At 57.7% G+C, this 56,544-nt stretch carries 53 protein-coding genes, 1 tRNA gene and 3 pseudogenes (2 of these 57 running past the window's edge); 20 read left to right on the plus strand and 37 right to left on the minus strand.

From position 1 onward, the window contains the following. The 5 genes from HBH25_RS13470 to arsH all read left to right on the plus strand — a co-directional run. Positions 1 to 287 carry the 3' portion of a hypothetical protein gene (locus HBH25_RS13470; protein ID WP_229631904.1) on the plus strand. The gene continues 55 nt to the left of window position 1, outside the view, so 287 of the gene's 342 nt are visible here — the last part of the coding sequence; the start codon falls outside the window, past its left edge; it ends in the stop codon at positions 285 to 287. 679 nt (positions 288 to 966) lie between these two features. After that, the gene (locus HBH25_RS13475) at positions 967 to 1,314 is read left to right on the plus strand and encodes a metalloregulator ArsR/SmtB family transcription factor (RefSeq protein WP_168084430.1); all 348 of its coding nucleotides are present in this window, start codon (positions 967 to 969) and stop codon (positions 1,312 to 1,314) included. Between the two features lie 21 nt (positions 1,315 to 1,335). After that, on the plus strand, positions 1,336 to 2,619 hold the full coding sequence (locus tag HBH25_RS13480) for an arsenic transporter (protein WP_168084431.1): 1,284 nt from the start codon (positions 1,336 to 1,338) through the stop codon (positions 2,617 to 2,619). Positions 2,620 to 2,645: 26 nt separating this feature from the next. Then, the gene (locus HBH25_RS13485; protein ID WP_168084432.1) at positions 2,646 to 3,116 is read left to right on the plus strand and encodes an arsenate reductase ArsC; all 471 of its coding nucleotides are present in this window, start codon (positions 2,646 to 2,648) and stop codon (positions 3,114 to 3,116) included. Between the two features lie 12 nt (positions 3,117 to 3,128). Then, the gene (gene arsH, locus HBH25_RS13490) at positions 3,129 to 3,830 is read left to right on the plus strand and encodes an arsenical resistance protein ArsH (protein WP_168084433.1); all 702 of its coding nucleotides are present in this window, start codon (positions 3,129 to 3,131) and stop codon (positions 3,828 to 3,830) included. 180 nt (positions 3,831 to 4,010) lie between these two features. Here arsH and guaA read toward each other — a convergent pair whose 3' ends face one another. The 3 genes from guaA to HBH25_RS13505 form a co-directional block, all read right to left on the minus strand. Then, positions 4,011 to 5,588 (minus strand): glutamine-hydrolyzing GMP synthase, encoded by a 1,578-nt coding sequence (gene guaA / locus HBH25_RS13495; protein ID WP_168084434.1) that lies wholly within the window; start codon positions 5,586 to 5,588, stop codon positions 4,011 to 4,013. A 157-nt stretch (positions 5,589 to 5,745) separates the two neighbouring features. Next, complete coding sequence (gene guaB, locus HBH25_RS13500; RefSeq protein ID WP_168084435.1) at positions 5,746 to 7,215, minus strand: IMP dehydrogenase; 1,470 nt, start codon at positions 7,213 to 7,215, stop codon at positions 5,746 to 5,748. Between the two features lie 78 nt (positions 7,216 to 7,293). After that, positions 7,294 to 7,842, minus strand: a complete 549-nt coding sequence (locus tag HBH25_RS13505; protein ID WP_168084436.1) for a sugar ABC transporter ATPase — start codon at positions 7,840 to 7,842, stop codon at positions 7,294 to 7,296. 85 nt (positions 7,843 to 7,927) lie between these two features. Here HBH25_RS13505 and xseA point away from each other — a divergent pair, with 85 nt between their 5' ends. The 4 genes and pseudogenes from xseA to leuA all read left to right on the plus strand — a co-directional run bounded on the left by xseA (position 7,928) and on the right by leuA (position 13,153). Further along, a complete protein-coding gene (gene xseA / locus HBH25_RS13510; RefSeq protein WP_168084437.1) occupies positions 7,928 to 9,307 on the plus strand; it encodes an exodeoxyribonuclease VII large subunit in 1,380 nt (459 codons plus the stop codon). A 2-nt stretch (positions 9,308 to 9,309) separates the two neighbouring features. Beyond that, positions 9,310 to 10,137, plus strand: a complete 828-nt coding sequence (locus HBH25_RS13515) for a peptidoglycan DD-metalloendopeptidase family protein (protein ID WP_168084438.1) — start codon at positions 9,310 to 9,312, stop codon at positions 10,135 to 10,137. A gap of 227 nt (positions 10,138 to 10,364) precedes the next feature. Then, a pseudogene (locus HBH25_RS23340) lies at positions 10,365 to 10,553 on the plus strand (RHS repeat-associated core domain-containing protein); the annotation flags it as partial. Positions 10,554 to 11,482: 929 nt separating this feature from the next. Beyond that, positions 11,483 to 13,153: a 2-isopropylmalate synthase gene (gene leuA / locus HBH25_RS13525; protein WP_168084439.1), complete on the plus strand. Its 1,671-nt coding sequence runs from the start codon at positions 11,483 to 11,485 to the stop codon at positions 13,151 to 13,153. Between the two features lie 457 nt (positions 13,154 to 13,610). On the opposite strand, the gene HBH25_RS13530 is transcribed toward leuA, so the two are convergent. From HBH25_RS13530 to trmJ, 21 genes are all read right to left on the minus strand, one after another. Continuing rightward, positions 13,611 to 14,420, minus strand: a complete 810-nt coding sequence (locus HBH25_RS13530; protein ID WP_168084440.1) for an amidohydrolase — start codon at positions 14,418 to 14,420, stop codon at positions 13,611 to 13,613. After that, positions 14,408 to 15,556, minus strand: coding sequence for a pyridoxal phosphate-dependent aminotransferase (locus HBH25_RS13535; protein WP_168084441.1), 1,149 nt, complete (start codon positions 15,554 to 15,556; stop codon positions 14,408 to 14,410). Before HBH25_RS13535 ends, HBH25_RS13530 begins: the two co-directional genes overlap by 13 nt. 52 nt (positions 15,557 to 15,608) lie before the next feature. Further along, entirely contained in the window at positions 15,609 to 17,072 is a 1,464-nt protein-coding gene (der, locus tag HBH25_RS13540; protein WP_168084442.1) for a ribosome biogenesis GTPase Der, read from the minus strand. Between the two features lie 116 nt (positions 17,073 to 17,188). Beyond that, a complete protein-coding gene (bamB, locus tag HBH25_RS13545; RefSeq protein ID WP_168084443.1) occupies positions 17,189 to 18,340 on the minus strand; it encodes an outer membrane protein assembly factor BamB in 1,152 nt (383 codons plus the stop codon). Continuing rightward, complete coding sequence (locus tag HBH25_RS13550; RefSeq protein ID WP_168084444.1) at positions 18,333 to 18,974, minus strand: YfgM family protein; 642 nt, start codon at positions 18,972 to 18,974, stop codon at positions 18,333 to 18,335. The genes bamB and HBH25_RS13550 overlap by 8 nt, the downstream gene beginning before the upstream one ends. A gap of 48 nt (positions 18,975 to 19,022) precedes the next feature. After that, entirely contained in the window at positions 19,023 to 20,309 is a 1,287-nt protein-coding gene (gene hisS, locus HBH25_RS13555) for a histidine--tRNA ligase (RefSeq protein ID WP_168084445.1), read from the minus strand. 21 nt (positions 20,310 to 20,330) lie between these two features. After that, positions 20,331 to 21,440, minus strand: coding sequence for a flavodoxin-dependent (E)-4-hydroxy-3-methylbut-2-enyl-diphosphate synthase (ispG, locus tag HBH25_RS13560; protein ID WP_168084446.1), 1,110 nt, complete (start codon positions 21,438 to 21,440; stop codon positions 20,331 to 20,333). Positions 21,441 to 21,444: 4 nt separating this feature from the next. Continuing rightward, complete coding sequence (locus tag HBH25_RS13565; RefSeq protein WP_168084447.1) at positions 21,445 to 22,476, minus strand: RodZ domain-containing protein; 1,032 nt, start codon at positions 22,474 to 22,476, stop codon at positions 21,445 to 21,447. Continuing rightward, a complete protein-coding gene (gene pilW / locus HBH25_RS13570) occupies positions 22,473 to 23,234 on the minus strand; it encodes a type IV pilus biogenesis/stability protein PilW (protein WP_168084448.1) in 762 nt (253 codons plus the stop codon). Before pilW ends, HBH25_RS13565 begins: the two co-directional genes overlap by 4 nt. A 22-nt stretch (positions 23,235 to 23,256) precedes the next feature. After that, the gene (gene rlmN, locus HBH25_RS13575; protein ID WP_168084449.1) at positions 23,257 to 24,405 is read right to left on the minus strand and encodes a dual-specificity RNA methyltransferase RlmN; all 1,149 of its coding nucleotides are present in this window, start codon (positions 24,403 to 24,405) and stop codon (positions 23,257 to 23,259) included. Between the two features lie 28 nt (positions 24,406 to 24,433). After that, positions 24,434 to 24,859: a nucleoside-diphosphate kinase gene (ndk, locus tag HBH25_RS13580; RefSeq protein WP_168084450.1), complete on the minus strand. Its 426-nt coding sequence runs from the start codon at positions 24,857 to 24,859 to the stop codon at positions 24,434 to 24,436. 87 nt (positions 24,860 to 24,946) lie between these two features. Further along, positions 24,947 to 25,147, minus strand: a complete 201-nt coding sequence (gene iscX / locus HBH25_RS13585; RefSeq protein ID WP_168084451.1) for a Fe-S cluster assembly protein IscX — start codon at positions 25,145 to 25,147, stop codon at positions 24,947 to 24,949. A 14-nt stretch (positions 25,148 to 25,161) separates the two neighbouring features. Further along, positions 25,162 to 25,503: an ISC system 2Fe-2S type ferredoxin gene (gene fdx, locus HBH25_RS13590; RefSeq protein ID WP_168084452.1), complete on the minus strand. Its 342-nt coding sequence runs from the start codon at positions 25,501 to 25,503 to the stop codon at positions 25,162 to 25,164. Positions 25,504 to 25,506: 3 nt separating this feature from the next. Further along, complete coding sequence (gene hscA, locus HBH25_RS13595) at positions 25,507 to 27,369, minus strand: Fe-S protein assembly chaperone HscA (RefSeq protein ID WP_168084453.1); 1,863 nt, start codon at positions 27,367 to 27,369, stop codon at positions 25,507 to 25,509. Between the two features lie 39 nt (positions 27,370 to 27,408). Next, complete coding sequence (gene hscB, locus HBH25_RS13600; protein ID WP_168084454.1) at positions 27,409 to 27,930, minus strand: co-chaperone HscB; 522 nt, start codon at positions 27,928 to 27,930, stop codon at positions 27,409 to 27,411. Positions 27,931 to 27,938: 8 nt separating this feature from the next. Further along, complete coding sequence (gene iscA / locus HBH25_RS13605) at positions 27,939 to 28,262, minus strand: iron-sulfur cluster assembly protein IscA (RefSeq protein ID WP_168084455.1); 324 nt, start codon at positions 28,260 to 28,262, stop codon at positions 27,939 to 27,941. Between the two features lie 35 nt (positions 28,263 to 28,297). Beyond that, positions 28,298 to 28,684, minus strand: coding sequence for a Fe-S cluster assembly scaffold IscU (iscU, locus tag HBH25_RS13610; protein ID WP_002552476.1), 387 nt, complete (start codon positions 28,682 to 28,684; stop codon positions 28,298 to 28,300). Positions 28,685 to 28,738: 54 nt separating this feature from the next. Next, positions 28,739 to 29,953, minus strand: coding sequence for an IscS subfamily cysteine desulfurase (locus HBH25_RS13615; protein WP_168084456.1), 1,215 nt, complete (start codon positions 29,951 to 29,953; stop codon positions 28,739 to 28,741). Positions 29,954 to 29,992: 39 nt separating this feature from the next. After that, positions 29,993 to 30,499 (minus strand): Fe-S cluster assembly transcriptional regulator IscR, encoded by a 507-nt coding sequence (iscR, locus tag HBH25_RS13620; RefSeq protein WP_168084457.1) that lies wholly within the window; start codon positions 30,497 to 30,499, stop codon positions 29,993 to 29,995. A gap of 226 nt (positions 30,500 to 30,725) precedes the next feature. Next, positions 30,726 to 31,493 (minus strand): serine O-acetyltransferase, encoded by a 768-nt coding sequence (gene cysE / locus HBH25_RS13625; RefSeq protein WP_168084458.1) that lies wholly within the window; start codon positions 31,491 to 31,493, stop codon positions 30,726 to 30,728. Between the two features lie 2 nt (positions 31,494 to 31,495). Further along, positions 31,496 to 32,251, minus strand: a complete 756-nt coding sequence (trmJ, locus tag HBH25_RS13630) for a tRNA (cytosine(32)/uridine(32)-2'-O)-methyltransferase TrmJ (protein WP_168084459.1) — start codon at positions 32,249 to 32,251, stop codon at positions 31,496 to 31,498. A 144-nt stretch (positions 32,252 to 32,395) separates the two neighbouring features. On the opposite strand from trmJ, the gene suhB reads away from it, so the two are divergent. Then, positions 32,396 to 33,211 carry a type III secretion system regulator SuhB gene (gene suhB, locus HBH25_RS13635; RefSeq protein WP_168084460.1) on the plus strand — a complete coding sequence of 272 codons (816 nt, stop codon included), beginning with the start codon at positions 32,396 to 32,398 and terminating at the stop codon, positions 33,209 to 33,211. A gap of 54 nt (positions 33,212 to 33,265) precedes the next feature. Here suhB and HBH25_RS13640 read toward each other — a convergent pair whose 3' ends face one another. Further along, on the minus strand, positions 33,266 to 33,886 hold the full coding sequence (locus tag HBH25_RS13640) for a LysE family translocator (RefSeq protein ID WP_168084461.1): 621 nt from the start codon (positions 33,884 to 33,886) through the stop codon (positions 33,266 to 33,268). A 134-nt stretch (positions 33,887 to 34,020) separates the two neighbouring features. Here HBH25_RS13640 and HBH25_RS13645 point away from each other — a divergent pair, with 134 nt between their 5' ends. Then, a complete protein-coding gene (locus tag HBH25_RS13645; protein WP_168084462.1) occupies positions 34,021 to 34,488 on the plus strand; it encodes an Lrp/AsnC family transcriptional regulator in 468 nt (155 codons plus the stop codon). A gap of 60 nt (positions 34,489 to 34,548) precedes the next feature. Here HBH25_RS13645 and HBH25_RS13650 read toward each other — a convergent pair whose 3' ends face one another. From HBH25_RS13650 to queA, 7 genes are all read right to left on the minus strand, one after another. Beyond that, positions 34,549 to 36,945, minus strand: coding sequence for an autotransporter family protein (locus HBH25_RS13650; protein ID WP_324616890.1), 2,397 nt, complete (start codon positions 36,943 to 36,945; stop codon positions 34,549 to 34,551). Between the two features lie 1,193 nt (positions 36,946 to 38,138). Next, positions 38,139 to 38,687: a glycine zipper 2TM domain-containing protein gene (locus HBH25_RS13655; RefSeq protein WP_168084464.1), complete on the minus strand. Its 549-nt coding sequence runs from the start codon at positions 38,685 to 38,687 to the stop codon at positions 38,139 to 38,141. A gap of 129 nt (positions 38,688 to 38,816) precedes the next feature. Then, positions 38,817 to 39,728, minus strand: coding sequence for a protein translocase subunit SecF (gene secF, locus HBH25_RS13660; RefSeq protein WP_168084465.1), 912 nt, complete (start codon positions 39,726 to 39,728; stop codon positions 38,817 to 38,819). Between the two features lie 10 nt (positions 39,729 to 39,738). Then, positions 39,739 to 41,607 carry a protein translocase subunit SecD gene (gene secD / locus HBH25_RS13665; protein WP_168084466.1) on the minus strand — a complete coding sequence of 623 codons (1,869 nt, stop codon included), beginning with the start codon at positions 41,605 to 41,607 and terminating at the stop codon, positions 39,739 to 39,741. 57 nt (positions 41,608 to 41,664) lie between these two features. Continuing rightward, complete coding sequence (gene yajC, locus HBH25_RS13670) at positions 41,665 to 42,000, minus strand: preprotein translocase subunit YajC (protein WP_168084467.1); 336 nt, start codon at positions 41,998 to 42,000, stop codon at positions 41,665 to 41,667. 32 nt (positions 42,001 to 42,032) lie between these two features. After that, the gene (tgt, locus tag HBH25_RS13675) at positions 42,033 to 43,154 is read right to left on the minus strand and encodes a tRNA guanosine(34) transglycosylase Tgt (RefSeq protein ID WP_168084524.1); all 1,122 of its coding nucleotides are present in this window, start codon (positions 43,152 to 43,154) and stop codon (positions 42,033 to 42,035) included. Between the two features lie 14 nt (positions 43,155 to 43,168). Continuing rightward, positions 43,169 to 44,233, minus strand: a complete 1,065-nt coding sequence (gene queA / locus HBH25_RS13680) for a tRNA preQ1(34) S-adenosylmethionine ribosyltransferase-isomerase QueA (RefSeq protein ID WP_168084468.1) — start codon at positions 44,231 to 44,233, stop codon at positions 43,169 to 43,171. Positions 44,234 to 44,346: 113 nt separating this feature from the next. Here queA and HBH25_RS13685 point away from each other — a divergent pair. Both HBH25_RS13685 and HBH25_RS13690 read left to right on the plus strand, forming a co-directional pair. Next, positions 44,347 to 44,431: transfer RNA gene (locus HBH25_RS13685), tRNA-Leu, on the plus strand. 239 nt (positions 44,432 to 44,670) lie between these two features. Next, positions 44,671 to 45,523 (plus strand): IS5 family transposase gene (locus HBH25_RS13690; protein WP_420708475.1). Its coding sequence is split into 2 segments (ribosomal slippage): positions 44,671 to 45,024 and positions 45,026 to 45,523, totalling 852 coding nucleotides; the frame shifts between segments, so codons are not numbered across the junction. A gap of 168 nt (positions 45,524 to 45,691) precedes the next feature. Here HBH25_RS13690 and HBH25_RS13695 read toward each other — a convergent pair. Beyond that, positions 45,692 to 47,962: a KAP family P-loop NTPase fold protein gene (locus tag HBH25_RS13695; RefSeq protein WP_168084469.1), complete on the minus strand. Its 2,271-nt coding sequence runs from the start codon at positions 47,960 to 47,962 to the stop codon at positions 45,692 to 45,694. Between the two features lie 234 nt (positions 47,963 to 48,196). Between HBH25_RS13695 and HBH25_RS13700 the strand changes: the two genes are divergently transcribed. Together HBH25_RS13700 and HBH25_RS13705 are read left to right on the plus strand one after the other, a co-directional pair. Further along, positions 48,197 to 48,817 (plus strand): recombinase family protein, encoded by a 621-nt coding sequence (locus HBH25_RS13700; protein ID WP_168084470.1) that lies wholly within the window; start codon positions 48,197 to 48,199, stop codon positions 48,815 to 48,817. Positions 48,818 to 48,887: 70 nt separating this feature from the next. Continuing rightward, a complete protein-coding gene (locus tag HBH25_RS13705; RefSeq protein ID WP_168084471.1) occupies positions 48,888 to 50,333 on the plus strand; it encodes a hypothetical protein in 1,446 nt (481 codons plus the stop codon). Between the two features lie 254 nt (positions 50,334 to 50,587). Here the strand turns inward: HBH25_RS13705 and HBH25_RS23760 are convergent, their stop codons facing one another. The 4 genes and pseudogenes from HBH25_RS23760 to HBH25_RS23350 all read right to left on the minus strand — a co-directional run. After that, on the minus strand, positions 50,588 to 50,773 hold the full coding sequence (locus tag HBH25_RS23760; RefSeq protein ID WP_229631908.1) for a transposase domain-containing protein: 186 nt from the start codon (positions 50,771 to 50,773) through the stop codon (positions 50,588 to 50,590). A gap of 30 nt (positions 50,774 to 50,803) precedes the next feature. Beyond that, a pseudogene (tnpC, locus tag HBH25_RS13710) lies at positions 50,804 to 52,091 on the minus strand (IS66 family transposase); the annotation flags it as partial. 24 nt (positions 52,092 to 52,115) lie between these two features. Beyond that, positions 52,116 to 52,475, minus strand: coding sequence for an IS66 family insertion sequence element accessory protein TnpB (tnpB, locus tag HBH25_RS13715; protein WP_229631903.1), 360 nt, complete (start codon positions 52,473 to 52,475; stop codon positions 52,116 to 52,118). Positions 52,476 to 52,610: 135 nt separating this feature from the next. Further along, positions 52,611 to 52,963, minus strand: a pseudogene (locus HBH25_RS23350) (IS30 family transposase); the annotation flags it as partial. 199 nt (positions 52,964 to 53,162) lie between these two features. Between HBH25_RS23350 and HBH25_RS13720 the strand changes: the two are divergent. The 5 genes in view from HBH25_RS13720 to HBH25_RS13740 are tightly spaced (at most 2 nt apart) and all read left to right on the plus strand, a layout consistent with a single transcriptional unit that may run on beyond the window. Further along, positions 53,163 to 53,900, plus strand: coding sequence for a HalD/BesD family halogenase (locus HBH25_RS13720; protein WP_168084472.1), 738 nt, complete (start codon positions 53,163 to 53,165; stop codon positions 53,898 to 53,900). Beyond that, on the plus strand, positions 53,875 to 54,378 hold the full coding sequence (locus HBH25_RS13725) for a VOC family protein (RefSeq protein WP_229631902.1): 504 nt from the start codon (positions 53,875 to 53,877) through the stop codon (positions 54,376 to 54,378). Before HBH25_RS13720 ends, HBH25_RS13725 begins: the two co-directional genes overlap by 26 nt. Further along, positions 54,356 to 54,799: a DUF3291 domain-containing protein gene (locus tag HBH25_RS13730; protein WP_168084473.1), complete on the plus strand. Its 444-nt coding sequence runs from the start codon at positions 54,356 to 54,358 to the stop codon at positions 54,797 to 54,799. The genes HBH25_RS13725 and HBH25_RS13730 overlap by 23 nt, the downstream gene beginning before the upstream one ends. A gap of 2 nt (positions 54,800 to 54,801) precedes the next feature. Continuing rightward, positions 54,802 to 55,671, plus strand: coding sequence for an iron-containing redox enzyme family protein (locus HBH25_RS13735; RefSeq protein WP_168084474.1), 870 nt, complete (start codon positions 54,802 to 54,804; stop codon positions 55,669 to 55,671). Continuing rightward, a protein-coding gene (locus HBH25_RS13740; protein WP_168084475.1) for an ATP-grasp domain-containing protein crosses the window boundary here: on the plus strand, positions 55,668 to 56,544 show its 5' portion. Its footprint extends 353 nt past the window's final position; 877 of the gene's 1,230 nt are visible here — the first part of the coding sequence; its start codon is at positions 55,668 to 55,670; its stop codon lies beyond the right edge, outside the window. The genes HBH25_RS13735 and HBH25_RS13740 overlap by 4 nt, the downstream gene beginning before the upstream one ends.

Below are 56,544 nucleotides of genomic sequence, written 5' to 3' on the forward strand. Positions count from 1 at the left end.
GCCAACTCCCGATCGGAACGATAATCGAAAAATGGATGGCAGAGAAATCTTATCTTTCTGCCCTTTCATTGAGAAAAGACGTAGCTTCTTACATAAGCTTACAGAAGTCCGGAAACTTTTCAGTCGATAAGATACTATTCTGGTATGACCTTTGCTTTATCCATGAAAGATTTGACGTTGATGAACATATCTTTTTCACCGCCATCTTTGGCTTGATTGACTATCATGTCGATAGAAAGAGAATATCTCTTCTCGCCAAATACTTTGGCTGGTTAGGCTATCGATAAAAATGGGCTGAATCGAGCGGCCTAATAAATATGAAAACACAATGACAGGATTCGCGCACGTGGAAACACGTCAGCACCTGCATTGGTCCTAGACAGAGCTGCCGACGCCATCACAGTAGAAGGAATGCAAAATAGTGGAAAACCACAAAACAAGGCGGATTTTTTTCACCCGCAAGTGTTTATTTTTTTGCGATTGCATGTGCTGCTTTTCATTCAGTCTGGATACTGCTTGTCGTTGATTATTTATTTGATCTTAGCATTTTCATGGCCAAGCTTATTTTGGCAGCATGCTTTATCATAATCTCATTCTTTTGCATTAGATTATTCCATCGAAAAGTAAACAGGGGTGGCAGTGACAACTGAGTGCAATACCGAACTTTCAGCCTAATACTGGATTCATGAACGCTGCAGGGTCTGCGTCATTGCCATGTTGAACCGCACGCTACTGACCCCGTGCATAGCGTGATGCACTTGGCCAGGCACGTTTCGGACATCTTTCAACACCTATCCATGATGCAGGTTCTTGCGCATTAGCAAAATGCGAACACGCTTACCACTTTGGTAGGCGGGCAGTGCTTCGCCTGAATGCCTTCCATCTTCTGCCCCCTCTGTCACCCTGTACTTGCCATAAACATATGGATGTCCGTATATTCGGCTTTTCATATGTATTGATGCCACCATGATGACCCCGCCCGATGTATTCAAGAGCCTAGCCGACGAGACCCGCGCTCGCGCTACCCTGCTGGTCGCCAGCCTCGGTGAACTCTGTGTGTGCGAACTGATGTGCGCGTTGAACGACAGCCAACCCAAGATAAGCCGCCACCTTGCGCAGCTGCGCAGCAACGGCATGTTGTTGGATCGTCGACAGGGTCAGTGGGTGTACTACCGCCTTAACCCTGAGCTTCCCGCCTGGGTGCACGAAATGCTACAGGTGACCTTGCAGGCCAATTCACAGTGGTTGGCAGACAACTCGCTTCGGCTGCAGAACATGGACGGCCGCCCCGTTCGTGATGCTGCCTGCTGCTAACTAATACCGAGCGAGGCCTGCATGCTGGTCGCAATTGCCGTTTTTGTTTTCACCCTCATCCTGGTCATCTGGCAGCCAAAGGGGCTTGGTGTAGGCTGGAGCGCCACGCTTGGGGCCATCATAGCCCTGGCCACGGGTGCCGTTTCGCTGCATGACATACCGACCGTGTGGGCCATTGTCTGGAACGCCACCGCCACCTTCATCGCTGTCATTATCATCAGCCTGCTGCTGGACGAGGCCGGTTTTTTCGAGTGGGCCGCGCTGCATGTAGCGCGGTGGGCAAACGGCAGCGGTTACCGCTTGTTCGCCTTCAGCATACTGCTCGGTGCTGCCGTGGCTGCGCTGTTCGCCAATGATGGTGCTGCACTGATCCTCACGCCCATCGTCATGTCGATGCTTCTGGCACTGCGGTTTTCTCCCGCCACAACGCTGGCCTTCGTCATGGCGGCCGGCTTCATCGCCGACACGGCAAGCCTGCCGTTGGTAGTCTCCAACTTGGTGAACATCGTCTCGGCAGACTACTTCAGGCTCGGCTTCAGAGAATATGCCTCGGTGATGGTGCCGGTGAATTTCGCCAGCGTGGCCGCAACCTTGCTGGTGTTGTTCCTGTTTTTCCGCCGTGACATCCCGAAGCAGTACAGGGTTTCGGCCTTGAAGTCGCCAAGCGAGGCCATTCATGACCGCGCTACGTTCAACGTCGGCGGCTGGGTACTGGTGGTGTTGCTGGTCGGCCTGTTCGCCCTGGAGCCACTGGGTATCCCGATCAGTGCGGTAGCCGCAGCCTGTGCGGCGGTCCTCCTTGCCGTCGCCGCTCGCGGGCATCGCATCTCAACGCGTCAAGTGCTGCGCCAGGCGCCCTGGCAGGTGGTGGTCTTCTCTCTCGGCATGTACCTGGTGGTCTACGGACTAAAGAATGCCGGCCTCACCAATATGCTTACCCACCTGCTCGATCGCCTCGCTCAGCAAGGGCTGTGGAGTGCCGCCATAGGCACGGGGTTGATTGCTGCATTGCTGTCTTCTGTCATGAACAACATGCCCAGCGTGCTGATAGGTGCCCTGTCGATTCAGGCCAGCGAGGCACAAGGATTGGTGCGTGAGGCGATGATCTACGCCAACGTCATTGGCTGCGACCTCGGCCCGAAAATCACCCCCATCGGTAGCCTCGCCACGCTGCTCTGGCTGCACGTACTGGAGCGCAAGAGCATACGCATCGCCTGGGGTTACTACTTCAAGGTCGGTATCCTGCTGACGCTGCCGGTTCTGTTGATCACCCTTTCGGCCCTGGCATTGCGCCTAAGCCTCTGATATCCGCCACGAAGTGGAGGGCCCCTATGCGAATCCTGTTCATGTGCACGGCCAACAGCTGCCGCAGTATTCTTTCCGAGGCCATGTTCAATCACTTGGCGCCTCACGGATTTGAAGCAGTCAGTTCCGGCAGTTTTCCAAAGGGCCAAGTGCTGCCTCGCAGCCTGACCACCTTGCAGCATGTCGGCATTTCGACCGATGGGCTAAGCAGCAAGGGCAATGACGCGTTCGAGGGTTGCCCGCCGGACATCGTCATTACCGTTTGCGACAAGGCTGCCGGAGAAGCTTGCCCGGTGTATTTCGGCCCTGCATTGAAATCGCACTGGGGGCTAGAGGATCCGTCCGACGTCGCGGCTGACGAAGCGTCGGTGAACGCCGCATTCCACGCCACGCTGGCCCGCATCGAGTTACGCTGCCGGGCGTTCTTCGCTCTTCCTTTCGACACCCTTGACCGTGACAAACTCAAACGCGAGCTGGATCGCATCGGCGCTCTTTGAGCAGGAGGAAACATGTCCGACCAACTGCCTAATCTCGATCTCTCGCTGTTCGACCTGCCGATAACGGCAACTTCTGCCAGCGAGCACAAGCCGCGCATCCTTTTGCTATACGGATCGACCCGCGAGCGCTCCTTCAGCCGCCTGCTGGTGGAAGAAGCCGCGCGCCTGCTGGAGCACTTCGGCGCCGAGACGCGCATATTCAACCCTTCTGGCCTGCCACTACCTGACGACGTGCCGGTGGAGCATCCCAAAGTGCAGGCGTTGCGTGAGCTGGTGCAGTGGTCGGAAGGCCAGGTCTGGTGCTCGCCGGAGCGTCACGGCGCAATGTCTGCCGTGTTCAAGGCGCAGATCGACTGGGTTCCCCTGGCGATTGGCGCCGTGCGCCCCACCCAAGGCAAGACACTGGCGGTGATGCAGGTCTGCGGCGGCTCGCAGTCGTTCAACGTAGTCAACCAGCTGCGAGTGCTGGGCCGCTGGATGCGCATGTTCACCATCCCCAACCAGTCGTCGGTCCCGAAGGCCTATCAGGAGTTCGATGACGCAGGCCGCATGAAGCCATCGGCGTACTATGATCGCGTAGTGGACGTCATGGAAGAACTGGTGAAGTTCACCCTGTTGTTACGCGATCGCCAGCAATTTCTAGTGGATCGTTATTCCGAACGCAAAGAAAGCGCCGAGCAGCTTTCCGTTCGCGTAAATCAGCGCTCAACCTGAGGCAGGCATGTGCATTGAAGTCAGAGAGGCCCCCCCGAGGACGCTGCGGCGATCCAGGCGCCTGGTTGGCTATGCAGAACGCTACCTGAACTTGCCAGATCCAAAAAGCCAAAAGCCCGCAATTACGCGGGCTCCAGGGCATTTTTTGCTAGATCGTGCCGGACAATGCCGGACGCCCCATCACTCCCACTCAATCGTCGCCGGCGGCTTGCTCGACACGTCGTAGGTCACCCGCGAAATACCTTCGATCTCGTTGATGATACGGCCGCTTACCTTTTCCAGCAGCTCATACGGCAGGTGGGCCCAGCGGGCGGTCATGAAGTCGATGGTTTCGACGGCACGCAGTGCCACCACCCAGGCATAGCGACGGCCATCGCCGACCACGCCCACGGACTTGACCGGCTGGAACACCACGAAGGCCTGGCTGACTTTGTGGTACCAGTCGGCGTTGCGCAGTTCTTCGATGAAGATGTGGTCGGCCTGGCGCAGCAGGTCCGCGTATTCCTTCTTCACTTCGCCGAGGATACGCACGCCCAGGCCTGGGCCTGGGAAGGGGTGGCGGTAGACCATGTCGTAGGGCAGGCCCAGCTCCAGGCCCAAGCGGCGTACTTCGTCCTTGAACAGCTCACGCAGCGGCTCGACCAGCTTGAGGTTCATTTCCTCCGGCAGGCCGCCCACGTTGTGGTGGGACTTGATCACATGTGCCTTGCCGCTTTTGGCGCCAGCGGACTCGATCACGTCCGGGTAGATAGTGCCTTGGGCGAGGAACTGGATGTTGTGCAACTGGCTGGCCTGGGCATCGAACACGTCGATAAAGGTACGGCCAATGATCTTGCGCTTTTTCTCTGGGTCCGCTTCGCCAGCCAGGTTGTCCAGGAACTGGGCCTCGGCGTTGGCACGGATCACTTTCACGCCCATGTTCTCGGCGAACATGGCCATTACCTGCTCGCCCTCATGCAGGCGCAGCAGGCCGTTGTCCACGAATACACAAGTGAGCTGGTCACCGATGGCTTTGTGCAGCAGGGCAGCTACCACGGACGAATCCACGCCGCCAGACAAGCCCAGCAATACGTTGGCGTCGCCTACCTGGGCGCGTACCTGCTCGATGGCGTCGTCGGCAATGCGCGACGGCGTCCACAGGGCTTCACAGCCGCAAATGTCCAGGATGAAGCGGGACAGGATGCGACCACCTTGCTTGGTGTGAGTCACTTCCGGGTGGAACTGCACGCCGTAGTAGCCGCGGGTATCGTCGGCCATACCGGCGATGGGGCAGCTAGGGGTGCTGGCCAGCACGTGGAAGCTGGACGGGATTTCGGTGACCTTGTCGCCGTGGCTCATCCACACGTCCAGGCCCAGCACGCCGTCTGCGTCGATATGGTCTTCGATACCGTCCAGCAGGCGGCTCTTGCCGACCACATCCACACGGGCGTAACCGAACTCACGCAGGTTGGAGCCCTCTACCCGCCCGCCCAGTTGCTCGGCCATGGTTTGCATGCCATAGCAGATCCCGAACAGTGGCACACCCAGGTCGAACACTGCCTTCGGCGCACGCGGGCTATCGGCCATGTGCACGGATTCCGGGCCGCCGGCCAGGATGATCCCACGCGGGGCAAATTCGCGAATCGCTTCATCGCTCATGTCGAACGGATGCAGTTCGCAATACACACCGATTTCCCGCACACGGCGAGCGATCAGTTGGGTGTACTGCGAACCGAAGTCGAGGATCAGGATACGGTGGGCGTGAATATCGAGGGCCATGGGGAGAACCTTGGAGGGCAGCTGCAAGCCATAAGCTGCAAGCCGCAAGTTGTTAGGAGCGACACAGCCGCTGCGGTATGAAACGCGGCGGCTGCGTTTTGCCTCAAGCTTGCCGCTTGAAGCTTATAGCTGGAAGCTGTCGGCGCAAGCCGACCGGTTAGCCGACCCTGTAGTTCGGCGCTTCCTTGGTGATCTGCACGTCATGCACGTGGGACTCGGCCATGCCGGCACCGGTGATGCGCACGAACTCGGGCACAGTGCGCATCTCGTGGATGTTGGCGCTGCCGGTGTAGCCCATGGAGGACCGCAGCCCCCCCATCAGTTGATGGATGATGGCTGACAGTGCGCCCTTGTACGGTACGCGCCCTTCGATGCCCTCGGGCACCAGCTTCTCTGCACCAGCGGAGGAGTCCTGGAAATAGCGGTCCGAAGAGCCTTGGGCTTGTGCCATGGCGCCCAGCGAGCCCATGCCACGGTAGGCCTTGTAGGAACGGCCCTGGAACAGCTCGATTTCACCCGGTGCTTCTTCGGTACCGGCGAACATGGAACCCATCATCACGCAGTAGGCACCGGCCACCACGGCCTTGGAGAGGTCACCGGAGAAGCGGATGCCACCGTCGGCGATCAAAGGTACGTCCGTGCCCTTCAGGGCCTCGGCCACATTGGCCACGGCGCTGATCTGCGGCACGCCCACGCCAGCCACGATACGGGTGGTGCAGATGGAGCCTGGGCCGATGCCCACCTTAACGCCGTCTGCGCCGGCTTCCACCAGCGCCAGTGCCGCTGCGCCAGTGGCGATGTTGCCGCCGATCACCTGAACCTGTGGGAAGGTCTGCTTCACCCAGCGAACACGGTCGATCACGCCTTTGGAGTGGCCGTGCGCCGTATCTACAACCACCACGTCCACGCCTGCAGCAACCAGCGCCGCAACCCGCTCGCCAGTGTCCTTGCCAGTGCCCACGGCTGCGCCTACGCGCAGGCGGCCCTGGTCGTCTTTGCTGGCCAGGGGATAGGCTTTGGCCTTCTCGATGTCCTTGACGGTCATCATGCCCTTGAGCTGGAAGTCGGCGTCCACGATCAGCACTTTTTCCAACCGGTGCGTATGCAGCAGGTGGCGAACTTCTTCCTTGGTGGCGCCTTCGCGCACGGTCACCAGGCGGTCACGTGGGGTCATCACGTCACGTACAGGGATGTCCAGGCGGTTCTCGAAGCGCACGTCGCGGGAGGTGACGATGCCGACCAGGTCGCCGTCATGCAGCACGGGCACACCCGAGATGTTGTGCAGGCGGGTCAGCTCGAACAGGTCGCGAACGCTGGCGTCGGCCTCGATGGTGATCGGGTCCTTCACCACGCCGGCCTCGAACTTCTTGACCTTGCGGACTTCCGCGGCCTGCTGTTCGACGGTCATGTTCTTGTGAATGATACCGATGCCGCCTTCCTGTGCCATGGCAATGGCCAGACGGGCTTCGGTCACGGTATCCATGGCGGCGGACACCAGGGGAATATTCAGTTCGATGCCACGGGTCAAACGGGTCTTGAGGCTGACTTCATTGGGCAGGACCTCGGAATAACCGGGGACCAATAGGATGTCATCGAAAGTCAGGGCTTCTTGGCTGATACGCAGCATCGCGGGGGCTCCCGGGCGGGAAAAATGGAAGCGCGCCATCATACCCGTTTATGCCCTGCGGCTCAATGGACAGGCGATTTACAATTGCACGTCCACTACGCGCACCGGCCAATCCAGGCGCGTGGCGAAATCCTTCACGAAGGCGTCGGTAAACCGGGCTTCGCTCCAGCCCTCGAAAATGAACCCCAGGTTGGAAAACCCACAGGGTTGCAAGAACAGGAAACCATTGATGTCGTCTTCAAAGCCACACAGCGGGCACATGAAGTTGTCGGTCAGGCCGGGGTACCACTCGTCCAGGCTCTCGAACAGCGGCTCGCCCACTTCGCGCTGGCATTTGGGGCAGCCTGCTTCCTCAAGAAAGCCTTGCTGCGGGGTATAGATGCAGCGCTTGGTGACGATGCGCAGGCCGTTGAATTTCTCGCCAAAGGGCAGCCGCTCAGGATAACGCACCACACGGCGCGCGCCCTCGGCGATGGCATAGCCCATGCCGTTGCCGCCGCGGCAGCAGGTGGTGGCCTGGCCGTCTACCACGTTCTTGTGAACCAGCCAGCGCAACATAAGGCTGGCGGCGCCTTCGTTGCCGGGTACGGAGGACAGTTGTGGAACCAGAATGCTTTGAGAAGCCATGTAAACGCCATGCAACGTTGAAACGGTGGGCAATTCTACCATCAGTGGCCGCGACAGCCGACCGGGTTGCCTTTATTATCGGCCCATGAATAACGATCCCTTTGCCAGGCTCGGCCTGGATCGCCAGGTCCTTACAGTCTCCCAGCTCAACGGGCGTGCCCGGGTGCTGCTCGAAGACGTGTTCAGCAATGTGTGGGTGGAGGGCGAGCTCTCCAACCTCGCCCGACCGGCCTCCGGGCACGTGTACTTCACCCTGAAGGATGCCGGCGCCCAGGTGCGCTGCGCCCTCTTCCGTCAGAATGCGGCACGCGTGCGTGCGGCCTTGCGTGACGGGCTGGCGGTAAAAGTCCGCGGCAAGGTGTCCTTGTTCGAAGGGCGCGGCGACTACCAGTTGATTCTCGATACGGTCGAGCCTGCCGGAGATGGGGCGCTGCGGCTGGCTTTCGAAGCACTGAAGGACAAACTGACTGCCGAAGGCCTGTTCAGCGCCGAACGCAAGCAACCCTTGCCCGCGCACCCTCGGCGCATCGGCATTGTCACTTCGCCCAGTGGTGCAGTGATCCGCGACATCATCAGCGTGTTCCGCCGCCGTGCGCCCCAGGTGGAGCTGACCGTGATTCCCACGCCAGTGCAGGGCCGCGAGGCCATCGCGCAGATCGTACGTGCCCTGGGCCTGGCAGACCGCCATGGCTTCGATGCAATCATCCTGGCCCGTGGCGGGGGGTCGCTGGAGGACCTGTGGTGCTTCAACGAGGAGGCAGTAGCGCGCGCCGTGGATGCGTGCGTAACGCCCGTGGTCAGTGCCATTGGCCATGAAACGGATGTGTCGATCAGCGACTTCGTGGCCGACGTGCGGGCTCCCACCCCAACGGCCGCGGCCGAGCTGCTGGCCCCGGACAGCAACGACCTGCAACGCCAAGTCGCCAGCCTTCAGCGCCGCCTGCTGTTGCGCATGCAGCACCGGCTGGCCCATGACCGGCTACGGCTGGACGGGCTGGCCCGGCGCCTGCGCCACCCTGGGGAAAAACTGCGCCAGCAAGCACAACGGCTGGACGACCTGGACATGCGCTTGCGTCGCGCTTTCGCAGCCGCCCAGCAGCATCGGCAGCAACGGGTGGTGCACCTGGATGCACGGCTGGCGGCCCAACACCCAGGGCGTACCTTGGCCCTGCTGGCGCAACGGCTGGAACAGCTGCGCCAGCGCCTACCCAAGGTGATGCAGGAACGCTTGCGGGCCGAGCGCCTTCGCTTGCAGGCCCAGGCCCAGGCCCTGAACATCGTCAGCCCCCTTGCCACCTTGGGGCGGGGCTATAGCATTCTGCTGGACAGCCAGGGCCACGCTGTGCGCCGGGCCGAGCAAACCACACCCGGCCAACGCCTGACCGCTCGTTTAGGTGAAGGCGAACTGAGCGTACGGGTAGAAGACAACCACGTGGCCCCGGTCACCCTTTCCCTTCTGGATTGACCATGCGCCGACTGCTGTGTGTTGCGGTACTTGCCTTTAGCGCCCTGCCCGCCTGGGCGGACAGCTACCTGACGCGCCAGTTGAATCACCCGGTGCCCGGAGGCGTCGCGGTGGTGGACCTTGGCACTGAGGGTGTTACGCCACAGGCGTCGCTGGCAGGTAAACCGGTGCTCGTGGTGAAAGAGCAGGACACCTGGCGAGCCGTTGTTGGTATCCCTTTGAAAACCCCGGCCGGCCCACTAGCGCTCCAGGTTCGGCAGGCCGGTAATGTGCGTAATGTGCCCTTCACGGTCGGCAGCAAAACCTACCCCGAACAACGGATCACGCTGAAAAACAAACGGCAGGTGAACCCCGAACCTCAAGACCTCACCCGTATCGACAAGGAACTGGCCGAGCAGAACCGGGCCTATGCCAGCTTCAGCCCAGCGACACCCAGTAACCTGCTGTTGGACAAGCCTGTAAATGGCCCACTGTCGAGTCGCTTTGGCGTACGCCGTTTCTTCAATGGCGAAGAACGCAACCCTCACGCAGGCCTGGACTTCGCTGTACCAGCCGGCACGCCCATCAAGGCGCCCGCTGCAGGCAAGGTCATCTTGGTAGGCAACTACTTCTTCAATGGCAATACCGTGTTTGTCGACCATGGCCAGGGCTTTATAAGCATGTTCTGCCATATGTCCAAGATCGATGTCAGCCTGGGCCAGGTGCTTGCGCGGGGCGCGGTGGTGGGGCGCGTAGGGAGTACCGGCAGGGCAACCGGGCCCCACATGCATTGGAATATCAGCTTGAATGATGCGCGGGTTGATCCTGCGATCTTTATTGGTATGCCTTGAAAACGAACTGGTCCAGATTAAGCAGATCAGGCCTTTGAACCTGACGGTTTGCCAGGAGTACCGGAAACTTACATGCCTGTATGCTTAGAGAAAAGCTACTCATAGGCCACCCCATGCTAATGCTTACCGACTCAGCCAATACCCTAAGCAGCACTATTCCCTCGCCTCATGAACGTTATCGGCACCGTTTGACCCCCTGGGGTTTTATGTCCATTGGCCCAAGCGGTCCAGGCCTGCATGGTGAATGGCGTGAATCAGGTTCTCGATACCTGATGGGCAATGGGTACCGCCTGTATCAGCCAACGCTTATGCGCTTTGCGTCCCCTGACAGCCTGAGCCCCTTTGGAAAAGGCGGATTAAACGCTTACGCCTTTTGCTTGGGCGATCCCGTTAACGCGACTGATCCCACTGGGCATATGGTACTTCCTTTAAAGGCTATAACACGCTCATTGGACGAGGTCATTGAAGCGGCCCGCGACATCGCCGTGCATCTGGACCCTTCGAGCACACTTGCGCTGAGCTCTGCCTCCCGCTCATGGAAAGCTGCACTAGGTGTGGAGCGAGCATCTGCTATGCGTGCAGGGCAATACGCACGGCATGCGCCCGCCCTTGCCGAAACTTTTGTCTTGTCTCGACTCACCGACGGTGATGTACCCAGTGAGGTGCTATTGCATTCGTGGGGATACAGGACTGCGGGGATACCTCATGACACGAAGGAGTATTTGCTCGGGAAAGATACTGGCTTCCAAAATCAGGCTAGCGCTTTGAACCGCTTAGAAATAATGCACAATGTTCTTAAACAGGAGTTCCCGATTACCCAAACCAACGAGGGAAGGCTGGGCTATGCAGTCATGCTAACGCGATCACACCGACGCATGATTTCTACTGTTCAGCACCACACGCGTCAACCGAAGTTCTGGTTCAATCAGTTACCGTCGCTCCGCTGATCTCAACGCTGTTGCTATGCCAAAAGCATGTGCGAGCCAATTGATCTCAAGCCAGCTCTCCTTCTTGGCAGCGGCATGACAATACAATACGGACCAAAGCGCGCTGAGTCAGGCGCAGAAAATGCCAATTTTTTAGAGATCGACAAAGTTTTTTTGCTTCCAGCGGCCTGATCAGCGTTTTTATACCAATCTTTTTCGGCCGCTTGCGATATTCCCCTGCAATGGTTAGGGTTCTAGCCATGAATAACCCATGCACCCATATTCTGCTGCGCCAGCACCTGACCTTGAACCTGGTCAGCTTCCGACTGCCGGGCTGAATCGCTGCGCCTTGACTCTTTAAACGACTGTATTCAGAAGCCAAGCAGGCCTATTGCCGCTGCCGCAAAAGGATTAGCCCCATGACCATGCTCAAAGACCCGTCCAGCAAATACCGCGCGTTCCCTATTATCGACCTGCCCGACCGTACCTGGCCTTCAAAGGCCATCACCGAAGCGCCCATCTGGTGCAGCTCGGACCTGCGGGACGGCAACCAGTCGCTGATCGAACCCATGGACGCCGAGAAAAAGCTGCGGTTCTGGAAAACCCTGGTCAAGGTCGGCGTAAAAGAAATCGAAGCGGCCTTCCCATCGGCATCGCAGACTGATTTCGACTTCATCCGTACCCTGATCGAAGATGGCCACGTGCCCGAGGACACCACCATTCAAGTGCTGACCCAGGCCCGTGAAGACCTGATCGCGCGTACGTTCGAATCCCTGCGTGGTGCCAAGAAAGCCATCGTGCACCTGTACAACGCCACCTGCCCTTCTTTCCGCCGCATTGTGTTCAACCAGGACAAGGCCGGTGTGAAGGAAATCGCTGTCAGCGCGGCAAAGCTGTTCGTGAAATACGCCGCCCAGCAACCGGACACTCAGTGGACCTTCCAGTATTCACCAGAAACTTTCAGTGCCACCGAGCTGGAATTCGCCAAGGAAGTGTGTGATGCGGTGATCGAGGTCTGGAACCCAACGCCTGAGCACAAAATTATCCTTAACCTGCCCGCCACGGTGGAAGTGTCCACACCCAACGTGTACGCCGACCAGATCGAGTGGTTCTGCCGCAACGTAAACCGTCGGGATAGCGTGCTAATCAGCCTGCATACCCACAATGACCGCGGCACCGGCGTGGCAGCGACTGAGCTGGGCCTTATGGCGGGTGCCGACCGCGTCGAAGGCTGCCTGTTTGGCAATGGCGAACGTACCGGCAACGTGGACTTGGTTACCTTAGGCCTGAACCTCTATACCCAGGGCATCAACCCCCAACTTGACTTTTCGGACATCGATGGCGTGCGCAAGGTGGTCGAAGAATGCAATCAATTGCCTGTTCACCCGCGCCACCCCTACGTGGGCGACCTGGTACACACTGCATTCTCCGGTTCCCACCAAGACGCTATCCGTAAAGGCCTTACCCAGCAGCAGGAAGGCGCTGTATGGGAAGTACCGTACCTGCCAATCGACCCTGCCGATATTGGCCGCAGCTACGAAGCGGTTATTCGCGTGAATAGCCAGTCGGGCAAGGGTGGGATCACCTACCTGCTGGAACAGGAATACGGCATCAGCCTGCCACGCCGCATGCAGATCGAGTTCAGCCAGGTGGTACAGGGCGAAACCGACCGCCTGGGCCTGGAAATGACGGCCGAGCAAATTTACAAGCTGTTGCAGAAGGAATACCTGCAGGCCAACCTCCCCTACGCGCTGGTGAGCCACCGGTTAACCGAGGAGAACGGTAACAGCCAGGTGTTCGTGGAAATCAGCAGCGACGGTGAAACCCTGCACTGGAAAGGCAAAGGCAACGGCGCGCTGGAAGCCTTGGTGGGCTGCCTGCCCGTGGCTGTGGAAATCATGGACTACAACGAGCACGCCATCAGTTCCGGCACCAATGCCAAGGCGGCGGCCTACATCGAGCTGCGCGTGGCCGGTGAACGGCCGGTGCATGGCATAGGGATAGACGAAAACATCACTACGGCCAGTTTCAAGGCGTTGTTCAGCGCCTTGAACCGTTCGCTAAGCCAGCGGGCGGCACAGGCAGCATAAGCAACACACCCACGGCATTGGCCTCGTAGGAGTAGGCGCTAGCCTGCGAACATTCATTTCGCCCGCTGCGCAGGCTCCCACACCGGCCGCTGCCCTGGACACACCCACGGCATTGGCCTTGTGGGAGTAGGCGCCAGCCTGCGAACATTCATTTCGCCCGCTGCGCAGGTTCTCACACAGGCCTCTGCCATGAACACACCCACGGCAGTGGCTTCGTGGGAATAGGTGCCAGCCTGCGAACATCCATTTCGCCCGCTGCGCAGGCTCCCACACAGGCCTCTGCCCTGGACACACCCACGGCATTGGACTAGTGGGAGTAGGCGCTAGCCTGCGAACATTCATTTCGCCCGCTGCGCAGGCTCCCACACAGGCCGCTGCCCTGGACACACCCACGGCATTGGCCTTGTGGGAGTAGGCGCCAGCCTGCGAACATTCATTTCGCCCGCTGCGCAGTCTCCTACATAGGTAAGCGGCCCAAAGCGAGCTCAAACCCATCCGCATCCAAATGAGCAGGGAAGCGGGTACGGTAGGCCGCCAGGTTAGCGCTGCTTAGGCTCACGTGAAACACACCTTCGGCATCGCCCGCGTTGAGCAGCGTTTCACCCTGAAAATCCAGTGCTTGGCTGTCGCCACTGTAGGTATGGCCCTTCCCATCCAAGCCCACCCGGTTGACTGCAGCCACATAGCACAGGTTTTCGATGGCGCGGGCCGGTAGCAAGCGGTTCCAATGCTGGCGACGGGCACCCGGCCAGTTAGCGGTGTACAGCAGCAGGTCTGTGTTCTCGGCATCACGGCTCCACACGGGAAACCGAAGGTCGTAGCAGATCAATGGGCGAATACGCCATCCTTTCAGCTCTAGCCGTACCTGGCGCTCACCTGCTGCGTAGTACTCGTGCTCGCCTGCCATGCGAAACAGGTGGCGCTTGTCGTAATACAGCACAGTACCGTCTGGCCGCGCCCATAACAGGCGGTTCCGATACGTACCGTCCTGGGCCTGGACAATCAGGCTGCCCGTGACCACTGCATTCAGCTGCGCGGCCTGCTCGCATAACCAAGCCTGAGTCGGCCCTTGCTCGGGTTCAGCCAGGGTGGCTGACGCCATTGAAAAACCGGTGGTGAACATCTCCGGCAATATCACCAAGTCTGCGCCCTTTGCCTGCTGCAGCAGCGTTGCAAAGCGCATCAGGTTCGCTTCACGGTCGTGCCAGGCCAGGTTACTTTGTACCAAGGCCAGCTTCAGGTCGGGCAACTCATTCAGATCGCGCATAGTTTCTCCGCAGCTGCCCGCAAGGTCGCTTCTTGCTTGGCAAAGCACAGGCGCACTAGCCGCTGCCCTTCTACAGGTACTTGGTAAAACACTGAAATTGGGATAGTCGCCACGCCATGCTCGCGGGTGAGCCACAAGGCCATGTCCACATCATTCAGGTCTGGCCGAATAGCGCTGTAATCCACGACCTGGAAATAAGTGCCCGGTGTGCGGGTGAAGGTAAAACGCGAACGGTCTAGCAGGTCGCAGAACAGGTCACGCTTGGCTTGGTAAAACGCGGGGAGTTCATCCACGTGTTCCGGGTGGGCAGCCATGTAGTCTGCAAGCCCCCATTGCAGCGGGGTCACGCCACAGAAGTTGACGTACTGATGGATCTTGCGCAACTCGGCGGTCAGCGTTGGCGGTGCGACCACATAACCGGTTTTCCAGCCTGTCACGTGGTAGGTCTTGCCAAAGGAACTGACCACAAAGGCACGCGAGTACAACCCTGGATGGGCCAGTACGCTGGCGTGGCGCACGCCGTCGTACACCAAGTGTTCGTAGACCTCATCACTGATCAGGTACAACCCTCGCGCCTCCACCAATGCGGCAAGGCGGTCCAGGTCCTCGGGGCTGACCAGTGCACCGCTGGGGTTATGGGGGCTGTTGAGCATAATCAGGCGGGTACGCGGGCTCAGCGCAGCCGTTAGCCGGTCCCAATCGATGGCGAAGGTGTCTGGGGTGAACTGCACATGGATACACCGGCCACCGGCCAGCTCCACAGAGGGTTCATAACTGTCATACACCGGGTCAAACACGATCACTTCATCACCGGACCGCACCACCGCCTGCACCGCGCAGAAAATGGCCTCGGTGGCGCCGGGGGTAATGGTGATTTCAGCGTCAGGGTTTACCGAGGCGCCATAGGTGCGGGCAATCTTGGCCGCCACCTGCTCACGCAAGGCCGGCAGGCCGGTCATGGGGGAATACTGGTTGTGCCCGTCCATCACATGCCGCGCCACGGCCTCACGTAGCGCCAGCGGCCCATCGAAATCAGGGAAGCCCTGGCTGAGGTTCAGCGCGCCGGTTTGTGTGGCGAGCTGCGACATGGTGGTGAAGATGGTAGTGCCGACATTCGGCAGTTTGCTGACGATCATCTGGGTCCCCTGGCCTGCGCCCGTGGAGCGGGCGAAGGCGCAGGATAGCCCATCAGCGTTTGTCTTTGCGCTTCTTCTCAGCCTTCTTATGGTGCGACATCAAGCGCCGCTTCTTATTGACCTGGCGGTCAGTGAGCGTGTTCTTGTTGCCCTCGTACGGGTTCTCGCCGCCCTTGTATTCGATACGAATGGGCGTGCCCACCAGCTTCAACACACGGCGGTAGGTATTTTCCAGGAAGCGGGTATACGACTTGGGTACCTTGTCGACCTGGTTACCGTGGATCACGATCAGCGGCGGGTTCGCACCACCTAAGTGGGCGTATCGCAACTTGATCCGGCGACCATTGACCATCGGCGGCTGGTGATCGCCTACGGCGTCTTCCAGGATTTGCGTAAGGCGGCTGGTAGGCCAACGCGTGATGGCAGACTTGAACGCGGCCTGGACCGACCCATACAGGTTCCCGACGCCCGTGCCATGCAAGGCAGAAATGAAATGGATGTCTGCGAAGTCTACGAAGAACAACCGCCGTTGCAGCTCGGTTTTCACATACTCGCGTTCGCCCGGCTCCATACCGTCCCATTTGTTCAGGGCAATCACGATGGCACGCCCGGCTTCCAACGCAAAGCCCAGCAGGTTCAGGTCGTGGTCTACCACACCTTCACGAGCGTCCATCACGAAGATCACCACGTTGGCGTCCTTGATGGCCTGGAGGGTTTTGACGACCGAGAACTTCTCCACCTCTTCATGGATCTTGCCGCGCTTGCGCACACCGGCCGTGTCGATGAAGGTGTACTTGTCCCCATCCCGCTCGAACGGGATGTAGATGCTGTCACGGGTAGTGCCGGGCTCATCGTAGGTGATAACCCGTTCTTCACCCAGCATACGGTTGACCAGGGTGGACTTGCCCACGTTGGGGCGGCCAATGATGGCGATCTTAACGCCATCCTTTTCGCTTGGGCCGGGTATACGAACCGGCTCCTCGCCTTCGGCCACGTCCTGATTGAACTCGTCGTCCACCGGGTCGCGCGGGTACTCGCCTAGCGCGGTTTCGAGCAGCGCGTTCATGCCGCGGCCCTGGGAAGCGGCCACAGGGATCGCGTTACCCATGCCCAAAGGCGCGAATTCCGCCCGGGCCATTTCGGGGTCGATATTGTCGACCTTGTTGGCCACCAGCAGCGAACGCTTGTTCCGCTTGCGCAGGTGCTCGGCAATCATCTGGTCAGCCGCGGTGAAACCAGCGCGGGCATCCACCATGAACATCACCAGGTCGGCTTCTTCAATGGCCAGCAAGGATTGCTCGGCCATTTTTTCATCCATGCCCGCTTCGTCGCCGGTGATACCACCGGTGTCGATCACGATGTAGGTACGGCCCTGCCAGACCGCCTCGCTGTACTGGCGATCGCGGGTGAGGCCAGAGAGGTCGCCCACAATAGCGTCGCGGCTTTTGGTGAGGCGGTTGAACATGGTGGACTTGCCCACGTTAGGGCGGCCCACCAGGGCGATTACGGGAACCATGCGGCTCTCCACGTTGCAATTTCAGAAAGGCAAAGGCCGCTGCGGGGGCAGCGGCCATCAACGAATGCGGGATCACCCCGCGGGCCTGGGGCACCGTGCCCCAAGCATAGCAAGCATTACTTGAGGGTCAGCGCCTCCAGCTTGCCGCTGTTTGCATACACGTACAGCATGTCGCCTACCACCAGCGGACGGGCACGCAAACCGTCACCGTCTATTTTGGTACGGCCTACGAACCGGCCATCTACCTGGCTGAGCAGGTGCAGGTAGCCTTCCATGTCGCCCACGGCCACATAGCTGGAGAACACTTCCGGCGCCGTCAGCTGGCGGCGTGCCAACTGGTCATTGCTCCACAAGGCGGTAGTGGAACGTTCATCGACGCCCTCTACCGTACCCGAGGCCTCGGCCACATACACACTGCCAAAACCTTGGGCCACGCCTGCGTAGCTGGACGCATCACGCTGCCACAGCACCCGGCCGCTTTCCAGTTCCAGCCCGGCCATGCGGCCTTGGTAGGTGGACACGTACAGCGTGCCGCCCGACAGCAGCAGGCCGCCGTCGATATCCACTACCCGGTCCAGCTCCGAACGCCCCTGAGGGATCGCCACACGGGTTTCCCAAACGGGAGTGCCGTTTCGAATGTCCAGTGCAACCACCTTGCCAGTGGACAAACCTGCCACGGCTAGCTGATTGGTGACCAGCGGCGCGCTGGTGCCACGCAATGTGAGGACGGCCGGGGTGCTGTCATACACCCACAACTGGTTGCCATTGCTGGCATCCAGGCCTACCAGGCGGTCGTCCTGGGTCTGGATAACGACCACGTTACCGTTGGTAGCAGGCGGTGCCAGCACCTCGGCTTTCACATGGGCACGCCAGCGCTCTTCACCGTTGGCTGCGTCCAGCGCCACGATGTCACCGCGCAGGGTGCCGAACATGACCATACCACTGCCCACGCCCACGGCGCCGGAAATGGGCATTTCCATGTCCTTTTTCCACTGCACGTTGCCGTTCATGCGGTCCATGGCCTTGATAATGCCTTGGGTGTCCGCCGCATAGATCGTGTTGCTCTCTACTGCTGGCACCAGCATGTTGTAGGTCTTGCCTTGGCCATCGCCAATGGACTCGCTCCACACTTTGCTCAAGGTAACTTCTTCCTTGAAGTCGGTCAGCTCTGCGGGAGGCAATTCCTTGTTGCTGTTGCTGCTGCAGCCGACGACCGTTACGGCCAGGGCCAGCAATACCGCCTGTTTCCATCGAATCACGTCACGCATCCCCTTTGGCCAGGTCATCCAGCTTGAGTTGGAGGTCGCCTACGGCGGCATCGTCGGCCAGTGCGGCCTTGGCCTTGCGGTACGCTGCAGCGGCGTCATCGGCGCGGCCCAGTTTTACCAGCAGGTCGCCACGCAACTCCTCACGGCTGGCCACAAAGGCTTTGTCAGCCTCGCCATCGAGCAGTTTGAGCGCGTCCTCGGCCTTGCCTTGGGCTGCCAGCACTTGCGACAGCCGCTCCCGGGCGACCTCGCCCAAGGCCGCATCGGCCGGCTTGTCGATCACAGCCTGCAACTGGCCAGCCGCTGCGTCTGGCCGGCCGGCGTCTGCATTCACTTTGGCCTGGAACAGCTTGCCATACTGGGCGTAAGCGGTGCCGGCGTAGTTCTTGTCCAGTTCGCCGGCCAGGTAATCCACCTTGGCCTGCTCCGGCTTGCCGCCTGGCACCAGGACTGTTTCAAGCAGCTGCTGGTAAAGGTTCGACGCCCCTTGAGCCTGGCTGCCTTGGTACTTCTGCCAACCCTGCCAGCCAAAGACCACGACCAGCGCGATCAGGCCGCCAGTCACCAAGGGCTTGCCGTTGCGCTGCCACCAGTCCTTCAACTGGACGACCTGTTCATCATCGCTACCCGACACCCCAATACTCCTGTGTTTTATAAACGTCACGCCCAAGGGGGCAGTTGATCAGGCCTGCAAGGCGCTGGCGAGATGCTCGGCCAGCGCGCCCCAGGCAACATTCTGTTGTTCGCCCTGGCCGCGCAGGGGTTTGAACCCTATCACCTCCTGGGCCAGCTCGTCCTCCCCCAGCACCAGGGCAAAGAGCGCGCCGCTTTTGTCAGCCTTCTTGAACTGACTCTTGAAACTGCCGCTACCTGCATTCACCTGTAGCCGCAAGCCTGGAACCTGATCACGTAGCTGTTCGGACAAGGTAAGCGCTGCCAGCTCGGCCGCTTCGCCAATGGCACAGAGGTAGACGTCCACTTGGCGCGCCAGCGCCTCGGGCACCTGCTCCAGGGTTTCCAGCAGCAGGATCAACCGCTCGATCCCCATGGCGAACCCTACGCCTGGCGTGGGCTTGCCGCCCATCTGCTCCACCAGGCCATCGTAACGGCCGCCGGCACAGACGGTGCCCTGCGCCCCAAGCTTGTCGGTTGTCCACTCGAATACGGTCTTGGAGTAGTAGTCCAGGCCACGTACCAGTTTGGGATTTATCACATAGGGAATACCCGCTGCGTCCAGGCGTGCTTTCAGCCCATCGAAGTGCACACGGGATTCGTCGTCCAGGTAGTCGGCCAGCTTGGGCGCATCGCCCAGCAACGCCTGGGTTTGAGGCGCCTTGCTGTCGAGAATGCGCAGAGGGTTGCTCTTGAGGCGGCGCTGGCTGTCTTCGTCCAGCTGCTCCAGGCGTTCGGACAGGAACGCGACCAACGCATCCCGATAGCGTGCCCGTGCTTCGCTGGTGCCCAGGCTGTTGAGCTCCAGGGTCACGGCATCGCGGATGCCCAAGGCACCCCACAGGCGCCAAGTGAGCAGTATGAGTTCCGCATCGATGTCCGGCCCGGCCAGGTTGAACACCTCAACACCGATCTGGTGAAACTGGCGGTAACGCCCCTTCTGTGGGCGTTCATGGCGGAACATGGGGCCGATGTACCACAGCTTCTGTGGCTGGCCACTGCCTGTGATGCCATGCTCGAGAACGGCACGTACACACGCGGCCGTACCTTCTGGGCGCAAGGTCAGAGAATCACCATTGCGGTCTTCGAAGGTATACATCTCCTTTTCGACGATGTCGGTCACTTCGCCAATGGAGCGCTTGAACAGCTCGGTGAATTCAACGATAGGCATGCGAATCTGGCGGTAGCCATAGCCATCGAGCAGGCCCGCCACGGTGCCTTCGAAATAGCGCCACAGGGGCGTCTGCTCGGGCAGGATGTCATTCATGCCACGAATGGCTTGCAGAGACTTTGTCACGGTGTGTCCTTAACGAATTGATTAGCCGCGGGCGATCAGCGCCGCATCGGCCTCGGCTTTTTCCGCCGCCTTGTGGCGAATCAGCCGCTCCAGCTGCTCTACCAGGTTGTCATTGGTCAGCTTCTGCGCAGGCTTGCCATCGATGTAGACCAGGTTAGGTGTACCCCCCGTCAGCCCGATGTGGGCTTCCTTGGCTTCGCCGGGCCCATTCACCACGCACCCGATAACCGCCACGTCCATGGGAACCAGCAGGTCCTCCAGCCGCCCTTCGAGTTCGTTCATGGTTTTCACCACGTCGAAGTTCTGACGTGAACAGCTGGGGCACGCGATGAAGTTGATGCCACGCGAACGCAGGCGCAACGACTTGAGAATGTCGTAGCCGACCTTCACCTCTTCCACTGGGTCTGCTGCCAGGGAAATACGGATGGTGTCGCCAATGCCATCCATCAGCAGCATGCCTAGCCCTACCGAGGACTTCACCGTACCGGAACGCAGCCCGCCCGCCTCGGTGATGCCCAAGTGGAGGGGCTGAACGATCTGCGTCGCCAGCTGGCGGTAGGCCGCTACGGCCATGAACACGTCAGAGGCCTTCACACTGACTTTGAAGTCCTGAAAATCCAGGCGGTCCAAGTGCTCCACATGACGCAAGGCAGACTCTACCAAGGCCTCTGGCGTGGGCTCGCCGTATTTCTTCTGGAGGTCTTTTTCCAGAGAACCGGCGTTCACGCCAATACGAATGGGAATACCCCGGTCACGGGCGGCATCCACAACCGCGCGCACACGGTCTTCACGGCCAATGTTGCCAGGGTTGATCCGCAGGCAGTCCACGCCCAGCTCCGCCACCCGCAAGGCAATGCGGTAATCGAAGTGGATGTCTGCCACCAAAGGAACGTTCACAAGCTGCTTGATTTTCCCGAAGGCCTCAGCGGCGTCCATATCCGGCACGGACACGCGCACGATATCGGCGCCTGCTTCTTCCAACCGAGCGATCTGGGCGACAGTGGACAGCACGTCCAGGGTGTCTGTATTGGTCATGCTTTGCACCGCGATGGGTGCGTCGCCGCCTACTGGAACAGCGCCTACCCAGATCTTCCGGGATTCGCGACGTTTGATGGGTGATTCGCCGTGCATGGTGTTATTGCCCCAGTTTCAGGCGAGCGGTTTCGCCCGAGGTGAAGGGTGCCACATTGACGGCTGCGCCGTTATAAGTGACCTGTGCGCCACGGGCAAAGCCCAGGCGTACTTGAAAAGGTGGCTTGCCGCTGACGTCCAGGCTGTCACCCTTGCGCTTGAGGCCGCTCGTCAGCACCTTGCCCGTAGCGTCTGTTACCTGGGTCCAGCAGTCAGCGACAAACTGTATCTGCACTTGGCCCTGGCCAGCAGCAGGTACGGTGGGCTGGGAGGTTGCTGCAGCACTTGGCGCGGTACCCGGCACGGTACCCGGCGCGGTAGCAGGTACAGCCGGCTGCGCGATGGCGGGTGCAGAGGCCGTGGCTGCTGGCGTGGATGAATGGGTGGTAGCCAGTGGCGGCGCTGTTGGGGTTGCAGCAGGCGCAGAAGCGGAACCCGCCGTTGAACCTGTACTCGACGCCACGGGCGCCTCTGAAGTGGAGGTATCCGGCGCAGGTGCTACCTGGCTATCGCTTACCGCACGGTCTTCAGGCTCATCGATAGGGTGGATTTGCGTCGTGCCGTCGGCGCTCTCCACCTCAACGTGCTCCATGGCCGTACCGGCCTGGTCCCGCCCGCGGGAAGCGTTTTGGTCCTGCCACCAGAGGAAGCCGCCGCCAATCACCAGCACCAAAAGCAACAGGCTCACGATACGCAGAATGTTATGAGACAGCCGCACCGGCTCCTCGATGCGCCCTAGCCCATGCACGTCGGCGCCTTGGGCATTTGTACCGGTGTAATGGTCAAAGGCCTGGACGAGGGGCGTTTGGTCCATGCCCAGCAGCTTGGCATAGGCGCGAATGTAGCCCCGCGAGAATGTATGCCCTGGCAGCCGTTCGAAAGCGCCAGACTCCAGATTGGTCAGAGAGGTAGTGGTGAGGTTCAGCCGCGCGGCGACTTCCTGCAACGACCAGTTTCTGCTTTCACGGGCCTGTCGCAAGGTTTCGCCGGGGTTGGTGCGAGCCGCTGCTGCTACTTCGGGATGCGCCGCTTTCATCTTTGCTCCGACAGGTATTGCTGATATTCCGGCGTACCGGGATAGAGTCTTTTCAATTGCAGACCATAACTGGCCGCCCGGTTCTTGTCGTCAAATAGCTTGGCCAGCCGCGTACCTAATAACAAACTGCGCGCATTCTGCTCGCTCAGTTGGCTGAAGCGCTCATAGTAATCCCGTGCAGGCACATATTGCTGTGCCTCATAGGACAACTGAGCCATTTCAAGCAACGCGCGAGGTTGCTGGCGGTTCAACCGTAAAGCCCTGTCCAGCAATTGCCGGGCTTCATCCTTGTTACCTAGCATCAATGCCGTGATCCCCATGTTTTCGAACACCCTGGAGCGTTCAGGGTAGAGGGCATCGGCAGACGCCTGCTGGAATTTTTCGTAAGCGTCCTTGTAGCGTTTTTGCGCGTATAAAAAACCACCGTAGTTGTTCAATATGCGCGCATCACCGGGGCGGGAGGACAATGCCTTGCCAAACTGTTCCTCGGCAAGGGCCGTTTCACCCTCGGCCTGGAACACCAGCGCCAGGGCTGCGCTTGCATCGGCATTGCTGCTGTCCAGTTCAAGCGCCTTCTTGAGCGGAACCTTGGCGCGCTCGGTATCGCCCTGCTGCAGGTAGCCTAGCCCCAACTGGATATAAGCATCGCGTGCCTGCTCCCGCCCCTGGCGGGTATCCATGGGGTTCACCTTGCCTGTGGTCACACAGCCAGTGAGCACCAGCAACAGGAAAATCAGAGGTGCGCTGCGCAAGGTCATCGAGTTCCTCTCTAGGTTGCGCTCAGGGGCGGCTAACGTTGGCCGACAGCGCCTCGGCGCCAGCTTCCAGCTGACGCACTGCAATATAACGCTCGCTACGGCGAGTACGGTCCATCACCTGCCCTACCAACTGGCCGCAGGCCGCATCGATATCCTCACCACGGGTGGTGCGCACCGTTACGTTGAAACCCGCATGGTGCAGGGCATCCTGGAAGCGCCGGATAGCGTTGTTGCTGGGGCGTTCATAACCCGAGTGAGGGAACGGGTTGAACGGAATGAGGTTGACCTTGCATGGCACATTGCGCAGCAGCTCGATCATCTGCTCGGCATGCTCAGGGCGATCATTCACGTCTTTGAGCAAGGTGTACTCGATGGTCAGCACCCGCTTCTCGCCCAGCGCGGACATGTACCGCTGGCAGGATTCGAGCAGCATGGCGAGGGGGTACTTCTTGTTGATCGGCACCAGCTCGTTGCGCAAGGCATCATTCGGCGCATGCAACGACAAGGCCAGCGACACGTCGATGTGCTTGGCAAGCTCGTCGATCATGGGGACCACGCCCGAGGTGGACAAGGTGACCCGGCGCTTGGAGATGCCATAGCCGAAGTCGTCCATCATCAGGTGCATGGCCGCTATGACGTTATCGAAGTTCAGCAGCGGCTCGCCCATGCCCATCATCACCACGTTGGTGATGGCACGGTCCACAGTGGCCGGGATGCTGCCGAAGGATTTATTGGCGATCCACACCTGGCCGATCACTTCGGCGGCGGTGAGGTTGCTGTTGAAACCTTGCTTGCCGGTAGAGCAGAAGCTGCAATCCAGCGCACAACCCGCCTGGGAAGACACGCACAGGGTGCCACGCTTGCCCTGGGGGATGTAGACGGTTTCCACACAGCTGCCCGACGCCACACGCACTACCCACTTGCGCGTGCCATCGGAAGAAATATCTTCGCTGACCACTTCCGGGCCGCGAATTTCGGCACAGGCCTTGAGCTTGGCGCGCAGCACCTTGCCGAAATCGGTCATGGCGTCGAAGTGGTCGACGCCAAAGTGGTGAATCCATTTCATCGCCTGACCGGCGCGGAAGCGCTTTTCCCCGAGTGAATCGAAGAACTGTTCCATTTCCTGGCGGGTAAGGCCCAGCAGGTTGATTTTGTCGGCTGACGTTGTCATGAATTCACCCTTCACTCCTAAGCGATGCTTAGCGAGTGGTTACCTCGGTAGCAGCGAAGAAGTAAGCGATTTCGCGAGCAGCAGCGGCTTCGGAGTCCGAGCCGTGAACAGCGTTGGCGTCGATGGAGTCTGCGAAATCAGCGCGAATGGTGCCGGCGTCGGCTTTCTTCGGATCGGTTGCGCCCATCAGTTCGCGATTCTTGGCAATGGCGTTCTCGCCTTCCAGCACCTGAACAACAACTGGGCCGGAGGTCATGAAGGCGACCAGGTCACCGAAGAAGCCGCGCTCGCTGTGCTCAGCGTAGAAGCCTTCGGCCTCAGCCTTGGACAGCTGCTTGAGCTTGGACGCTACAACGCGCAGGCCAGCGTCTTCGAAGCGTGTGGTGATCTTGCCGATGACATTCTTTTTAACGGCATCAGGCTTGATGATGGAGAAGGTACGTTGAACAGCCATGTGACACTCCAGAAACAATGAGTTAAGCAAAAATAAAACCCGCGAATTATACGCGGGTTTGGAGGTATTTCCTAACCACGGAATATTTCAATCCGCTTCTTCAATCCAGTGCGCCTGGATCGCTTCGAGTACCTTCTCGCCGGAGCGGTTGGGGTCATCGTCGAATTCAGGCAGGGCCATCACCCACTCCCGCAAGCGCGGAAAGCTGACGGTAGCAGGGTTTACGTCTGGCCGCGCCTCGGCCAACTGAATGGCGATTTCCTGCACGTCCACCCATTTCAGGCTCATAGGTACGCTCCTGCTCAGTGCGGCGCTTCGGCCGCATGGTTGAGGGAGTACTTCGGAATCTCAATGGTCAGGTCCTGGTCTGCCACGATCACCTGGCAGCCGAGGCGAGACTGCGCTTCCAGGCCCCAGGCCTTGTCGAGCATGTCTTCTTCCATCTCGTCGGCCTCAGCCAGCGAGCTGAAGCCCTTGCGTACGACGCAATGACAGGTGGTGCAGGCACATACGCCACCACAGGCGCTTTCCATCTCGATATGGTGCTCGTGAGCAAGCTCAAGAATATTAGTGCCCGCAGGCACTTCTACCACCAGCCCATTGGGGCAAAATTTTTCATGCGGCAGGAATTCAACCCTGGGCATCGGTTACTCCTCGATCTCATTCAGGTTGCGCCCGGCCAGTGCGGCTTTGACCGTCGAATCAAGGCGACGGGCGGCAAAGGCATCGGTCACTTGCGACAGACGCCGTGTCTGCTGCTCGATGGCGGGGCCATCGGTGCCGTTCATCAAATCACGCAGTTCCTGCATCTGGTAGTCGATGGCTATACGCTCATCGGCGTCCAGCAGCCGCTCACCGTCGGCGTCCAGGGCACCCTGCACGGCTTCAAGCAAACGCTCGGCATCGACCTGGTGCTCGCGTAGCTGGCGGGCCTGCTTGTCGTCGCCAGCATACTGGAACGAATCCTTGAGCATGCGGGCGACTTCATCGTCCGTCAGGCCATACGAAGGCTTGACCTGAATGCTGGATTCTACGCCAGAGGCCAGCTCGCGGGCAGACACATCAAGCAGGCCGTCTGCGTCCACCTGGAAGGTCACGCGAATTTTTGCAGCCCCTGCCACCATGGGTGGAATGCCCCGTAGCTCGAACCGCGCCAGCGAACGGCAATCGCTCACCAACTCGCGCTCGCCCTGGAGCACATGGATCACCATGGCCGACTGGCCATCCTTGTAGGTGGTGAATTCCTGTGCCCGGGCTACGGGAATGGTGGTGTTGCGTGGGATCACCTTCTCCATCAACCCGCCCATGGTCTCCAGGCCCAGCGACAGCGGGATCACGTCCAGCAGCAACAAGGCTTCGCCGTCGCGCTGGTTACCTGCCAGCGTATCGGCCTGGATGGCTGCGCCAATGGCCACCACCTGATCAGGGTCAATGGTGGTCAGCGGCTCGCGCCCAAACAAGTGGCCCACAGCCTGGCGTACGCGAGGCACCCGAGTGGAGCCACCCACCATGACTACGGCACCAATCTCTTCAAGCTCCACGCCCGAATCACGCACGGCGCGCCGACAGGCTTTAAGGCTGCGCGCCAGCAGGGGCTCGATCAGGGCTTCGAAGCCTACGCGCGTCAGTTCACCAGACCAGCCACCATAGGCCAGCGTTACTACGTCTGAAGCACTCAGGGCTTCTTTTGCCGCACATGCTGCCTGCAACAATTCGCGCTGCGCTGCGGGAGCCAGGTCGGCCGATAACCCGGCACTTTCCAGCACCCAGGTCGCGATGGCGTGATCGAAATCATCGCCGCCCAAGGCGCTATCTCCGCCCGTGGCCAGCACTTCGAACACTCCGCGGGACAAACGCAGGATGGAGATATCGAACGTGCCCCCGCCCAGGTCATAGATGGCAACCAGGCCTTCAGCCTGTTGGTCCAGGCCGTAGGCCACCGCGGCAGCCGTGGGCTCATTCAGCAGGCGCAGTACATTAAGGCCAGCCAAGCGAGCAGCATCCTTGGTGGCTTGGCGCTGTGCATCGTCGAAGTAGGCCGGCACGGTGATCACTGCACCCACCAGGTCCCCGCCCAAGCTGGCTTCGGCCCGTATACGGAGGGTGCGCAGAATCTCGGCAGACACTTCCACTGGGCTTTTCGGCCCTTGTACCGTTTCAATGAACGGCATGTGGGACTCGCCCTGGCTGAAGCGATACGGCAGTTGCTCACCCAACTGATGAACATCGGCGATGCCACGGCCCATCAGGCGCTTCACGGAAACGATGGTATTGAACGGATCGGTAGCAGCGGCCTGCCGTGCAGTGGCACCTACCTCCACGCGCTCAGCGTGATAGCGCACGGCGGAAGGCAGAATGACGTTACCCTGCGCATCAGGCAGGGTTTCGGACAGGCCGCTGCGCAAGGCGGCAACCAATGAGTTGGTAGTTCCCAGGTCTATCCCCACCGCCAGCCTGCGCTGGTGCGGCTGAGGACTGAGGCCGGGTTCGGCGATCTGCAATAAAGCCATGCTTGTCTTTTTTCAGGCGTGCGACCGTAGCGGCACAGGTTAATCGTCGAGGCGTTCTTCGAGCTGGCGCACTTCCTGGGCAAGCTTGTCCAGAAACTGCATACGGCGCATCAGGCGCTCGGCCTGCTCGCGCTGCTCAGGCTGGTCCCAGCAGGCGGCGAAGTCGCTGTCCAATGCGGCTTGTGCAGCTTTGAGGCGCTGCTTGAAGCGAGCCACACCTTCAAGGTCGGCAGCATCCTGCAGGTCTTCCAGCTCTTCGCGCCATTGCATCTGCTGCAGGAGAAAGTCCGGGTCATGCACGGTCACTTCCTGCGGCACCTCTTGCCCGCTGACCGCCAGCAAGTAGCGAGCACGGCGGGGGGCGCTCTTGAGGGTCTGGTAGGCCTCGTTCAACGCCGCCGACTTCTCTAGCGCCTGGCGCTGTTCAGCAGCGGGGGCATCGGCGAAGCGGTCAGGGTGGACACCTCTGGCCAGCTCACGATAGCGAGCAGCCAGTTGATCCAGGTCCAGCCTGAAGGCCGGCTTGAGGTCGAACAATGCAAAATGACAGAGCGTACCCACAAGCAACCTCAGATGTTGAAGCTTTCGCCGCAGCCACATTCGCCACGCACGTTAGGGTTGTTGAACTTGAAGCCTTCGTTCAACCCTTCGCGAACGAAGTCCAGCTCAGTGCCGTCGAGGTACACCAGGCTCTTGGGATCGATGATCACCTTTACGCCGTGGCTTTCGAACACTTCATCCTCAGAGGCCGTTTCGTCAACGAACTCCAGAACGTAAGCCAACCCCGAGCAACCGGTGGTACGAACGCCCAGGCGGATGCCCTCGCCCTTCCCGCGCCCGTCAAGGGAGCGGCGAACGTGGTTGGCGGCGGCTTCTGTCATGCTGATGGCCATTGGAACTCCTGGTATGCAAACGCGTTTCGAGCGAGTTAAAGCAGGCCTTTCTTCTGCTTGTAATCCCGGACGGCCGCCTTGATAGCGTCCTCGGCCAGCACTGAGCAGTGGATTTTCACCGGCGGCAGGGCCAGCTCTTCAGCCAATTGAGTGTTCTTGATGGTCTCGGCTTCGTCCAAGGTCTTGCCCTTCATCCACTCGGTAGCAAGGGAGCTGGAAGCAATGGCGGAACCGCAGCCGTAGGTCTTGAACTTGGCGTCTTCGATAACACCCTGCTCGTTGACCTTGATCTGCAAACGCATCACGTCACCACAGGCCGGGGCGCCGACCATGCCGGTGCCCACATCCGGGTCTTCGGCATTCATTTTGCCAACGTTGCGTGGGTTTTCGTAGTGGTCGATAACCTTTTCGCTGTAAGCCATGTCAGGTACTCCTCATCAATTCATCAAAGGCCGCTCTGGTGGCGGCCTTGCTAATCAGTGTGCGGCCCACTCGATTTTCGAGATGTCGACACCGTCCTTGTACATGTCCCACAGCGGCGACAGGGAACGCAGTTTCGTGACGGCCTCGCACACCTTGGCGGCTGCGTAATCGACGTCCTCTTCAGTGGTGAAGCGGCCGAACGTGAAGCGAATGGAGCTGTGTGCCAACTCGTCGTTACGGCCCAGTGCCCGCAGCACGTAGGACGGTTCCAGCGAAGCGGAGGTGCACGCCGAGCCAGACGAGACCGCCAGGTCCTTGAGCGCCATGATCAGCGACTCGCCTTCAACATAGTTGAAGCTCAGGTTCAGGTTGTGCGGCACACGGGCGTACGAGCTGCCATTGATGTACAGCTCTTCAAGGTGTTCGACCTGCTTGAAGAAGCGATCGCTCAATGCTTTTACATGCTCGCGATCCTTCACCATATCGACCTTGGCAAGGCGGAACGCTTCGCCCATGCCCACGATCTGGTGAGTGGCCAGGGTACCGGAACGCATGCCGCGCTCATGGCCACCGCCGTGCATTTGCGCTTCCAGGCGTACCCGAGGCTTGCGGCTGACGTAAAGCGCGCCGATACCCTTGGGGCCATAGGTTTTGTGGGCCGAGAACGACATCAGGTCCACTTTCAGCGCTTGCAGGTCGATTTCCACCTTGCCGGTGGATTGGGCTGCGTCCACATGGAACAGCACTCCGCGCGACCGGGTGACTTCGCCGATGGCGGCGATATCGTTGACCGTGCCAATTTCGTTGTTCACGTGCATCACCGACACCAGGATGGTGTCATCGCGCAGCGCGCCTTCAACCATGGCAGCTGTGATCAGGCCATCATCGCCGGGCTCCAGGTACGTGACCTCAAAGCCTTCGCGCTCGAGCTGGCGGGTAGTGTCCAACACCGCTTTGTGCTCGATCTTAGTGGTGATCAGGTGCTTACCCTTGCTGGCGTAGAAGTGAGCAGCACCTTTGATGGCCAGGTTGTCGGATTCGGTTGCGCCGGAGGTCCACACGATTTCGCGCGGGTCGGCGTTGACCAGGTCCGCCACTTGGCGACGGGCATTTTCCACCGCCTCTTCAGCCTTCCAGCCGAACACATGGGAGCGCGACGCCGGGTTACCGAAGTTCGTCTCCATGGTGAGGCAGTCGATCATCTTCTCGGCAACGCGAGGGTCGACAGGGGTGGTTGCAGAATAATCCAGGTAAATCGGCAATTTCATCGGGAATCTCCTAATCAGGCGCGCTCCGCTCTACGGCGGTCAGTCGACGGCAGAGGTTTCTATCTTTTCGAGAACGGGCTTGTCCGGCATCGCAGCCTGGGTGCCACAGCGGCGCTGGTCTTGTCGCAGCGCCACTTCCTGGACCTCACGGCGAGTTACCAGGTCAGCAAGGCTGATGCCGCTGAGAAATTCATGGATCTGCTGGCTAAGGTCACACCACAAGTGGTGGGTAAGGCAGGTATCACCGGCATGGCAATCGCCCAGCCCCTGGCAGCGCGTAGCATCGACGGATTCATTGACCGCATCGATGACCTGCGCAACCTGAATGCCCTGCATGTCCCGAGATAACTGATAACCGCCGCCTGGCCCGCGAACGCTGGACACCAGGTTGCCACGGCGAAGCTTGGCGAACAGCTGCTCGAGGTACGAGAGAGAAATACCTTGGCGCTCGGAAATATCGGCCAGGGACACCGGCCCCCGCTGCGCATGCAACGCCAGATCCAGCATGGCGGTCACGGCGTATCGGCCTTTGGTTGTCAGTCGCACGGTTGGGTTACCACGGTTTGCGAATAGGGACGCGATGGGGCAAGTATGCGATTCCCGAGTATTTAAGTCAACTATAAGACCTAGTAAATTACTCGGGATTAGCGGGAAAGCGGCGACGGATAGTAGCATAACAATGCACTGCACGGCCGCTTGGGTTGCTTCCCCAGAACCTCCTTGGTAACGGGTAAGCTGCTTCGCCCCTTGGCAGGGGCTCCTACAGGGGGTATCAGGGCTTGGATGCTTCCTTTACGGGGGCGAAGTCTGCTTCGTTCAGTTGAGGCAGGTCTTTGGCGCAGTAGTCACTGCCCAGTTGCGTCAGCGCACCGCACATGCCTTCGAGCCGACCCTCCACGGCATGCAGGTGGTCCAGCAATTGGCCAATGGCACGGGCAACCGGGTCAGGCATGTCTTCGGTGACGCCGTAGGCATCGAAGCCGATTTTTTCAGCCATGGCCTTGCGGCGGCTTTCCTGGCTTTCATCCCGCTTCACGATAATACGGGCAGGAATACCTACCGCTGTCGCGCCAGCGGGCACGGCCTTGGTGACCACGGCATTGGAACCGATCTTGGCACCTGCACCCACTGTGAATGGCCCCAGCACCTTGGCACCGCCGCCCACTACCACACCATCCTCCAGCGTGGGATGACGCTTGCCAGCGTTCCAGGTAGTACCGCCCAGGGTTACGCCCTGATACAGGGTCACGTCGTTGCCGATTTCAGCGGTTTCTCCAATCACGATACCCATGCCGTGGTCTATGAAGAAACGACGACCAATGCGCGCACCTGGGTGAATCTCCACCCCCGTGAGCCAGCGGCTGAAGTTGGATGTGCAACGTGCGAGCCACTTCCAGTCCGAACGCCAGAGGCGATGAGCCACACGGTGCAGCCATATGGCATGCAGCCCGGGGTAGCAGGTCAGTACCTCAAGGGTGTTACGAGCAGCCGGGTCCCTGTGGAAAACGCTTTGGATGTCTTCTCGCATGCGCGCAAACATGGTCAGTCCTTTCGCTTGTAGGGCTCGCCTCGCGCAGCCTTGCGGGTTTCGGTGAGAATGCCGCGCAGGATGCTTACTTCAGTGCGTTCCATGCGGCATCGGCTGTATAGCCGGCGAAGGCGCGCCATCAGATGGCGGGGCTTTTCCGGGTCCAGGAAACCGATGTCCACCAAGGCAGCCTCCATATGCCCATAGAAGCCTTCTAGCTCCTCGGCGGTGGCCAGTTCGGCTACAGGCTCGGCTGGCGCTGCGGGTACTGAGGTCTCCAGGGCCAGGAAGGCCAGGCGCACTTCATAGGCCAGTACCTGTACGGCAGCCGCCAGGTTGAGCGAGCTGAATTCCGGCGCGGACGGAATATGCACATGGAAATGGCAGCGTTGCAGCTCATCGTTCGTAAGGCCGGCATGTTCGCGCCCGAACACCAGCGCCACTTCGCCACCCGCCTGGGCATCCTCAACCGCTTTGCTGGCGCAGGCACGTGGGTCCAGCAAGGGCCAGGGCAGGCTACGGTCACGGGCACTGGTCCCCATCACCAGACTGCACCCTACCAGCGCCTCTTCCAGGGTAGGCACCACGCGTGCATTGGCCAGGATATCGTCGGCGCCCGACGCGCGTGCGCTGGCTTCGGCCGAGGGGAACACAGCGGGGTCTACCAGTACAAGCTGTGAAAGCCCCATGTTTTTCATGGCGCGGGCAGCCCCACCGATATTGCCAGGGTGGCTGGTATTGACCAAAACGATGCGAATCCTGCTTAGCATCCTGGGCGTTCCCGTATAAGAAAAGGGGGCGAATTCTACAGAAGCGACGAAAGCAACGCTATGAAGGCTCAAGGCCCACTTCTGAATGCCAGCTTTTCTGTTAGAATGCGCGGCTCTTTTTAATGACCAGGTGAAAGAACATCCATGCAGCCCATGCTGAATATCGCGCTGCGCGCCGCCCGCAGCGCCAGTGAACTGATCTTCCGCTCCATCGAGCGGCTGGATAGCATCAAGGTCGATGAAAAGGACGCAAAGGACTACGTCAGCGAAGTAGACCGCGCGGCCGAGCAGGCGATCATCACTGCACTGCGCAAGGCCTTCCCTACCCACGGCATCCTGGGCGAGGAAAGCGGCCTGCATGCGGGCAGCGGTGAAGGCGAAGACTACCTCTGGATCATCGACCCGCTCGACGGCACTACCAACTTCGTGCGTGGCGTTCCGCACTTTGCCGTCAGCATTGCCTGCAAATACCGCGGCCGCCTTGAGCACGCCGTGGTGCTCGACCCTGTCCGCCAGGAAGAATTCACTGCCAGCCGTGGCCGTGGCGCTGCCGTGAACGGCCGCCGCATCCGCGTCAGTACGCGTCGCAGCCTGGAAGGCGCCCTGCTGGGTACCGGCTTCCCATTCCGCGACAACCAGATGGACCACCTGGACAACTACCTGGGCATGTTCCGCAGCCTGGTAGGCCAGACCGCCGGCATCCGCCGTGCCGGTGCTGCGAGCCTGGACCTGGCCTACGTGGCCGCCGGCCGCTTCGACGCCTTCTGGGAATCGGGCCTGTCCGAGTGGGACATGGCGGCAGGCGCCCTGCTCATCCAGGAAGCGGGCGGCTTGGTTAGCGATTTCACTGGTGGCCACGAATTCCTTGAAAAAGGCCATATCGTTGCCGGCAACACCAAGTGCTTCAAAGCGGTGCTGACCGCCATCCAGCCGCATCTGCCTGCGTCCATCAAGCGTTGATCGCAAGCGGCTGACATAGAAAAGCACCTTTCGAGGTGCTTTTTTATGTTCGCGCTATTTCAACACCATCGAAGCGGCTGCCACCACCATCACCAAGGCCGCACCACGAAAGAGACGCTGCAGGGCTTGAGGGCTGCGTAGCAGGTGGCGAATGCGCAACGCCAACACCACAAACACCCCGCCGACACTCAGCAACACCAGTATGGTCAAGGGCACCAGCGTGGATGCCCACACGTGGAACGTTACTGCCTGCAAATCGATAACCAGGGGCAGCAGCGCCAGGTAAAACGCGATGGTTTTAGGGTTTCCCAGTGTAATGGTCAGGCCGGACACCGCGGCCGCCCACAATGCCCTACCCTGCTCGCTGGCAACGCCCTGCACGGGTTCATGACGCGCTACCCAGAACTGCCAAGCCAGATAGCAAAGGTACAGCGCTGCGCACCAACATACGACATGGAACAGTGCAGCGAAATGTTCAGCCACCATGGCCAGCCCAAATACCGCGAACGACAGGTAGGTCAGGTCTCCCAGTATCAGGCCAGCTAACAAGCAGAACCCTGCGGCACCCCCACTGCTTACACTTCTTGCCACCAACGCGGCCATACCGGGGCCAGGAATGGCAGCCGCTAGGGCAAGCGCTGCGGAGTAGGTGAGGGCCTGTGTTGTGTCCAGCATGGTTTCTCGCTCGCCTCTAGTAGATTCTGTCCACAAGAGCCTATACCGTTAGGCAGAAATAACTGTTCTGAATTGCCCTTATTAGCGGCCCTGCCAGGCAATTCCTTTCTTATTAATCCAGTTTCAGGGTAGATATGACCACCGACCTTTTACCCCCTACAGATGCCCGTATCTTAGCGGCACTGCAACAGGATGGCCGCATCTCCAACCAGGCCCTGGCAGACCAGTTAGGTATGTCAGCCTCTCCCTGTTGGCGCCGAGTACGCCACTTGGAAGAGCATCGTTATATCCAGGGTTATCGCGCAGTACTGGATCGTCGCAAGATCGGGCTGGGCGTGATGGTGTTCATTCGGATCAATATCGACCGGCACAGCGCGGCAGAAGCAAAGAAGTTCGAGCAGGAGGTGATGCAGCTGGACAGGGTGGTGGCGTGCTATAGCATCGGCGGGGATGCGGACTTCCTGTTGCAGGTAGTGGCACCGGACCTGGACAGCTTTGCAGAATTCGCCATGTCGGTGGTGCGGCAACTTCCCGGCATCAAGGAGATGCAGAGCATGTTTGTGCTCAAGGAGATCAAGCCGTTTACGGCCTTTCCGGTGTAGCTTCTTGCGGCAGGCCGTGGTGGTAGGGTCATACCCCCACGGCCATAGGTCCCGCCCTATTTAGAAGGCATAGCGCGCCTTCAACATCGTAGTGTCGGCGTTATAGCCTGAGCGCCCTTCATAGGTGTAGCTCACGCCCAATGTCAGCGCGTTGATGGCGTAGTTCAGCCCCACTGTACCTTCGTAGGTGTCACGTACAGGCTTGGCACCGGTCACGGCAAAGGTAGCACCGCCTTGGCTAAAGGCCGAGGTCTGATTGATGCGGTCGCCAATCAGGTCGTGATAGGCCATTAAAGTTGCTTCGGGCTGTAGAGAACCCCCAAACAGTGGTGAGTTGCCTGCAACACGCAGCCCGGCCCCTACTTCACCCGTCTCGAAACGCTGGTCGCCATTGCGCAGGGCGGCGCTGGAGCCGTGCTCGGTGTAGCCATCCACCTGCACGTTGGCATAGCGGGCAGCGACACGCGGCTCCAACACCAGTTGCTCACTCATTTTGAACGTGTAGCCCGCCAGGGTATTAACGCTCAATACGTCGCTGTCATAGCTGCCCTTGGCCAGGGTGCCAGCTACATAGCGTTTGCTGTCGTTATCGTTATGGCCGTAGGACAGGCTGCCCTGGGTAAACCAGTTGCCCAGCTGCCAGTTGCCGTACAGGGCCAGCGCGCCACCTTGCACATCGGTTTTGTTGCCTGTGTCCGAGGTTACATTGGCATTCACATACGAGTACGCCAGGCCGACTGTGGTGTCAGGGTTCAGCATGCCGTCCGCACCAACGGCGATGCCGCCAGCATTGGCCGAGTAACCCGCGACACCATCGCGCGCGTTCTGGTCCATGGTGCTGTTGAGCGCCTGGGCCCATACGCCCGTGTTCGTGAGCACGTCCCCTGACGACATCCCGCGAAGGCTATTGATGCGGGTACCAATGGCACGGCTGGTGGCGCTCTGGCCGGCCATGGCAGCATCGACCCCGCCACGGCTCACTTCGGGCGCCAGTTGCTTGCTCAACCGGGCCAAGGTTTCAGTATTGGCGTTAGCAAAGGCTTGATACACACGGTCGTCGGCCTTCAGGCCACCGAGCACGGTGTTTTTAAAGCGATTGACAATGCCCGTGGCAGGCGCCTCTACACCTACGCTGCCCAGGTCCTCATTCACTTGCTGATCTGACTTGAGTGTTACCACGGCGGCGACCGAAGTAGGGTCCACGCTATAGCTGGCTACGTTCAACAAGGCCGAAGAACTGGCAACCCTCAGGCCGCCGTCCTGCACGGCACTGGCCGACAACAGCGAATAGGTTTTTCCTTCAGCAGTAGGCGTGAAGTCCCCCGGGTTGGCGCTCAGCGTAATACGAGCGCCATCGGCAAAGCGTGCCACGCCGCCCACGGTGAGGTACGGCGTGGTGTTCACGGTAGCATTGGACAGGCGCATATCGATGGCGCTCAAGCGTGCAACGTCCAAGTCGCCGGTGATCGCAGTCCCGGCGCTGGCCAGGTTCAGCGAACCGCCCTTGCTGACCGACACATTGCTATCGATGCGCGAACCCCGGAAGCCGGCAGGGCCGGTAACATTCACGCCCGCCATGTCCATCAGATCGCCCTGGATATCACCACCCGACCAATTCAACGTCGCCAAACCACCGCCCTGGATGGCCGCGCCGTTTGTGCTGACGATCTGGCCTGCACGTTGATTGATCTCGAAGCCTTCACGCGGGGCATCCTCGGTAACCACTATAGCGTCATCATCGGCACGGATGGTGCCTGTGTTGATAACCCCACGCTCTCCGGATGGCAAGTTGTCGCTCAGCGTAGCGCCTTCGAACACAATCGCGTGAGTATTAGCACCTTCAGCGATTATCTCACCCGAGTTGCTCAAGGCGTTGATAGTGCCTTCCCAAAGATGAATAGCATTGGAGTCATCGCCAATTACTTTCACGCTTCCGCTATTAAGAATATCCAGCGGGCTGGTGGGCGCCTCTATATCAATGCCATCTACTTCGGTACCAGTTACCAGTATGGTCCCGCTGTTGATAAACCTTCCACCCACTTCAAAAGAGAGGTACCCGTCCCTATCAATGGTCAACCCGGTGCCTTCGTCAGCGGCTACTTCTATTAGCCCCGAGTTGATGAGGTCGCCTTCGATTTTTGTCCCGTGGAAGTAAACACCTTCCGCAGTGCCGTACGTTGGCTGGCTCGAAGCGGTACCGATACTGATGCTGCCAGCATTCACAAAGCTGCCCTTTACCACTACTGGGCCTACTTCAATGCCTTCAACGCCATAAGCATTGTTGATAGAGAGGGTGCCGTTGTTACGAATATCACCGCCAATTGTACCGGCATAGCCTGCTGCATTGCTGTAAGGATAGCCGCCCGAAATGACAAAACCTTTTGTCTGGAAACCAGCACCATCAATACTAATACCAGCACTATTGACAACCGAGCCTGTGGCAGAGACAGCATTCAATTCTATTTCTGTCTTCCTCGCAGAATACTTTCTTGAAGCAACGCCACTGATAGTAATGCTGTCATTGATTTGCTGATGGCTCAACATGACACTACCCTGGCTGATGTCGAAATCAACGGCGTAGGACGGTGTGGTGCACGCACCTATGGCTAGGGCGAGAACAGTTTTGCTAAAGGTTTTCAAAAAGGAGATATCCATTCAATAGTGGACACAGCTATACCGTGCTTGGTAAGCCGACAGCACTGCACTGCTGTAGCAGGCGTTTTTACCGAGGGAACAGGGAGGAATGTTAGCGGGCTGTTACAAATACGCAAGCAAAATAGGACAAATAAATAACGTCAATTTAATGTCTATTTCTCGGAGCAGGTGGGGTACACCGTATTTCCTTGTCAGAAAACTGTACCCATGTCGAGGCATACCCTTCCATGTGCGAAGCGTCGATACTGACCATGTCAAGACAGTCCGCCCCTGCCTGCGCTTGGTATGACCGCGCTACGCTTGGGGGAACCACCGTATCTTGGCGGCCAACAATCAGTCGCTGACGAACGTGCTTAAGCCGCTCACGATAGGCCAGTGGCACCACAGGGCTGCTCAATGGGTCAAGGTGGTGGAGTTGTGTCCAGAACAGGGGGTCGACATTTCCGCCAAGGGTATGCACTTGGGTTACATCGTTTCGCATTCCTGCAAGCACCAGTGCCATAGCCCCTCCCCCCGAATGGCCAACCAGCTCGAAGGTATCGACGGAAAACTGCTGCTTAAGCACTGACAGCGCGCCATTCATGGCATCTACTTCAGGCCTGGAAAAGCGTGCATCTGTCCAAACGTGGACATCGCACCCCTGGGTCATGACAAACTGGCAAGGGCGCGCTAAATAGGCAACTGTGCTTTTATCAGCCGATGCCAATTCTAGCATAAGAGAGGCATGAGGAGTGGGGTCGGTACTGGGCTGAGAAGCGGTAGCCCAGGCATGGCCATCACCTTCAATATAAACCCGCAGATGCAAATGCTGACCCGACCCAGGCTTTAGCGCTTGAATTGAAAACCCTGGAACCGACAGCACTTCGGGTGTAAGCGTTCGACCTGCATAGGACGCTAGTTCGACGCGGGACGAACAAGCGACTAGCGCGAAGCTGGCAGCAAGGAAAAGGGTATCCTTGAATGCTGCCAGCCTCGGTATGCCCACGGCAGCAGCGTTACTGCACAGCCGCTTGGGTCAACACCAGCTGGCCGTCTTTGGTGACAGGAATCTGCCCGCCTGGGTTGTGGTCCATGCGCACCTGCCCTTCTTTGCCATTGAGCTGGTACCTCACGTTATAGCCCACCACTTTGCTGCTCACGTCATTGACGGTGCTGCAACGGTTCTGGGTGGTGGTGTAGGTGTCACCGGCCTGCAAATGCTCCTGGGCCTTGTTACCGGCATAGCCGCCACCCACTGCGCCAGCTACGGTCGCCAGCTGCTTGCCGTGACCGCCGCCTACCTGATGGCCCAACAGGCCACCGGCAACGGCGCCCAGTACGCTACCTACGATCTGGTGCTGATCCTGCACAGGGCGCTGGTGCGTTACCGTCACATCCCTGCACACCTCACGCGGCGTCTTGACCTGCTCGTTGATCGGCTCTGCCGCCAGCACCTGAGCGTACTCGGGTGCTTTGTTATTCACGAAACTGTAGGTAGCAACAGCACCTCCGGCGGTTACACCGACAGCACCCAATACTGCACCAATCAGCAACGACTTGTTCACGGAAACCTCCTGCGGCGAGGAAAGTTAGGGCCTCGCGCTTTGCCAAGCCTTGGAGCAAAAAAAACGGCGAAGGTTCAACCTTTCGCCGTTTTTCAAGGACTTAGCACAGCCTACAGGCTGCCGGATAGCTCAAGGACGGTCGTCAACCGCCTCTTTGGTAGCCGGCGGAATCAGGTCGTCGCTGGTCAGGTTCAGCCAGATCAGCACCACGTTCGCGATGTAGATAGAGGAGTAAGTACCTGCCAGCACACCGATGAACAGCGCCAGCGAGAAGCCGAACAGGTTGTCGCCCCCGAACAGCAGCAACGCGCCAATGGCCAGCAGCGTCGATACCGAGGTGGCAATGGTACGCAGCAGGGTTTGCGTGGTGGACACGTTGATGTTTTCGATCAGCGAGGCCTTGCGCATCACGCGGAAGTTCTCACGCACACGGTCGAATACTACGATGGTGTCGTTGAGCGAATAGCCGATAATCGCCAGTACGGCTGCCAGCACTGTGAGGTCGAACGTGACCTGGAAGAACGACAGAATGCCCAGCGTGACCACAACGTCGTGTACCAGCGACACGATCGCCCCCACCGCGAACTTCCACTGGAAACGGAAGGCCAGGTAAAGCAGTACGCCCCCCAGCGCCAGCAGCATGCCTAGGCCACCCTGGTCGCGCAGCTCTTCACCTACCTGCGGGCCTACGAACTCCACGCGTTTCACGGTAGCCGGGTTATCTCCGCTTACCTTGCGCAGGGCGTCGGCCACTTCGGTACCCAGCTTCGGGTCTTCGCCTGGCATACGCACCAATACGTCGGTCGCCGCACCAAAGCTTTGCACGACCGCTTCGTGGTAACCGGCGCCGGACAGCTCTTGACGCAGGCTACCCAGTTCTACGGGCTTCTCATAGGTCAGCTCGATGAGCGTACCGCCGGTGAAGTCCAGGCCAAAGTTCAGGCCTTTGTAGAACCAGCTGAACAACGCCAGCAGGGTCAGCAGCAGCGTAATGGCGAACGCAAGATTGCGAACGCCCATAAAGTTGATGGTCTTTTTCATGGCAGTGGCCTCAAATCCACAGCTTCTTGACGTCACGGCCGCCGTAGATCAGGTTGATCATCGCGCGGGTTACCATGATGGCAGTGAACATCGAAGTAAAGATCCCGAGGGACATGGTGACCGCAAAGCCTTTCACCGGCCCAGTACCCATGGCGAACAGGATCGCGCCCACCAGCAGGCTGGTCAGGTTGGCGTCCACGATCGCGGTATAGGCCCGGTTGAAGCCTTCGTTGATGGCCCGCTGCACGCTCATGCCGGCGGCGATCTCTTCCCGGATACGGGAGAAGATCAGCACGTTGGCGTCCACCGCCATGCCCATGGTGAGCACGATACCGGCGATACCCGGCAAGGTGAGCGTAGCGCCCAGCAACGACATCAAGGCCAGCAGCAGGACCATGTTGAAGGCCAGAGCCACGGTCGCGATCAGGCCGAAGAAGCGGTAGATGGCCATGATGAACAGCGACACGAAGAGCATGCCCCACAGTGCGGCGTGAATACCCTTGGTGATGTTGTCTGCACCCAGGCTTGGGCCGATGGTGCGCTCTTCGGCGAAGTACATCGGTGCAGCCAGGCCGCCGGCACGCAGCAGCAGGGCCAGCTCGGACGATTCGCCCTGCCCGTCCAGCCCGGTGATACGGAACTGGCTACCCAGCGGCGACTGGATGGTCGCCAGGCTGATGATTTTCTTCTCTTCCGTAAACGTAGGAACCGCAACTTCCTGTTCCACACCGTTGACCGTCTGCTTCACGTATTTGGTCGTGGGCTTCTGCTCAATGAAGATTACAGCCATGCCGCGACCCACGTTGCTGCGGGTCGCACGGTTCATCAGGTCGCCGCCATGGCCGTCCAGGCGAATGTTGACCTGTGGGCGACCATGCTCGTCGTAGCTGGCCTGGGCATCGGTAACCTGGTCACCGGTGATGATCAGGCCGCGCTCCACGGCGGCTGGCGCACGGTTACCTTCGCGGAACTCGAATTGCTCGGTGGTAGCGCGGCTGTCATCGGGGCCTGCGGCCAGGCGGAATTCCAGGTTCGCGGTTTTGCCGAGAATACGTTTGGCCTCGGCGGTATCCTGCACACCTGGCAGCTCTACCACGATGCGGTTGGCGCCCTGGCGCTGCACCAGCGGCTCGGCCACACCCAGCTCGTTCACGCGGTTGCGCACGGTGGTGAGGTTCTGCTTGATGGCGTAGTCGCGGATTTCCGACACCTTGGCCTGGGTCAGCGACAGGCGCAGCACGGCCAGTTCGCCACGCTCGGTGGGCGCAAGGTCAAAGTCGGTGAAATTCTTGCGGATCAAGTCACGGGCCTGGTCGCGGGTAGCGTCGTCAGAGAAGCCCAGCATGATGCCGCCGTCCTGCTGAGGCAGGCTGCGGTACCGCACTTTCTCTTTGCGCAGCAGGGTCTTGACCTCGCCTTCATACACTTTCATGCGAGCGTCGAGGGCTTTGTCCATGTCCACTTCCAGCAGGAAGTGCACACCACCGGACAGGTCCAGGCCAAGCTTCATCGGGCTGGCGCCCAGGTTGCGCAACCACTGAGGGGTGGTACGCGCCAGGTTCACCGCCACTACGTAATCATCGCCCAGCGCTTTGCGGACAATGTCCTTGGCCGGCAACTGATCTTCCTGGCGGGTGAGGCGTAGCAAGCCGCCCTTGCCATTGTCGGCCAAGGTCGCGGCCTTGACGGTAATGCCGGCATCGCTCAAGGCTTTGCTGGCCTTTTCCAGGTCGGCCTGGCCTACCTGCAGTGCGGTGCTGGCACCGGACAGCTGGATCGCCGGGTCATCCGGGTAAAGGTTGGGTGCGGAATAAATAAAGCCGATCGCAAGTACCGCCACGATCAGAATGTATTTCCACAGAGGGTATTTGTTCAGCATCACGCCGCCCGTTCAAACGCGGGGCACGTTGCGCGCCCCGCCAAGTAGATGTCTTGATCAGATCGCTTTGAGCGTGCCCTTGGGCAGAGTGGCCGCAATGGCACCCTTCTGGAATTTCAGTTCAACGGTGTCCGACACTTCCAGTACCACGAAGTCGTCGCTGACCTTGGTGATTTTCCCGGCGATACCGCCGGAGGTCACCACTTCATCACCCTTCTGCAGGCCACCGAGCAGGTTTTTCTGCTCCTTGGCACGCTTGGCCTGTGGGCGCCAGATCATGAAGTAGAAGATGACCAGGAAGCCAACCAGGAAAATCCATTCGAAACCGGTACCGGCCGGGCCGGCAGCCGGCGCAGCTGCATCCGCATAGGCGGCGGGGATCAGAAAGCTCATTCAGCGCTCCATTCGACGTGTTTCGTCAATTATTAAAGTGGGTCCAGAGGCGGCACGGGAAGCCCGCGCCGTGCATAGAAGGCGTCGACAAAGGCGGCCAATTTACCCTGTTGAATAGCCTCGCGCAAACCAGCCATCAGGCGCTGATAATGGCGCAAGTTATGGATGGTATTGAGCATGCTGCTCAGCATTTCGCCGCACTTGTCCAAGTGATGCAGATAGGCGCGGGAGAAGTTCTGGCAGGCATAGCAGTCGCAGGTTGGGTCCAGCGACGACTCATCATGGCGGTGAACCGCGTTGCGGATCTTGATCACGCCGGTTTCAACAAACAGGTGCCCATTGCGCGCGTTGCGGGTGGGCATCACGCAGTCGAACATGTCGACGCCTCGGCGCACACCTTCAACAAGGTCTTCAGGTTTGCCAACCCCCATAAGGTAACGAGGTTTGTCTGCGGGCAACTGCGCTGGCAGGTAGTCCAGCACCTTGATCATTTCGTCCTTGGGTTCACCCACCGATAGCCCGCCGATGGCCAGGCCGTCGAAGCCGATGTTCTCCAGGCCTTCGAGGGAGCGCATGCGCAGGTCCTGATGCATGCCACCCTGCACAATACCGAACAGCGCGGCGGTGTTGTCGCCGTGGGCCACCTTGGAGCGCTGCGCCCAGCGCAAGGACAGCTCCATGGACGTACGCGCCACATCATGGGTGGCTGGGTACGGGGTGCATTCGTCGAAGATCATCACCACATCCGAGCCCAGGTCCCGCTGTACCTGCATGGACTCTTCCGGCCCCATGAACACCTTGGAACCGTCCACTGGCGAGGCGAAGGTCACGCCTTCTTCCTTGATCTTGCGCATGGCGCCCAGGCTGAACACCTGAAAACCGCCCGAATCGGTGAGGATGGGGCCTTTCCACTGCATGAAGTCATGCAGGTCGCCATGGCCCTTGATCACTTCAGTGCCTGGGCGCAGCCACAGGTGGAAGGTATTGCCCAGGATCATCTGCGCACCTGTGGCCTCGATGTCACGGGGCAGCATGCCTTTTACCGTGCCATAGGTGCCCACCGGCATGAACGCCGGGGTTTCCACCACGCCACGGGGGAAGGTGAGGCGGCCGCGACGGGCCTTGCCGTCGGTGGCTAGCAGTTCGAACGACATACGGCAGGTGCGACTCATGGGTGGTCCTCGACGGCGCTGCCCGCAGGCCCTTCCGGCGCCGGATTGCGGGTGATGAACATGGCATCACCGTAACTGAAGAAGCGGTATTCCCCGGCAATGGCCGCTGCGTAGGCTGCCATGGTCTGGGGGTAGCCAGCGAAAGCGGAAACCAGCATCAGCAAAGTGGATTCCGGCAAATGGAAATTGGTGACCAGGGCATCGACCACATGGAACGGCCGGCCCGGGAACAGGAAAATATCGGTGTCGCCACTGAACGGCTTGAGCTCGCCATCACGGGCAGCGCTTTCCAGGGAACGCACACTGGTAGTGCCTACGGCGATTACCCGCCCTCCCCTGGCCTTGCACGCTTTCACGGCTTCGACCACCTCGGCGCTCACTTCCAACCACTCTTTATGCATCTGGTGGTCTTCAAGCCGCTCGACCCGCACTGGCTGGAACGTGCCCGCGCCTACATGCAAGGTCACGAAGGCTGTGGCCACACCCTTGGCGCGAATGGCCTCAAGCAGGGGCTCGTCAAAATGCAGCCCGGCCGTGGGCGCGGCTACCGCGCCGGCATGCTGTGCGTACACGGTCTGATACCGCTCCCGGTCGGCGCTTTCATCCGGCCGGTCTATATAAGGCGGCAACGGCATGTGGCCCACTTGCTCCAGCAAGGGCAATACCGGTTGGTCGAAATGCAGCTCGAACAAGGTATCGTACCGCGCGACCATCTGTGCCTGGCCACCACCCTCTATCAATAGCGTGGTACCCGGCTTCGGTGCCTTGCTGGCGCGTACGTGGGCCAGTACCTGATGGGTGCCGGTCACACGCTCCACCAGCATCTCCACTTTGCCGCCGCTGGCCTTCTGGCCAAACAACCGCGCCGGGATCACCCGCGTGTTGTTGAACACCATCAGGTCGCCGGGGCGCAAGTAGTCCAGCAGGTTTGCAAATTGGCGGTGAGCCAGCTCGCCTGTAGGGCCATCGAGCACCAGCAAGCGGCTGCCACGGCGCTCGGCCAGAGGATGGCGAGCGATCAGGGCGTCGGGAAGGTCAAAGGAAAAGTCAGCGACACGCATTATTTTGCACAGGGGGATCCGCAGGGCCGGGAAGCTTAGCGGAAAACTGCAAATTTGACCATGAAAGCTGATTGACCAACGGTCGCACCCTCTCTATACTTCGCGCCCAGCAAGCCCTGATGGCGGAATTGGTAGACGCGGCGGATTCAAAATCCGTTTTCGAAAGGAGTGGGAGTTCGAGTCTCCCTCGGGGCACCAAACATACTTATCGGACCTTCCCAAAAAGGCCCAGACATTCAAGGAAACCGGCACTTTAGCCGGTTTTTTTGTGCCCAGCGTTCCCATACATTCCCTTGTAAGCCCGAAAATATGTGAGTAGATTCGTGAGTAGGCCGAGTTCGGTCCTAGGCGCTGTACGAAATTGATCGATACCATTTCAACTAGCACCTACGCCCATAATCAGTAGAGTTCACGTCCATCAAAGGGGAGCTTCTCTGATGGCGAAACGCTACGAACTTGCAGACGAATCCTGGGGGTTGATCGAAGACCTTTTCTCTGCGCCGCGATACAGCCGGCGACCTCGGGGTGACGATCGCCTGATGCTCAACGCCATCCTCTGGGTGCTCTGTTCGGGCGCTGCTTGGCGGGATATGCCCGAGCGTTTTGGTCCTTGGTCGACGGTCTATCAACGTTTTCGTGACTGGCGAAATTCAGGCACCTTTGGCCAGGTACTCAAACGCCTGCATGTGCGGCTCAACGAACAGGGGCTGATTGATGTGCAGACGTGGATGATTGATTCCACAGCAGTACGCGCCACCCGAGCCGCCAGCGGCGCCGGGAAAAAGGGGGCCTGAAGAACCGCAGGATCATGCGCTCGGTCGTAGCCGGGGTGGATTGACCACCAAGATCCACATGCTCTGCGATGCCAACGGCATACCGTTGCGCTTTGTGCTCTCAAGTGGCAATGCCAGTGACATCAACTACGCACAGCTATTGCTTGATGGCGCTCATGTGCCAACTCAGCGCGGTCGCCCCCGCAAACGTTGCAAATGGCTGCTTGCAGACAAAGGCTACGACTGCGAAGCGCTGCGCCAGTACTGCGACCGTTACCGCATGCAGCCAGTGATCCCACTCAGGACCATGAAGCGTAAGCCCCGCCCTGGACTGCCTCGACTGTTCGACAGACCTAAATATGCTCAGCGCAACATCATTGAGCGGATGTTTGGTTGGCTGAAGGAAAATCGTCGGATCGGTACACGCTACGACAAGCTGGCCAAAAGCTTTTCAGCGATGGTTTCACTCGCTTGCTCGCTAAGGTGTTTGCGACAGTTAATTTCGTACAGAGCCTAGTTAGAGCCCGCTGCCTTAAGAGTGTAACTTAAGACCGAAGACGTTTATGACTATTGTAAAAATGACCATCTCTGCGGTCTGGGTAGCTGTATCACCTACAGCGCTATAGTCAGCAGAATCCTTTAATCAGAACCACTATGAGTTCTACGATAAATACTCATCAAGAAATCAATCATATTCTGAATCTTTCCCGAGGCGCCGCCGCTCCAGTGCTTCTTTCATTTTTTCGATAGCCAGCGATTGCGTTGGAAGGAGCTCTATTTCATTCGTAAGCGTAACCCACCTCGCGCACTCGTCAATTCCCATTAGGTCTTCTATGGTTCTTACAGAGACAAAATGGAATTGAGACGTGGTGTTGCCCAAGTATGCGTTTCCGGTGCTGAGCGCGGCCTGTGCGAAAAGCAAAAAACGCTCCGACGTATTGATGTGCATATTTATCCAGCGCTTACCCTCTCCGTCTGCGTAACGGTTTAATCGATATGCAAAGCTAATCAGGTTCCAATGACTTAGAAAAGCGTCCGGGTCTGCGTTTGCGATGTCCAACAGAGCTTTAATGAAGGCGCGCTTGAACATCTCCATACCTGCATCGTCCAGATCTCCGACGTCTCCTGTACGCCGCAATGCATCTTCGCCGCCAAGAAGGGCTTCTCCTATTACCAAACCTTTGGTTTCAGTAAAAGCTTCTAAAAGGAGATGACTTCGTGTTGCCTCTTGCGGGTGTCGGTGCAAAAACTGACGCAAGAGCCGCGAAATCAGTATGGCCGGAGACCAATTACTTAGGGATGCACCTCTGCCACTTACAACTTCGCCGACTCTGAGCAAGGTCTTTACCACTTCTAAAGACTGGCTCAATGGAAAATCTTCAACGAACCCTTCTAACCGGCTAAGTATGTCCCCTTGCGTTGCAGCATCATAAGGATCAAGCTCGCTACAGAAGGCATCGTGGTTTGTAATTTGGTTTACTAAGCGGTGAAGTAAAGAATTCGGAATTCCATCTGTAGGAAGTGACAACTCAAAATACCGGTCAAACACTTCGGCACAACACACACGCGAATTCGCAAGCCACCGGGAATAAGTCTCACCGCCATGGCGAGTATTACTGAAAACCCAGTCCAGCGTTGGAAAGAGCTGCTTAATAATCTGAATAGTGGCCGCTTGATGTGAAATCGGGGCTAGTTTAACTAGCTCTTCGACAATCTGCTTTAACCGTGTGCGTTCTGTTTCATTATTGCGTGCAAAGACCTGGCTTCCGGTAAGAGAAGCTTTATACGGCGGTAGCGAAGCATAAGTAGCAGGAGCAAAAACACGCAAGCACTCCAACGCAAAGAGATCGACCGGATTGACCTCGGCCACGTCGCTACCACGCAAGAGCCGGCAATGAAATGCCAATGTCGAAGCATAACGATAGACGCTACGTAGGTTGCTAAAAAACGGCCGCATTCCATGACTGAACATACCGCTCCAGTAATCCTGATCGAATCGTTTTTGTAGCTGAGGCTCACTCGACAGTATTGCATCAAGACGGTTAAATAGTATCTGCTCCAACCTCGCCCCGGCGATTGCAGGCACACTGAACGGCACTTGGATAATTTTCTCCAGGTAATCGGCGGAATCATCAAACCCAGCGCGCTGCAGCCCTTGCTCAACAGACCCACGCTGAAATATCAGCAGGAACACCACATTGGCAAAATCCATGTTGGCCTTAACCAACTGGAACATTGCTTTTAACTGTTCCGAAGAGAGTCGATCCAAATCATCCAATACGATCAGCAATGGTTTTTCCCGAGCTTTGAGCAATTTTTGTAACTCTTGACGAATCTCACCGAGCGTCAGCTCGTCATCTTTGGCCTGTTGATCGATTCCTTCTGCTCCCTTGATAAATTTTTCTGCAACATTTTTCAAAAATGGCGCGATGCCACCCAGCCAGCCGACGGCGCTTAACGCCCACAAAGCGACCTGCGTCGCCTGCCCATCCGCTAAGGAGCCAAGTGCACTGACTACTAATGCAGAACCTAGCAATGCGGGCACAACTTTCGCCGTACCTGTTATCAGATTTGCGCCAGCACTTAGACGTCGACCGTAACGACGAAACGTTTTGGCCAACTCTTTGCCTGCCTTGCTGCTGTCCTTGCGCTGAACAGCTCGCGAGACCTCATCAAAGAAGACGCTGATTAATTTATCCTGCCCTGCCCACTCCCAAGGGTTGAACTCAACCACCTCAGCGCCCGAAGTAATGGCGAGGTGTTGTAGCGCCAAGTTTTTGATAGAGCTTTTACCACTTCCCCAGCTACCTGTCAGACCGATGACCAAGCTGTCCTGTTGGCGCCATGAGGCAATCGCCAAGGCCAGTGCCCGGGAAAACGAACTACGGTTGAGCAAATCCTCAGTTGGCAGGGAGATTGGCCGATCGTCGGCAAAACGTAGTTCCTCTTTTTGCATCTGCGAACAACCTCTATTGGGTCTTCAGGGCGTATTTGGGGAGTATGTGTCATGCAATGCCATAGCCGCTACGGCGTCACATACGGTTACCAGCCTTCAGTAGGAATTGATATTTATCAGTATGCCTTCGCTGATACGCTTTTATTCAAGCTTTTTCGATCTTTTTGCTTGATAAGGAACACCCAAAATGCAACATTATTAGTACAACACCTCTACTGATACAGGGGCATCACGATGTTCGTCCGCGCGTACCTTAGGGCATCCACCGATGAGCAAGACGCTGTCCGGGCCAGAGATTCGCTGGAGCAGTTTGCCGGCGAGCACGGCCAAGCCATCGCTAGCGTGTATCAAGAAAACGCCAGCGCCGCCGCGCCAGGTCGCCCCGAGTTGCTACGCTTACTGAAAGATGCACACAAGGGCGATGCACTGCTGGTTGAATCCATCGACCGGCTGTCTAGGCTGCCCCTGGGGGACTGGCAGAAGCTCAAGAGCGCCATTGATTCGAAGGGCCTGCGGATTGTGGCGTTGGATTTGCCAACCAGCCACCAGGGCATGATCAACACCAAAGGCGATGAGTTCACCGGCCGCATGCTGGCGGCCATCAATTCAATGCTGGTCGAAATGATGGCGGCAATCGCACGCAAGGACTACGAGCAGCGCCGCGAGCGCCAGGCTCAGGGCATCGAGAAGGCGAAGGCTGAGGGCAAGTACAAGGGACGCCCGGTAGACCCTGACCTCCACCGACGGGTGAAAGAGCTGCTCAACGCCGGGCTGGGCATCCGCGCCACTGCTAGACACGCAGCCTGCTCTACAACCACTGTGCTCAGAATCCGAGACAGCGTGATGCCAGCATAAATTACCAGGGACAGCCGAATGGGCAGCTCCTACTTCAAAGCACAACCGCATTACCACCGGGGTTATTGAGATGCAAGGACGCAACGATTACGCATTTAAGGGATTGTGGGCGCGGTACCAGAATGCTAACGCTTGCACCACAACGTTAGACGAAGTAGCGGACTGGGCCGCATCCAAAGGACTGTCAGTAATAGGCATCCAGCGGCGGGAGGTAGGCGCCTTCAGTAAAACTGATTGTATTGTCATCCAAACCACACAAGGCAGCGGATGCTTCCCAGCAGATCCGGCAGCCTGCCATGAGCATTGGGGCGTGCGGCATAAGGAATACAGCAGAATTTCGGGTATTTGGGAAAAACTGGAGTGGTTTTCACCCTTATGGATAAGTCGGAAGCATGTGACCCAGATCCTTCAGGACGCCGAACGTCTTGAGCCCGTTGAGGCGATCAAATCCTTTGACTATCACACCTCCACTATCTACACCCTTCCCTTTGAAGCAGTCTGCATTGAGCAAGTGATGGGTAGTGCTGAATGCCTAAAGGATGTTCAGCCTCTAGCAAGGGAGGCCTTTCTAGCCTTTTACGCAGGGTATAAAGCTGCAAGCATAGCGGCTTTGATCCCCGCAATTGAGGGTGCCATATCCAAAATCCTCCCACCTGAAACGCATGCCTTGGCGACTATGGAGCGGGTGAATCGAGTTATCGAGGGAGCGGTACAGTACGCTGCAGATATTCATTACGAAGAAATGTGGACGCCCCCCGAATACAGGACGACGGATTACCTCTTTTGCATGGATGAGCACGTATTCGCTTTCGAGACCTTTCGGCGATGGCTACAAAATTGTTTCTATCAGAGGACCGAGGCATATACCGGGGCAACGAACCTGAATCGCCATCTGTTTGCTCACGGCATTTCTGCCGATTGGCAGAAAGCCAGCCTATCGCGCTTGATAGTCGCCTTGGCCACGATCGGAACGATTGAAGCTTGGTACCGCAAAGATAGCTCAAGCACGCTGTTTTTTCCTGAACAGAGTGAAGAAAGCCGACTTCTATGGGAGCAAGCCATACTTCATGGCTCTGCGCAGATGGTGATAAAGCAAATCGAAGCGGCAAGCTACCATCAGCACGGCAGGCGCGTTCCTGTGATGCCAAGCGATGACGGCGCGATGCTGCGTAGGGCGCTTTTGATGGACGACTGTATAAAAGATCTTGTACGCCCTATGAGGGAGGCGGGCTGGGCTGTAAGCGTCCAGGAGAACGATTCAGACCTGTACGTCATAGTCGTAGGGCGAAGCGGTAAAGAGAAAATCAAGGTGGCCCTCCTGTACAGCTGCGGTGCTGAGAACGGCTTGTACAAGGAGCTTGCCCAGGACTGCCAAGCTATCCTTTATCGAGGGGCGCCATACAAACAAAGCCAATTCGCCTGGGGCATCACCGTCCATGTAGGGCCTGTCGCCGGATGGCAGCCGCCGCGACCGCAGGAAAGAGAGGGCGAGGATACCTCAGAAAAATTTGAGTAGGATTGTGAGTAGGAATCCAACCTTCAACAGATCTATACCGTATCCGCTAGGCCATATCCATATTTTCGAGTCTCCCTCGGGCACCATCATTTTCCTTGTTTTTCTATCCAAAAAATCTACCCTTCCCCGCCCATTTTCTAGTAAAAGCACCGCCTACGGCGGTTCGTCTCGCTATGCACGCACGCGAGCAAATGACGTGAAAAGTAAGCACTCCATGAACCGCGTCTTGCCAAGCGATTTTCGCCTCGCCGCCGTCAGCTATCGGCCGGGCAACTCCATGGCATCAGCGCTTCGTAATCCTCAACCCTTTGCGTCTCCATCAACCGTTCCAGCACATGCCGCAACCAGGCATACGGCTCACACCCATTCGCTTTGGCGGTCTCAATCAAGCTGTAGATCTGCGCACTGGCCCTAGCACCCTGCGGCGTGTCGCTGAACATCCAGTTCTTGCGCCCGATTACGAACGGGCGGATGGCGTTCTCGGCGCGGTTGTTGTCCAGCGGCAAGTGGCCTGCTTTTACATACTGTTCGAGGCGGTTCCAGTTGCTGGCCAAGTAATTCACTGCCTTGCCCAACGCGGTTTGCGGCAAGGTATTGGACTGGGTTTTATCCAGCCAGCGCTTGAGTTGTTCAAGCATCGGTGCGCTGCGACGTTGCCACGCAGCCAGCCGCTCTTCTTTGCTGACGCCTTTGCAATCGCGCTCGATGCCATACAGCTTGCCAATCAGGTTCAACGCCATGTCGGCACGGCCGGTTTTACCTTTGGGCTGCACGTTCTACGCTTCGACGAACTTGCGCCGGGCATGCGCCCAGCAGCCCAGCAGGTAATGCCGCCACGGCGTTGTAGCCCGCATAGTCATCGGTCATCAAATAGGCGGTGTAGCCTTCGAGCAGGCGCAAGGGCACCGCCTGCGCGCGGCTGGGGTCGTAGTCGAACAGAACAACGGGCGTGTCGGGCGGCCCTCCGGCCTGCACCTACATCCAGGATTGCGCGGTGGGGTCGCGCCCAGGTTCGTGAAGTACTTGAAGCCGCGTTTCGTCGCAATGGATAACGGGGCTTTCCAGCAACTTGTCACGCATCAGGTTCAGCAGCGGTTGAAATTGCTTTGCACATTGAATGACCCAGCGCGCTAGGGTCTGCCGAGACACTTCCACGCCGTGGCGCTTGAGTACGTTCTCGAAGCGGTACAGCGGCAAGCCGTCGGCGTACTTTGTAGTGAGCAACATGGCCAGCACGCTGGGGCTGGCCAGGCTTTTTTCGATCAGTTGCGCGGGCTTGTCGGCAGTGACCGGGGCGGCTTCGCAGGCCTTGCACGCGTAGGTTTTGCGGATGTGGCGGATGACCTGGAACTTCGCCGGCACAATGTCCAGCTGCTCGCTGGTTTCTTCACCGATCACCTGCTTGCGGCAACCGCAGTCGCAGATCAGTTCGTGCTCGGGCAGCTCGTGTATCACATCGATACGAGGCAGGTTGGCTGGCAGGGGCTTGCGTTTGCCGCGGCGTTTCACCGGGGCAACGACTTCCTCATCTTCGGCGGCCGGCTCGGCGGCAGGGGCCGCCAGGATTTCTTCGGCCTCGTTGCACATCGCCAATTGCGGTGAATCCGCATCACTGATTTTTTCGGACGAGGGCGAAAAAAGCTTGCGCCGAAGCAAGGCGTAGTCTTGCTGCAAACGTTCAAGTTGGGCACCCATCTCGACCAGCAATTGCTTGAGCAACACCGGGTCGTCGGGCAGTGATTGGGGGGATAGTTTCATCGGCCGGATTATACCGACCTGGCGTCATGCAACCCAGCGCGGGGTGAAGATCCTGTGCGGTTTGTTGCGCCAGAGATCAAAGCCGTCGAGCATCCAGTTCAGTTCATCGACGCTCAGTTGGAGGGACTCATCATTCGGGTCCGGGCAGATGTGGAACCGCTCGGCTTCGAGGCGTTTGAGCCAGAGGCAAAAGCCGTTGCGCTCCCAATACAACACCTTGACCTGGTTACGGGCGTGGTTGATGAACACGAACATCACCGGGTCGAACACGGCGACCTTGATTTCCAGCTCGACAAGCGCGACCAAGCCGTTGATGGATTTTCGAAAGTCGACAGGGTACGGGTAGAGGAAGACTTTTTCGGTCTTGGGGCCGGGACGCATCATCGGTGGGGCTCATGGAATTGGGAGCATCAGGATCGGTGACTAGGTGAACGAGTTGAAGGTGTGGTTGGTGGATCGCTTACTGAAGGAGCAGGGCTTGATCAGCAAGCAGCCCGGCTCTCATGTGTACAGACGGGCAACGGTTGAACGCCTCGGCATCCCGTCTTCAAGCCTTGGGAATTCCATACGTCGAAGTTTGGCGGCAATTTGTTGGGGACAAAAGCGCTGTAGCAACAGGTAGACAATCACGTCGAATAGTTCAGTGCCCGGCTCAAGCTTGCAGGCCAGCCAGCAGCCCATGCGCCGCTGGCGCATCTTTGGTGGGCTTGGTTGGCCGAATAGGACGATGCGGCAATGGCATGGCGGCGAGGGCCTCGGCTGAATTTCGATGAACTGCAATTCAGCATGCGGGCTATGGCCCGCTAGCTTAACCCCTGAAGCTAGCCAAACTGGATCATGATGCGCTCTTCGCTGAGTTCTTTATAAGAAATATGTACACCATACCGGCTTAGCCAGGTGTTGCACTGAGTTTCTGCCGCCACCCTCAATGAAAAATAATTATGTCGACGAGGCAGAGCTAGAACAATGTTGAACAATTCGTGCCAACTGGGAATTATTGAAATTCCCGACAAGTGCTTTTTTTAAGAAGCAATTGACCGTAAAGTTGGCTCACACAAACGAGGAGTCGACATGTGCAATCCAGAGTTAAAAAATGAAGTTAAACGAGTAGTAGCCACCAACCCTTTCACTGAAAGAGACATGTTCTGGGAAAGGCACCAGTTTGCAAGATATGGGTATCTTAGAGTAACGCATATGATATCACCAGTAATCGTCAAGGTGATTTCAAGCGAGGTGAAATGGCTACTGGAAAACTTTGGCAAGAGGCGAGACTTTTTAATTGAGTCTACCGAGTACACCCCACGCTACCTAACCAATGTGCCTCGAGATCTGATAAAGAAAAATGGAGAATTAATCCCTACAATATACAATTCGTTGTATCTAAAGGGGCTTATAGAAGCAATTACTGGTGACGCTGTAATTTCTACGCCATGGAAATGGGACAATTATATTATAAATAGTCAACATTTTAAAGGAGATACACACGGATGGCATTGGGGTGATTACCCTTACACTATTATCTGGGTTGTAAAAGCCCCTGAAATATCGGCAGGAGGACTACTAGAATGTGTGCCCCATACGCATTGGAACAAAAAAAATCCCCGAGTTCAAGAGCTTCTAATAAATAACCCTATTAACACCTATAGTCATATAGATGGCGATGTATATCTTCTGAAAGCTGACACCACACTTCACAGAGTAAATCCTCTGCAGAAAGACTGTGAGCGGTTGATCTTGAATACGACCTGGGAACGTGAAAAAGACAAAACCCGAGAAGTAGAACATGAGACTTTTATTTTCCGAGATTAGAAAAATGCCAATCAAGTATGCTCATACAAACATCATCTCTTCAAACTGGTTACGTTTAGCCAATTTTTATATAAAAGTCTTTGACTGCAAAGTGCTCGGTCCATGTAGGAATTTGCATGGTCAAAGTCTATCGTTAGGCACGGGAGTAAAAGATGCGGAAATCGAAGGCGTTCATTTAGCATTGCCCGGTTACTCCAAAGAAGGGCCTACTTTAGAAATATTTCAGTATCGAAAGTATCGTGAGAGACCTTTGGGATACGCGAATAGCACTGGATTGGCACATATCGCATTTGAAGTGAAGAGTATAAGTGAAATATGCGCTGAGGTCGCGATTCATGGCGGAAAATTTCTTGGGAAAATAGTTAATCAGACTGTAGAAGGTGTAGGAGTTTGTGAGTTTGCATACGTAAGAGACCCTGATGGAAACATCATTGAAGTACTAAGGTGGAAAAAAAATGGAATACCTTGCCCAGTTTGATATTGTTGAGTGTCGTTATGAGCGTGACGATCTTAGAATGGCGGAATTCTTTCACAACGCGGATAGAATTAATAAGTTGGCAGAAAGTCAATCTGGGTTCGTATGGAGGCAAACGGAAGATGAATCAGAACTTGTAGAGAAGCTATGGGGAAGCGGGCGGCTATACACACTATCCGTATGGAGAGACGCAGCAGCGCTAAAAAAATTCCTTTTCCGAACCGAACATGCAAACTTTATGCAAAAAGGGCAGCTTTGGTTTAAACCTAGTAAATATCGACGTCATGTTCTTTGGAGAATCCCCTACGATCATCGGCCTTGCGTGAAAGAAGCGCACCATAAAATGACAATGTTATACGAGTATGGCCCGTCGGCGTTAGCGTTTGATTTACGCAGCTGCGAGCCACCAATTACGGGGTATTAAATATGAAGCTCTTACAAGTTGAGCACCAACGCTTGGCCTCCTGCTACAGGATGCAGCTAAGCGACCCAGTTAAGCTGATTAAAAAGGGAGAGCAAATTGAAGATAATACAAATTGCGTCTTTGAGTTAGAGAGCCGATGGAACAGAATCGAGGAATTTCGGGCGCTGTCTAATCCACTACCAGAAAACAAAAAAGACTTCTTGTATTGGTACCAAAGGAAGGAGAAAGAGCTTAATTCCAAGATATGCGGTTTTTTGAAATATTTGGCAAACGACGCCTCTATAGAGCAAATAGCTTATTATATCTGCATGGAAGAAATGGTAGATGGCTCTTTTGATGACTTAATGGCAATGGTCCAAGTTGGAATGAACCTAAGATGCAAAATGGTGGCCGGGTCAAATTATTGGGATGAGATGGGAAGAGGAAATTTTTCAGACGTTCACACTAGCATGTTTAAAGATTCAGCAGATATCCTCAGACCTTATATCCAGAAAAACAAAATCAGTCCTTCCGCGATACCGCCCGAATGCTACTCCAACGGGAACATGCTATTAATGTGGGCATTACGCCGACAGTATAATATTCGTCTGGTAGGGGCAATGGGCCTGATCGAAGGTTCCGCGCCCACACGTTTTGCTGCAACGACTATGGCGATGCAAAGATTGAACCTGCCAAGCAAAGCGATCGCATATCACGAATCGCACATAATGATTGATACACATCATAGCAAAGCTTGGCTGGAAAACGTGCTGGATGAATATTTGAATTATTCTCAAGATGTTATAAAGGAACTTTCTTTAGGCGTTCAAATTCGTTTCAATGTGGCACTAGACTGCTATAAAACTATAGAATCAGAGTTCGCCTTAATATGAATCATAAATATGCTATAGCAATAATCAATCCCATTAGCTCTGCTAATGAATACAATTTAAAAATATCCGAATCAGGATACCTACCCATCGCAATCTACACGGGAGCAATTGAACACCAGCAATACAAAAGGTTTGTCGACACTAGTAGCTTTGATATGGCCATATTCGCTGATGATATAAATGATGTTATTGAAAAATTGAGCTCTTTCAATATCCTCGCAGTTATCCCAGGCAGTGATTGTGGAATTGAATATGCAGACAAATTGGCAAGACATTTTAAAACCTGTGGAAACAATCCCGGCTCATGGCTCAAGAGATTCGATAAGTTTTCTGCAATAGCCGCCTTAAGAGAGGTGGGATTATATAAAGGCTATTCGCTAGAGATCCCTAAGCACTTACCCCCCCAGGACAGCTCGCTGACGTCAGAAATAGTTTACCCATGTGTCATAAAAAGAAGCCAAGGCACCGGTGCACTGGGGGTTAAAATATGTCATAGCTATGACGAACTGGTTAAAGCAGTAGATGAAAATTTGGAATTTACTGAATCTTCTGACGAAGTCGTTTTTGTTGAAAAATACGCTTTAGGTATGGAATTTTCTGCCACTCTAATTAACGAAGGTGCAGAAGCACCAAGACGATTGCTTTGCTTAATGGCGTACGAGAAATACCCTGACAAGATTTTCCCAGGTATCTATAAAACAATTAGCTCCATATCAGTAAAATCAGACTTTGCCCTCGAATGCCTAAACTTCTGCAGTCAAGTAAACGCTGCATTAGAATTTAACTACGGTATCAACGACATTGAATTCAAATATGATAGCGGGGAATTTTACTTCATAGAGCAAAATGGAAGGTTGCCTGGAGCGAATACAC

This window comes from Pseudomonas quercus (assembly GCF_012033695.1).
Classification (GTDB): Bacteria; Pseudomonadota; Gammaproteobacteria; order Pseudomonadales; family Pseudomonadaceae; genus Aquipseudomonas; species Aquipseudomonas quercus.

What these genes read in the sequence shown, in the direction of transcription:
- HBH25_RS13565 (WP_168084447.1), bottom strand. Translation starts at nt 22,476, where the DNA reads ATGAAAGCGGCGCATCCCGAAGTAGCAGCAGCGGCTCGCACCAACCCC.
- der (WP_168084442.1), bottom strand. Translation starts at nt 17,072, where the DNA reads ATGGTTCCCGTAATCGCCCTGGTGGGCCGCCCTAACGTGGGCAAGTCC.
- HBH25_RS13515 (WP_168084438.1), top strand. Translation starts at nt 9,310, where the DNA reads ATGCGCCGACTGCTGTGTGTTGCGGTACTTGCCTTTAGCGCCCTGCCC.
- iscU (WP_002552476.1), bottom strand. Translation starts at nt 28,684, where the DNA reads ATGGCTTACAGCGAAAAGGTTATCGACCACTACGAAAACCCACGCAAC.
- xseA (WP_168084437.1), top strand. Translation starts at nt 7,928, where the DNA reads ATGAATAACGATCCCTTTGCCAGGCTCGGCCTGGATCGCCAGGTCCTT.
- iscA (WP_168084455.1), bottom strand. Translation starts at nt 28,262, where the DNA reads ATGGCCATCAGCATGACAGAAGCCGCCGCCAACCACGTTCGCCGCTCC.
- yajC (WP_168084467.1), bottom strand. Translation starts at nt 42,000, where the DNA reads ATGAGCTTTCTGATCCCCGCCGCCTATGCGGATGCAGCTGCGCCGGCT.
- guaA (WP_168084434.1), bottom strand. Translation starts at nt 5,588, where the DNA reads ATGGCCCTCGATATTCACGCCCACCGTATCCTGATCCTCGACTTCGGT.
- tnpB (WP_229631903.1), bottom strand. Translation starts at nt 52,475, where the DNA reads ATGATGCGTCCCGGCCCCAAGACCGAAAAAGTCTTCCTCTACCCGTAC.
- HBH25_RS13485 (WP_168084432.1), top strand. Translation starts at nt 2,646, where the DNA reads ATGCGAATCCTGTTCATGTGCACGGCCAACAGCTGCCGCAGTATTCTT.
- tgt (WP_168084524.1), bottom strand. Translation starts at nt 43,154, where the DNA reads ATGTCGTTCGAACTGCTAGCCACCGACGGCAAGGCCCGTCGCGGCCGC.
- cysE (WP_168084458.1), bottom strand. Translation starts at nt 31,493, where the DNA reads ATGTTTGCGCGCATGCGAGAAGACATCCAAAGCGTTTTCCACAGGGAC.
- secF (WP_168084465.1), bottom strand. Translation starts at nt 39,728, where the DNA reads ATGAAAAAGACCATCAACTTTATGGGCGTTCGCAATCTTGCGTTCGCC.
- HBH25_RS13695 (WP_168084469.1), bottom strand. Translation starts at nt 47,962, where the DNA reads ATGCAAAAAGAGGAACTACGTTTTGCCGACGATCGGCCAATCTCCCTG.
- queA (WP_168084468.1), bottom strand. Translation starts at nt 44,233, where the DNA reads ATGCGTGTCGCTGACTTTTCCTTTGACCTTCCCGACGCCCTGATCGCT.
- iscX (WP_168084451.1), bottom strand. Translation starts at nt 25,147, where the DNA reads ATGAGCCTGAAATGGGTGGACGTGCAGGAAATCGCCATTCAGTTGGCC.
- HBH25_RS13705 (WP_168084471.1), top strand. Translation starts at nt 48,888, where the DNA reads ATGCAAGGACGCAACGATTACGCATTTAAGGGATTGTGGGCGCGGTAC.
- HBH25_RS13615 (WP_168084456.1), bottom strand. Translation starts at nt 29,953, where the DNA reads ATGAAATTGCCGATTTACCTGGATTATTCTGCAACCACCCCTGTCGAC.
- HBH25_RS13735 (WP_168084474.1), top strand. Translation starts at nt 54,802, where the DNA reads ATGAAGCTCTTACAAGTTGAGCACCAACGCTTGGCCTCCTGCTACAGG.
- bamB (WP_168084443.1), bottom strand. Translation starts at nt 18,340, where the DNA reads ATGCGTGACGTGATTCGATGGAAACAGGCGGTATTGCTGGCCCTGGCC.
- rlmN (WP_168084449.1), bottom strand. Translation starts at nt 24,405, where the DNA reads ATGACAACGTCAGCCGACAAAATCAACCTGCTGGGCCTTACCCGCCAG.
- pilW (WP_168084448.1), bottom strand. Translation starts at nt 23,234, where the DNA reads ATGACCTTGCGCAGCGCACCTCTGATTTTCCTGTTGCTGGTGCTCACT.
- fdx (WP_168084452.1), bottom strand. Translation starts at nt 25,503, where the DNA reads ATGCCCAGGGTTGAATTCCTGCCGCATGAAAAATTTTGCCCCAATGGG.
- HBH25_RS13720 (WP_168084472.1), top strand. Translation starts at nt 53,163, where the DNA reads ATGTGCAATCCAGAGTTAAAAAATGAAGTTAAACGAGTAGTAGCCACC.
- HBH25_RS13640 (WP_168084461.1), bottom strand. Translation starts at nt 33,886, where the DNA reads ATGCTGGACACAACACAGGCCCTCACCTACTCCGCAGCGCTTGCCCTA.
- ndk (WP_168084450.1), bottom strand. Translation starts at nt 24,859, where the DNA reads ATGGCTGTTCAACGTACCTTCTCCATCATCAAGCCTGATGCCGTTAAA.
- guaB (WP_168084435.1), bottom strand. Translation starts at nt 7,215, where the DNA reads ATGCTGCGTATCAGCCAAGAAGCCCTGACTTTCGATGACATCCTATTG.
- HBH25_RS13480 (WP_168084431.1), top strand. Translation starts at nt 1,336, where the DNA reads ATGCTGGTCGCAATTGCCGTTTTTGTTTTCACCCTCATCCTGGTCATC.
- HBH25_RS13535 (WP_168084441.1), bottom strand. Translation starts at nt 15,556, where the DNA reads ATGATCGTCAGCAAACTGCCGAATGTCGGCACTACCATCTTCACCACC.
- hscA (WP_168084453.1), bottom strand. Translation starts at nt 27,369, where the DNA reads ATGGCTTTATTGCAGATCGCCGAACCCGGCCTCAGTCCTCAGCCGCAC.
- secD (WP_168084466.1), bottom strand. Translation starts at nt 41,607, where the DNA reads ATGCTGAACAAATACCCTCTGTGGAAATACATTCTGATCGTGGCGGTA.
- arsH (WP_168084433.1), top strand. Translation starts at nt 3,129, where the DNA reads ATGTCCGACCAACTGCCTAATCTCGATCTCTCGCTGTTCGACCTGCCG.
- HBH25_RS13700 (WP_168084470.1), top strand. Translation starts at nt 48,197, where the DNA reads ATGTTCGTCCGCGCGTACCTTAGGGCATCCACCGATGAGCAAGACGCT.
- HBH25_RS13505 (WP_168084436.1), bottom strand. Translation starts at nt 7,842, where the DNA reads ATGGCTTCTCAAAGCATTCTGGTTCCACAACTGTCCTCCGTACCCGGC.
- HBH25_RS13530 (WP_168084440.1), bottom strand. Translation starts at nt 14,420, where the DNA reads ATGCGCGATCTGAATGAGTTGCCCGACCTGAAGCTGGCCTTGGTACAA.
- HBH25_RS13475 (WP_168084430.1), top strand. Translation starts at nt 967, where the DNA reads ATGATGACCCCGCCCGATGTATTCAAGAGCCTAGCCGACGAGACCCGC.
- trmJ (WP_168084459.1), bottom strand. Translation starts at nt 32,251, where the DNA reads ATGCTAAGCAGGATTCGCATCGTTTTGGTCAATACCAGCCACCCTGGC.
- suhB (WP_168084460.1), top strand. Translation starts at nt 32,396, where the DNA reads ATGCAGCCCATGCTGAATATCGCGCTGCGCGCCGCCCGCAGCGCCAGT.
- HBH25_RS23760 (WP_229631908.1), bottom strand. Translation starts at nt 50,773, where the DNA reads ATGTTCAGCGACACGCCGCAGGGTGCTAGGGCCAGTGCGCAGATCTAC.
- leuA (WP_168084439.1), top strand. Translation starts at nt 11,483, where the DNA reads ATGACCATGCTCAAAGACCCGTCCAGCAAATACCGCGCGTTCCCTATT.
- HBH25_RS13645 (WP_168084462.1), top strand. Translation starts at nt 34,021, where the DNA reads ATGACCACCGACCTTTTACCCCCTACAGATGCCCGTATCTTAGCGGCA.
- HBH25_RS13725 (WP_229631902.1), top strand. Translation starts at nt 53,875, where the DNA reads ATGAGACTTTTATTTTCCGAGATTAGAAAAATGCCAATCAAGTATGCT.
- ispG (WP_168084446.1), bottom strand. Translation starts at nt 21,440, where the DNA reads ATGCACGGCGAATCACCCATCAAACGTCGCGAATCCCGGAAGATCTGG.
- HBH25_RS13730 (WP_168084473.1), top strand. Translation starts at nt 54,356, where the DNA reads ATGGAATACCTTGCCCAGTTTGATATTGTTGAGTGTCGTTATGAGCGT.